The 57,671-nt window shown below is 35.4% G+C and carries 59 protein-coding genes and 2 riboswitches (2 of these 61 cut by a window edge); of the genes, 18 read left to right on the forward strand and 41 right to left on the reverse strand.

All coding sequences use genetic code 11. The features are described from left to right. From K332_RS0108205 to K332_RS0108300, 19 genes are all read right to left on the reverse strand, one after another. Nucleotides 1-296: the 5' end (the start) of an HD-GYP domain-containing protein gene (locus tag K332_RS0108205; protein WP_026907014.1), read on the reverse strand. The gene continues 787 nt to the left of window position 1, outside the view; the window shows 296 of its 1,083 coding nt (coding positions 1-296); the start codon lies at nt 294-296; its stop codon lies beyond the left edge, outside the window. 256 nt (nt 297-552) lie between these two features. Next, nucleotides 553-858 carry a YunC family protein gene (locus tag K332_RS0108210; protein WP_026907015.1) on the reverse strand — a complete coding sequence of 102 codons (306 nt, stop codon included), beginning with the start codon at nt 856-858 and terminating at the stop codon, nt 553-555. Between the two features lie 86 nt (nt 859-944). Next, entirely contained in the window at nt 945-2,339 is a 1,395-nt protein-coding gene (locus tag K332_RS0108215; protein ID WP_026907016.1) for a bifunctional metallophosphatase/5'-nucleotidase, read from the reverse strand. A 12-nt stretch (nt 2,340-2,351) separates the two neighbouring features. After that, nucleotides 2,352-3,167 carry a sulfite exporter TauE/SafE family protein gene (locus tag K332_RS0108220; protein ID WP_026907017.1) on the reverse strand — a complete coding sequence of 272 codons (816 nt, stop codon included), beginning with the start codon at nt 3,165-3,167 and terminating at the stop codon, nt 2,352-2,354. 390 nt (nt 3,168-3,557) lie between these two features. Beyond that, complete coding sequence (locus K332_RS0108225; RefSeq protein ID WP_026907018.1) at nt 3,558-3,755, reverse strand: hypothetical protein; 198 nt, start codon at nt 3,753-3,755, stop codon at nt 3,558-3,560. 137 nt (nt 3,756-3,892) lie between these two features. Then, entirely contained in the window at nt 3,893-4,414 is a 522-nt protein-coding gene (locus K332_RS0108230; protein WP_036688460.1) for a hypothetical protein, read from the reverse strand. Between the two features lie 409 nt (nt 4,415-4,823). Beyond that, nucleotides 4,824-6,221: a Fe-S cluster assembly protein SufB gene (sufB, locus tag K332_RS0108235; protein ID WP_026907020.1), complete on the reverse strand. Its 1,398-nt coding sequence runs from the start codon at nt 6,219-6,221 to the stop codon at nt 4,824-4,826. A gap of 24 nt (nt 6,222-6,245) precedes the next feature. Then, complete coding sequence (sufU, locus tag K332_RS0108240) at nt 6,246-6,677, reverse strand: Fe-S cluster assembly sulfur transfer protein SufU (protein WP_026907021.1); 432 nt, start codon at nt 6,675-6,677, stop codon at nt 6,246-6,248. After that, the gene (locus K332_RS0108245) at nt 6,667-7,887 is read right to left on the reverse strand and encodes a cysteine desulfurase (protein ID WP_026907022.1); all 1,221 of its coding nucleotides are present in this window, start codon (nt 7,885-7,887) and stop codon (nt 6,667-6,669) included. Before K332_RS0108245 ends, sufU begins: the two co-directional genes overlap by 11 nt. Continuing rightward, nucleotides 7,887-9,194: a Fe-S cluster assembly protein SufD gene (gene sufD / locus K332_RS0108250; protein WP_026907023.1), complete on the reverse strand. Its 1,308-nt coding sequence runs from the start codon at nt 9,192-9,194 to the stop codon at nt 7,887-7,889. Before sufD ends, K332_RS0108245 begins: the two co-directional genes overlap by 1 nt. A gap of 17 nt (nt 9,195-9,211) precedes the next feature. Next, a complete protein-coding gene (gene sufC, locus K332_RS0108255) occupies nt 9,212-9,997 on the reverse strand; it encodes a Fe-S cluster assembly ATPase SufC (protein ID WP_026907024.1) in 786 nt (261 codons plus the stop codon). A 223-nt stretch (nt 9,998-10,220) separates the two neighbouring features. Next, nucleotides 10,221-10,391 (reverse strand): YuzK family famiily protein, encoded by a 171-nt coding sequence (locus tag K332_RS24190; protein WP_169727356.1) that lies wholly within the window; start codon nt 10,389-10,391, stop codon nt 10,221-10,223. 368 nt (nt 10,392-10,759) lie between these two features. After that, entirely contained in the window at nt 10,760-11,578 is an 819-nt protein-coding gene (locus tag K332_RS0108265; protein WP_026907025.1) for a MetQ/NlpA family ABC transporter substrate-binding protein, read from the reverse strand. Nucleotides 11,579-11,608: 30 nt separating this feature from the next. Then, nucleotides 11,609-12,277, reverse strand: a complete 669-nt coding sequence (locus K332_RS0108270) for a methionine ABC transporter permease (protein ID WP_026907026.1) — start codon at nt 12,275-12,277, stop codon at nt 11,609-11,611. Continuing rightward, nucleotides 12,270-13,292 (reverse strand): methionine ABC transporter ATP-binding protein, encoded by a 1,023-nt coding sequence (locus tag K332_RS0108275; RefSeq protein WP_026907027.1) that lies wholly within the window; start codon nt 13,290-13,292, stop codon nt 12,270-12,272. Before K332_RS0108275 ends, K332_RS0108270 begins: the two co-directional genes overlap by 8 nt. Nucleotides 13,293-13,569: 277 nt before the next feature. Continuing rightward, nucleotides 13,570-13,682, reverse strand: a riboswitch (SAM riboswitch). An 80-nt stretch (nt 13,683-13,762) separates the two neighbouring features. Then, nucleotides 13,763-14,080 (reverse strand): thioredoxin family protein, encoded by a 318-nt coding sequence (locus K332_RS0108285; RefSeq protein WP_036688464.1) that lies wholly within the window; start codon nt 14,078-14,080, stop codon nt 13,763-13,765. A 19-nt stretch (nt 14,081-14,099) separates the two neighbouring features. Then, nucleotides 14,100-14,456, reverse strand: a complete 357-nt coding sequence (locus K332_RS0108290) for a toprim domain-containing protein (protein WP_026907029.1) — start codon at nt 14,454-14,456, stop codon at nt 14,100-14,102. A gap of 196 nt (nt 14,457-14,652) precedes the next feature. Further along, nucleotides 14,653-15,036, reverse strand: a complete 384-nt coding sequence (gene gcvH / locus K332_RS0108295; RefSeq protein WP_026907030.1) for a glycine cleavage system protein GcvH — start codon at nt 15,034-15,036, stop codon at nt 14,653-14,655. A 78-nt stretch (nt 15,037-15,114) separates the two neighbouring features. Continuing rightward, nucleotides 15,115-15,471: an arsenate reductase family protein gene (locus K332_RS0108300; RefSeq protein WP_026907031.1), complete on the reverse strand. Its 357-nt coding sequence runs from the start codon at nt 15,469-15,471 to the stop codon at nt 15,115-15,117. A 225-nt stretch (nt 15,472-15,696) separates the two neighbouring features. Between K332_RS0108300 and K332_RS23245 the strand changes: the two genes are divergently transcribed. Beyond that, nucleotides 15,697-16,248 (forward strand): VanZ family protein, encoded by a 552-nt coding sequence (locus K332_RS23245; RefSeq protein WP_051359392.1) that lies wholly within the window; start codon nt 15,697-15,699, stop codon nt 16,246-16,248. A 298-nt stretch (nt 16,249-16,546) separates the two neighbouring features. Here K332_RS23245 and K332_RS0108310 read toward each other — a convergent pair whose 3' ends face one another. The 3 genes from K332_RS0108310 to K332_RS0108320 all read right to left on the reverse strand — a co-directional run bounded on the left by K332_RS0108310 (nt 16,547) and on the right by K332_RS0108320 (nt 22,242). After that, nucleotides 16,547-18,331, reverse strand: coding sequence for an acyl-CoA dehydrogenase family protein (locus K332_RS0108310; RefSeq protein ID WP_026907032.1), 1,785 nt, complete (start codon nt 18,329-18,331; stop codon nt 16,547-16,549). Nucleotides 18,332-18,651: 320 nt separating this feature from the next. Continuing rightward, on the reverse strand, nt 18,652-19,827 hold the full coding sequence (locus K332_RS0108315) for an acetyl-CoA C-acetyltransferase (RefSeq protein WP_026907033.1): 1,176 nt from the start codon (nt 19,825-19,827) through the stop codon (nt 18,652-18,654). A gap of 15 nt (nt 19,828-19,842) precedes the next feature. Continuing rightward, nucleotides 19,843-22,242: a 3-hydroxyacyl-CoA dehydrogenase/enoyl-CoA hydratase family protein gene (locus tag K332_RS0108320; RefSeq protein ID WP_026907034.1), complete on the reverse strand. Its 2,400-nt coding sequence runs from the start codon at nt 22,240-22,242 to the stop codon at nt 19,843-19,845. A 320-nt stretch (nt 22,243-22,562) separates the two neighbouring features. Here K332_RS0108320 and K332_RS0108325 point away from each other — a divergent pair, with 320 nt between their 5' ends. From K332_RS0108325 to K332_RS0108350, 6 genes are read left to right on the forward strand one after another with little or no spacing between them, the layout of a single operon-like run. After that, a complete protein-coding gene (locus K332_RS0108325; protein ID WP_026907035.1) occupies nt 22,563-23,543 on the forward strand; it encodes a metal ABC transporter solute-binding protein, Zn/Mn family in 981 nt (326 codons plus the stop codon). Next, complete coding sequence (locus K332_RS0108330) at nt 23,540-24,292, forward strand: metal ABC transporter ATP-binding protein (protein ID WP_026907036.1); 753 nt, start codon at nt 23,540-23,542, stop codon at nt 24,290-24,292. Before K332_RS0108325 ends, K332_RS0108330 begins: the two co-directional genes overlap by 4 nt. A gap of 15 nt (nt 24,293-24,307) precedes the next feature. Then, a complete protein-coding gene (locus K332_RS0108335; protein ID WP_026907037.1) occupies nt 24,308-25,156 on the forward strand; it encodes a metal ABC transporter permease in 849 nt (282 codons plus the stop codon). Further along, nucleotides 25,153-25,566, forward strand: a complete 414-nt coding sequence (locus K332_RS0108340; protein WP_026907038.1) for a Fur family transcriptional regulator — start codon at nt 25,153-25,155, stop codon at nt 25,564-25,566. The genes K332_RS0108335 and K332_RS0108340 overlap by 4 nt, the downstream gene beginning before the upstream one ends. Beyond that, the gene (locus K332_RS0108345) at nt 25,551-25,949 is read left to right on the forward strand and encodes a fluoride efflux transporter FluC (protein ID WP_026907039.1); all 399 of its coding nucleotides are present in this window, start codon (nt 25,551-25,553) and stop codon (nt 25,947-25,949) included. The genes K332_RS0108340 and K332_RS0108345 overlap by 16 nt, the downstream gene beginning before the upstream one ends. After that, a complete protein-coding gene (locus K332_RS0108350; protein ID WP_026907040.1) occupies nt 25,946-26,302 on the forward strand; it encodes a fluoride efflux transporter FluC in 357 nt (118 codons plus the stop codon). The genes K332_RS0108345 and K332_RS0108350 overlap by 4 nt, the downstream gene beginning before the upstream one ends. On the opposite strand, the gene K332_RS0108355 is transcribed toward K332_RS0108350, so the two are convergent. From K332_RS0108355 to K332_RS0108380, 6 genes are all read right to left on the reverse strand, one after another. Further along, nucleotides 26,285-26,599 (reverse strand): DMT family transporter, encoded by a 315-nt coding sequence (locus K332_RS0108355; protein ID WP_026907041.1) that lies wholly within the window; start codon nt 26,597-26,599, stop codon nt 26,285-26,287. The two genes, K332_RS0108350 and K332_RS0108355, sit on opposite strands and share 18 nt — an antisense overlap. Continuing rightward, nucleotides 26,600-26,941 (reverse strand): DMT family transporter, encoded by a 342-nt coding sequence (locus K332_RS0108360; protein WP_026907042.1) that lies wholly within the window; start codon nt 26,939-26,941, stop codon nt 26,600-26,602. It abuts the gene before it with no gap. Nucleotides 26,942-27,817: 876 nt separating this feature from the next. After that, a riboswitch (guanidine-I (ykkC/yxkD leader) is annotated at nt 27,818-27,906 on the reverse strand. Nucleotides 27,907-27,938: 32 nt separating this feature from the next. Beyond that, on the reverse strand, nt 27,939-29,147 hold the full coding sequence (locus K332_RS0108365; RefSeq protein WP_026907043.1) for a hypothetical protein: 1,209 nt from the start codon (nt 29,145-29,147) through the stop codon (nt 27,939-27,941). A 126-nt stretch (nt 29,148-29,273) separates the two neighbouring features. Then, on the reverse strand, nt 29,274-30,494 hold the full coding sequence (locus K332_RS0108370) for a DUF58 domain-containing protein (RefSeq protein ID WP_026907044.1): 1,221 nt from the start codon (nt 30,492-30,494) through the stop codon (nt 29,274-29,276). Then, nucleotides 30,491-31,435: an AAA family ATPase gene (locus K332_RS0108375; protein WP_036688468.1), complete on the reverse strand. Its 945-nt coding sequence runs from the start codon at nt 31,433-31,435 to the stop codon at nt 30,491-30,493. Before K332_RS0108375 ends, K332_RS0108370 begins: the two co-directional genes overlap by 4 nt. Nucleotides 31,436-31,739: 304 nt before the next feature. Continuing rightward, nucleotides 31,740-33,023: a hemolysin family protein gene (locus K332_RS0108380; RefSeq protein ID WP_026907046.1), complete on the reverse strand. Its 1,284-nt coding sequence runs from the start codon at nt 33,021-33,023 to the stop codon at nt 31,740-31,742. Between the two features lie 291 nt (nt 33,024-33,314). Between K332_RS0108380 and K332_RS0108385 the strand changes: the two genes are divergently transcribed. Continuing rightward, the gene (locus K332_RS0108385) at nt 33,315-33,905 is read left to right on the forward strand and encodes a YitT family protein (protein ID WP_026907047.1); all 591 of its coding nucleotides are present in this window, start codon (nt 33,315-33,317) and stop codon (nt 33,903-33,905) included. A 235-nt stretch (nt 33,906-34,140) separates the two neighbouring features. On the opposite strand, the gene K332_RS0108390 is transcribed toward K332_RS0108385, so the two are convergent. The 7 genes from K332_RS0108390 to K332_RS0108420 form a co-directional block, all read right to left on the reverse strand. Beyond that, entirely contained in the window at nt 34,141-35,322 is a 1,182-nt protein-coding gene (locus K332_RS0108390) for a C40 family peptidase (protein ID WP_026907048.1), read from the reverse strand. 296 nt (nt 35,323-35,618) lie between these two features. Beyond that, on the reverse strand, nt 35,619-36,890 hold the full coding sequence (gene aceA, locus K332_RS0108395) for an isocitrate lyase (protein ID WP_026907049.1): 1,272 nt from the start codon (nt 36,888-36,890) through the stop codon (nt 35,619-35,621). Then, nucleotides 36,887-38,470 (reverse strand): malate synthase A, encoded by a 1,584-nt coding sequence (gene aceB / locus K332_RS0108400; RefSeq protein ID WP_051359393.1) that lies wholly within the window; start codon nt 38,468-38,470, stop codon nt 36,887-36,889. The genes aceA and aceB overlap by 4 nt, the downstream gene beginning before the upstream one ends. 507 nt (nt 38,471-38,977) lie before the next feature. Then, on the reverse strand, nt 38,978-39,811 hold the full coding sequence (locus K332_RS0108405) for an undecaprenyl-diphosphate phosphatase (protein ID WP_026907051.1): 834 nt from the start codon (nt 39,809-39,811) through the stop codon (nt 38,978-38,980). Between the two features lie 12 nt (nt 39,812-39,823). After that, complete coding sequence (locus K332_RS0108410; protein ID WP_026907052.1) at nt 39,824-40,432, reverse strand: DedA family protein; 609 nt, start codon at nt 40,430-40,432, stop codon at nt 39,824-39,826. Nucleotides 40,433-40,720: 288 nt separating this feature from the next. Further along, complete coding sequence (locus tag K332_RS0108415; RefSeq protein ID WP_026907053.1) at nt 40,721-41,701, reverse strand: LLM class flavin-dependent oxidoreductase; 981 nt, start codon at nt 41,699-41,701, stop codon at nt 40,721-40,723. A gap of 32 nt (nt 41,702-41,733) precedes the next feature. Beyond that, on the reverse strand, nt 41,734-42,312 hold the full coding sequence (locus K332_RS0108420) for a DUF1836 domain-containing protein (RefSeq protein ID WP_026907054.1): 579 nt from the start codon (nt 42,310-42,312) through the stop codon (nt 41,734-41,736). A 130-nt stretch (nt 42,313-42,442) separates the two neighbouring features. Here K332_RS0108420 and trhA point away from each other — a divergent pair, with 130 nt between their 5' ends. Beyond that, nucleotides 42,443-43,090, forward strand: coding sequence for a PAQR family membrane homeostasis protein TrhA (gene trhA, locus K332_RS0108425; protein WP_026907055.1), 648 nt, complete (start codon nt 42,443-42,445; stop codon nt 43,088-43,090). Between the two features lie 191 nt (nt 43,091-43,281). Here the strand turns inward: trhA and K332_RS0108430 are convergent, their stop codons facing one another. After that, nucleotides 43,282-44,043: a helix-turn-helix transcriptional regulator gene (locus tag K332_RS0108430; RefSeq protein WP_036688472.1), complete on the reverse strand. Its 762-nt coding sequence runs from the start codon at nt 44,041-44,043 to the stop codon at nt 43,282-43,284. A gap of 139 nt (nt 44,044-44,182) precedes the next feature. On the opposite strand from K332_RS0108430, the gene K332_RS0108435 reads away from it, so the two are divergent. The 5 genes from K332_RS0108435 to pgmB all read left to right on the forward strand — a co-directional run bounded on the left by K332_RS0108435 (nt 44,183) and on the right by pgmB (nt 50,634). Continuing rightward, nucleotides 44,183-45,457: an extracellular solute-binding protein gene (locus K332_RS0108435; protein WP_026907057.1), complete on the forward strand. Its 1,275-nt coding sequence runs from the start codon at nt 44,183-44,185 to the stop codon at nt 45,455-45,457. 101 nt (nt 45,458-45,558) lie between these two features. Beyond that, nucleotides 45,559-46,776, forward strand: coding sequence for a carbohydrate ABC transporter permease (locus tag K332_RS0108440; protein WP_026907058.1), 1,218 nt, complete (start codon nt 45,559-45,561; stop codon nt 46,774-46,776). A gap of 12 nt (nt 46,777-46,788) precedes the next feature. Beyond that, nucleotides 46,789-47,622, forward strand: coding sequence for a carbohydrate ABC transporter permease (locus K332_RS0108445; protein WP_026907059.1), 834 nt, complete (start codon nt 46,789-46,791; stop codon nt 47,620-47,622). 48 nt (nt 47,623-47,670) lie between these two features. Then, complete coding sequence (locus tag K332_RS0108450) at nt 47,671-49,959, forward strand: glycoside hydrolase family 65 protein (RefSeq protein ID WP_026907060.1); 2,289 nt, start codon at nt 47,671-47,673, stop codon at nt 49,957-49,959. Between the two features lie 18 nt (nt 49,960-49,977). Next, nucleotides 49,978-50,634, forward strand: a complete 657-nt coding sequence (gene pgmB, locus K332_RS0108455; protein ID WP_026907061.1) for a beta-phosphoglucomutase — start codon at nt 49,978-49,980, stop codon at nt 50,632-50,634. 210 nt (nt 50,635-50,844) lie between these two features. Here the strand turns inward: pgmB and K332_RS0108460 are convergent, their stop codons facing one another. The 4 genes from K332_RS0108460 to K332_RS0108475 form a co-directional block, all read right to left on the reverse strand. Beyond that, nucleotides 50,845-51,900 (reverse strand): M42 family metallopeptidase, encoded by a 1,056-nt coding sequence (locus K332_RS0108460; protein ID WP_026907062.1) that lies wholly within the window; start codon nt 51,898-51,900, stop codon nt 50,845-50,847. A 99-nt stretch (nt 51,901-51,999) separates the two neighbouring features. Continuing rightward, nucleotides 52,000-52,389: a rhodanese-like domain-containing protein gene (locus tag K332_RS0108465; RefSeq protein WP_026907063.1), complete on the reverse strand. Its 390-nt coding sequence runs from the start codon at nt 52,387-52,389 to the stop codon at nt 52,000-52,002. Nucleotides 52,390-52,418: 29 nt separating this feature from the next. After that, on the reverse strand, nt 52,419-52,718 hold the full coding sequence (locus K332_RS0108470; protein WP_026907064.1) for a rhodanese-like domain-containing protein: 300 nt from the start codon (nt 52,716-52,718) through the stop codon (nt 52,419-52,421). A 90-nt stretch (nt 52,719-52,808) separates the two neighbouring features. After that, entirely contained in the window at nt 52,809-53,249 is a 441-nt protein-coding gene (locus K332_RS0108475) for an RrF2 family transcriptional regulator (RefSeq protein WP_026907065.1), read from the reverse strand. A 138-nt stretch (nt 53,250-53,387) separates the two neighbouring features. On the opposite strand from K332_RS0108475, the gene hmpA reads away from it, so the two are divergent. Further along, nucleotides 53,388-54,614 carry an NO-inducible flavohemoprotein gene (gene hmpA / locus K332_RS0108480; protein WP_026907066.1) on the forward strand — a complete coding sequence of 409 codons (1,227 nt, stop codon included), beginning with the start codon at nt 53,388-53,390 and terminating at the stop codon, nt 54,612-54,614. 45 nt (nt 54,615-54,659) lie between these two features. On the opposite strand, the gene K332_RS0108485 is transcribed toward hmpA, so the two are convergent. Further along, on the reverse strand, nt 54,660-55,598 hold the full coding sequence (locus K332_RS0108485; protein ID WP_026907067.1) for a coiled-coil domain-containing protein: 939 nt from the start codon (nt 55,596-55,598) through the stop codon (nt 54,660-54,662). Nucleotides 55,599-56,130: 532 nt separating this feature from the next. On the opposite strand from K332_RS0108485, the gene K332_RS0108490 reads away from it, so the two are divergent. The 3 genes from K332_RS0108490 to K332_RS22205 form a co-directional block, all read left to right on the forward strand. Further along, nucleotides 56,131-56,568, forward strand: coding sequence for a DUF1572 family protein (locus tag K332_RS0108490; RefSeq protein WP_084287844.1), 438 nt, complete (start codon nt 56,131-56,133; stop codon nt 56,566-56,568). A 196-nt stretch (nt 56,569-56,764) separates the two neighbouring features. After that, nucleotides 56,765-57,253: a GNAT family N-acetyltransferase gene (locus K332_RS0108495; RefSeq protein ID WP_026907069.1), complete on the forward strand. Its 489-nt coding sequence runs from the start codon at nt 56,765-56,767 to the stop codon at nt 57,251-57,253. A gap of 210 nt (nt 57,254-57,463) precedes the next feature. Next, nucleotides 57,464-57,671, forward strand: the 5' portion of a protein-coding gene (locus K332_RS22205) for a hypothetical protein (protein ID WP_036688476.1). Its footprint extends 56 nt past the window's final position; only the first 208 of its 264 coding nucleotides appear in the window; its start codon is at nt 57,464-57,466; the stop codon falls past the right edge of the window.

Genomic DNA, 57,671 nt, shown 5'->3' on the forward strand with positions numbered 1-57,671 from the left:
TCATCTAATACAAAGCTGTTTGTTTTTAATTTACTATCACGAATACTGGAAAATAGTCTCATCATAGAAGATGTAGCATCATGCCTAAGCTTTTCTGATATAACTGGTTGAACAACAATATCTTTAGTTGCCTCATCTTCTATATATACATATGAAATCCCTTGCTCCACTAATCGATTAATTAGTCTTTCCGTTAAGGGTATTCCATTATGGAGTAATATCGTTCCATTGTCTCGGTAAATGGTTTGTCCTAAGACTTCTCCTGGATGAATTGTTGCTGTAGCTACTAATCTCATTCCGTTCTCCTAACCAGCCTTATATAAAACGGCAAATTTCGACAAACTTATATAATAATAGTATCAAATTTACTTTTAAAAATCTATTATTAGAATATTGCTATTTTCACTAATTACTTTTTAATAGTCATACCCTTTGAACATCAGAAAAACTCGCATTCGCTCAGTCCCAAGCGAATGTGTCAGTTTTTCTGATGTCGGCGGAAAGTTTTTTCCTATCTACTAATAAAAAAATGCCTCACATTGGAGACATTTTTTAGGATATTCGTTTTAGGGCCTCTTTTCCAATCATACCTACTTCCCACCCATACTTTTCCTTAGAAGCATCGGTGATTTTTTCTAGTGGCGCACTTAATAAATCATCAATAGTTCGAACGCCTACAGCTCTTGCTGCGATAACTTCACGGTCTTTTAACTTCTCACTTAATAAATCCACGTCTAAAGCTCCACACATGATATAACCTATCTCATTCGTAATCATTAATAAATTTGTCTTAGGTAATTCCACTTTAATAGCTGTGAACATTATTCCGTCCACTTCTAATGGATTTATGGTAATCATGAACATGATGCCTCCTTTAAAATGTACACTATATTACTATGCAAAAAGAAGGTCATGTGTCACGATTAAAAGTCCGGGCTTTAATTTCATCTATAGTTTTCTTTTAGTGTTTCTGCTAGAAAATCTCGAATAAAGTTTGGAAGAATATATGTCTTCCTCTCTGATTTGGCTACTTCAGGTAATAATCTACCGAATGTAAATGCATCTGCAGTAACGACTGAATAGATTCTATTGGTATCCACGGGGGCATTTTGGACTAATACTTCATCAACATATTCCCGCCCATTTTGTTGTAATGCCGTTTTTACTTCAAGGCCCGAGAAGACCATTTTTCCTATAACCTTTCCACGGAAGCCAAAGCCCTTTAACTGAAATTCCATAAACTCCTTAGTCAATGAAACCCGAACCACTTCAAGTAATTCCGCTCCTGAAAGTTCTACAATACACGGGTTTATAGGATGTGGACATACTCTGTGGATATCCCCTACTGTTATATCACCAGCTGGAAAGCCCTCTAATAATAATCCCGTATTAAACATCCCACAATCTACATTTGTTTCTTGTTTAATTCTATTTGACAATAGTTGCATGATTTCTGTATGTTCATACCAATTTACAATTATAGGTTTTTCAGTTACTACAACCGTCTGATCCAATATTTTTTCGGATTCATCCAGCAATATTTGAATTTTTTGTTCAGTATCAACATCCACATCATAGTTGGAAATATCAGTCGCATAGGCCTCTTTATTAACTAACTTCTTTTCCTCATGGTCCCAAGTTAATATAACCTCACCTACAAAAAAACACTGTTTGCCTGCAGCAGTAATGATCGTCTGATTAACTTCTTGGCCAGTACGTAACAAATGATGTGTGTGACCACCAATGATGACATCAATTTCAGGAAATCTTCTAGCGATCTCTTCATCTTCACTTATTCCTAAATGGGACAGGAGAACAATCACATCAGTTGACTGTTTTACTTTGTTAATAAGTTTTTCCAACGTTTGGTAAGGGTCAGCAATATGCCAGCCGAGTAATTCATAATAATCATTGAATGGTGCGGTAAGACCTATCACACCAATCTTGACACCCTGAAGAGTTTTATATTCTATTGTTGGGTTTAACCATTCTGGCAATTGATTATCTAGACTCTCGAGGTTAGCACAAACTACAGGAAACGTTGCATTATCATATAAATGAAAGAAATCATTATGAGAAAACGTGATTCCCTCGTTATTTCCAATTGTTACCGCATCATAGCCAATATCATTAAGTAATGAAACATTCCCTTTTCCAAGTAATGCTTCAGATATTGGGTGTACACGATCGATATGATCGCTAATATCAAAAAGCCAATACGAGTCATTTGCTTTCTCTCGTTTGGCCTTCTGTTCTTTCATGAACTGAGTAACTCGTGGCCACTGGCTAAAGTTACTGTGTAAATCATTCGTATAATAAAAATATATTTTTTCTTGCATGTTAAAAACTCCTTATGCTGTTAACCCATTAATAATCATACGTAGCCCTATTATTATTAAAGTAATTCTTAAAATCCATTCCAGTGTCTTACCTCTTAATAGTTGATTTGTTTTAGCACCAAGTCTACCACCAATCCATGCTCCTGGGATAAAGAAAAATACATACAACCAAGTTATATGTCCAAGGGCAATGTGGGTACCTGCTCCAATAAAGCTTACAAAGAAAATCATGAACATCGATGTTGCTGTGGCGATATGGACAGGAAAACCAAATAGTAGAATCATTGCAGGTACCATAATGGAACCTCCACCGATTCCAAACAAACCAGACAATGTTCCTACAACTAATGATAGTAAAAATGCAAACGGAGTTGATACCGAATATTGATAATCCTCACCGTTAACATGAAATGTTCTTATATTCCTTCCAGTTACATTCCTTTTTTTAGAAGTTCGTTTAAGAAAAAATAATAAAGAAATAATGATTATAAGAAAACCAAAATATAAAGAAAATACTTCAGTCTCCATAAATTGATTTAACCATGAACCAATCATACTTCCAGGAATACTCCCAGTTAAAAAAAGTATCGCTGTTTTATAATCAACTCTACCTTCTTTTAAATATGTAAGAGATGATGATAGAGAGGTAAATACCATCGTGATTAATGAGATTCCAACAATTGCTTGTGGTGTTGCCCACTCAAATCCAGGTACAAATTGATTTAACATTAACAAACTTGGTATTAATATAACTCCCCCGCCTAGTCCTACTAAGCTACCAATAAATGCTGTTAACATACCTATTGCAATGCAAAGAATAATTACCATATTAAAGTCCTCTATCTTTAGTCGTATATTAATTATTTTACCACTCTATACATAAGATTCCCACCGGATGGAATTAAAAAGAAAGAGGCTGAGACAAAACAATTTTACCGAATTAAAATCCGAACAATTCAAATTAGTGCACATAACCCGCTCCGGAAATATACTTCGCTTTCCGTGGGCGGCTGGTGATCCTCCTTGCTTGTTCCAAGCTGCGAGGTCTTAACTATGCCTATCCTCCACTGGAGTATCCGTATATTTCCAGAGCTAGTCATGCAGATTGTTCGTTCTTCATTCATGTCTTTACGTTTTGTCCTAGCCTCTTCACTTCTTTAGTTTCTTTTGCAATATAAATTAACTATTAAACCACTTCATAATACGTAGAACAAAAGTCTACGCCCAAAGCATTAAGATAATAAATGTTCCTGCCCAGATTATATAAGCAACTTGAATAATAATATACATCGTGAATTCTATTGTAGATAGCTTTCTTGCTTTTTTAGAAACTCTAAGATGTCTGTAGTAAAAGAATCCAATAATGACAAATAATAAAACTGCAAATTGATGAAGGTTTTCTAGAAGGCTTACCAATCAATCACCTCCAAAGGGAATTATTTTACTCTAATTTATTTGTTATTTATAATTACCATTATAGCAAAGTGTAAAACTAATAAACATGATACAAATAGCAAAAAAGAATCCCATGAGAGATTCTTTTTTGCTATGATTTAAGCCGTTTTAAGGTCTACTACATCTGTACTGCTAACAGGATTTGCACCACAGAAAAGTGCAAATAAGAATACTGCTATAGGACTAGCTGCAAAACCCATTGCTACCATAAACCCCGCAACTGTAGCCCATTCACCCTTTTCAATAGCTTTTGCAATTTGATTTAGTGCACCTTTTGCAATACCAGCAGCGTCTTCTAAACATCTTTGAAGTGTGCCTTGGGTAGTAATACCATCTTTTGCACTATTCAAATATTGTGCAAAAGTAACTAATACCTCTTTCTCTTCGGCATTATATGTTGAATTTTTTAGCGCCTTATCATCAACATAGTATTGATTTGAAGACTCATCTTTTACAATGATTTTTGTAAAGATATGTTCAACTTCAGCTTTTATTTCCTCTAGTTTTTTCGCAGAGACATTATCATTGTTCCAATAATAATCTGTAGCCGATGATGCTGATGCTAATGTAGGTATAGAAAACAGAACAAAAGCTATAATCACAAAAAAGAGCTTTTTCATTGTTATCCCCCCTTCCATTATATCTTTCAAGTTCTTCTAGTTCGTCTTAACTACTAAACTATCATTACGAACTATAAATTAATATAATCTTTTAGTATGAACTGTTCGACATAAAACATGCCTTAAATAAGTTAAAATATACAGGACCTAAGTAACTATATCAACAACCAGATACATGCTCTGATTGCTAAATATCCATCCTAAAGTGTATTTTTACGACTATAATATAGTTATGAAAAACTAAATATTTAATTATTCATTTGTAAAATTTAATTACTACTTAGAGGAATATCGTATATAAAATCAAAATACTATTACGATATGTTCTGCTAGTGTGTAGAAAAAATTTAAGAAGTGTTGATACAAAAATAAAAACCCCGGTTGTATGCCGGGATTTTTATTGAAGGATTTAACCGATAGAGCCTTCCATTTCGAACTTGATTAGTCTATTCATTTCAACAGCATATTCCATTGGAAGTTCTTTTGTAAATGGTTCAATAAAGCCCATTACAATCATTTCAGTAGCTTCTTCTTCCGATAAACCTCTACTCATAAGATAGAATAGTTGTTCCTCTGATACATTAGAAACTTTTGCTTCATGCTCTAATGAGATATTATCATTTAAAATCTCATTATATGGAATTGTATCCGATTTTGATTCGTTATCTAGGATTAACGTATCACATTCAATGTTAGCACGTGCTCCATCAGCCTTCCGTCCAAAATGAACCATTCCACGATACGTAACGTTACCACCCTGTTTAGAGAATGACTTCGAAACAATTGTCGAAGAAGTATTAGGTGCTAAGTGATGCATTTTTGCACCAGCATCCTGAACTTGACCTTTACCTGCAATAGCGATAGAAATCGTGTTACCACGAGCACCCTCACCACGAAGAATGATAGCTGGGTATTTCATCGTTAATTTAGATCCGATGTTACCATCGATCCATTCCATTGTTCCGTTAGCATCAACTACTGCACGTTTTGTTACAAGGTTATATACGTTGTTAGCCCAGTTTTGAATAGTTGTATAACGGCAGTATCCATCTTTCTTAACAATGATTTCAACAACCGCACTGTGAAGTGAATTTGTTGTATAAACTGGAGCTGTACATCCTTCTACATAGTGTACAGATGCACCTTCATCAACAATGATTAACGTTCTTTCAAACTGACCCATATTCTCAGAGTTAATACGGAAGTATGCTTGAAGAGGTGTACTTGTTTGAACACCTTTTGGAACATAGATAAATGATCCACCAGACCAAACCGCTGAGTTTAATGCTGAGAATTTATTATCAGAATACGGAATAACAGTTCCGAAATACTCTTTAAATAATTCTTCATTTTCTTTAAGAGCCGTATCTGTATCTTTGAAGACAATACCCATTTCTTCTAAATCTTCTTTTAAGCTGTGATATACTACTTCAGATTCATACTGAGCTGAAACTCCAGCAAGATACTTTTGTTCTGCCTCAGGAATACCTAATTTATCAAATGTTTGCTTGATTTCTTCAGGAACTTCATCCCATGTTTTACCTTGTTTTTCGGAAGGCTTAACATAGTAAACAATTTCATCAAAATCTAAGCCAGATAAATCTCCACCCCACTGTGGCATTGGACGTGAGTAGAAATGTTCCAATGCTTTTAGGCGGTAATCTAGCATCCACTGTGGTTCTTCTTTCATACTAGAAATTTCTTCAACGATTCTTCGTGTTAAACCACGCTCTGTACGGAAAATAGAAACGTCTTTATCACGAAAACCATATTTATATTCTTCTATTTCAGGCGCTTTCTTTGCCAAAATAAACCCTCCTTTAAATATTTCTTACTTATCATTAACTCCCTTTTCCATTGCTTTCCATGCAAGGGTTGCACATTTAATACGTGCTGGAAATTGAGAAACACCACTTAAGGCTTCGGCGTCTCCCATTTCCATATCCGAATCAATTTCCTCCCCAAGCATCATCTCAGAAAAGAGTTTCGACATTTTTAATGCATCTGTAACAGATTTGCCTTTTATTGCTTGTGTCATCATGGATGCAGATGACATGCTTATGGAACAACCTTCACCTTCGAATTTCGCATCTTTTACGATGCCATCTTCTACTTGCAACTGAAGTTGGATACGGTCACCGCAAGTTGGATTATTCATATCCACAGTCAGTGCATCACCTTCAATAGCGCCGCGATTACGTGGATTTTTATAGTGGTCCATAATGACTTGTCTGTACAGTGTTTCCAAGTTATTAAAAGACATGACCGAAAAACTCCTTCGTTTTCAAGAGTCCGTCAACTAATTTCTCTACATCATCTTCTGTATTATAAATATAGAAGCTTGCTCTTGCTGTTGCTGTAACATTCAACCATTTCATCAATGGTTGTGCACAGTGATGACCAGCACGAACAGCAATACCAAAGGAATCTAATGCAGTTGCAACGTCATGTGGATGAACATCTCCTAAGTTAAATGTGACAAGAGCAGCTCGGTGCTCTGGGCCATATACTTTTATATCTTCAACAGTACGTAAGCGGTCCATCACATAATCAGCTAACTTTTGTTCGTGATCCAGGATTTCATCCATTCCGATATCTTCTAAAAAGTCAATTGCTGCAGCAAGACCAATTGCACCAGCAATAATGGGAGTACCACCTTCGAATTTCCAAGGTAGTTCTTTCCAGGTAGAATCTTGCAGTGTAACAAAGTCGATCATTTCACCACCAAATTCTACTGGCTCCATGTTCTCAAGTAACTCTCTTTTTCCATAAAGAACACCAATTCCAGTTGGAGCTAGCATCTTATGACCGGAAAAAGCATAGAAGTCACAATCTAAATCTTGAACATCTACTTTCATATGTGGAGCTCCCTGGGCGCCGTCTACTACAACAACAGCACCTTTATCATGAGCTATTTTAGCTATCTCTTTAATCGGGTTTATTGTTCCCAATACATTCGAAACATGTGCAATGGCAACAATTTTAGTATTATCTGTTACAAGGTTACGAACATCTTCAAGCGTTATTGTACCATCATCTTGTAATGGAATATAGTTTAATGTTGCACCCGTTGCTTTCACCGCTTGCTGCCAGGGAATAATATTACTATGATGCTCCATCGGTGTAATAAGAACTTCATCCCCTGGCTTCAAGTTAGCTCTTGCATAACTTGAGGCAACTGTATTAATTCCAGTTGTTGTACCGCGATTGAAAATAACTTCTGCTGTACTTCTTGCATTAATGAATCGTCGAACTTTTTCACGTGCGCCCTCATATTGATCGGTTGCACGTGAACCAAGTGTATGAACACCACGATGGACGTTAGCATTATCCTTACGGTAGTAGTTTTCAACAGCTTCAATTACCGAAATAGGCTTTTGTGAAGTTGCAGAAGAATCAAGGTATACTAACTTATGACCATTTACTTCCTGATCCAGAATCGGAAACATTTGCCTAATGGCTTTCACGTCCATTAGTTAACTTTCCTTTCAATAACTTGCTTCAATTGTTTCTTAACAGCATCAATTGGTAATTGCCTTACAACAGGATCTAGGAAACCATGAATAACTAAACGTTCCGCTTCTTCTTGTGTAATCCCACGACTCATAAAATAATAAAGTTGCATTGGATCAACACGACCAACAGAAGCCGCGTGACCTGCAGTTACATCATCTTCTTCAATAAGAAGAATTGGGTTGGCATCCCCACGAGCTTTTTCACTTAACATTAGAACTCGAGATGTTTGTTCACTATTAGCCCCAGATGCACCATGCTCAATTTTACCAATCGCGTTAAATATGGAAGTTGCACTTTCCTTCATAACACCACGTTGTAAAATTTGTCCATCTGTATTTTTACCAAATTGAACAATCTTCGCTGTAAAGTTTTGTGTTTGTTTACCGCGACCAACTGTTACCGCATTAGCATTAGATACACCGCCGTCACCAATTAAATGAGTGACATTTTCAGAAACCGTGTTTCCATCATTCATTTGTCCTAATGCCCAGTCGATAGTTGCATCACGATATCCTACACCACGACGATTTACATACGTAGTTGTACCTGCTGCAAAGTTATCAACTGCACCGAATGAAATCTTAGCATTATCCTGTGCAATAACTTCTGTAACAATATTGGCAACCGTATCTTCATCAGCATTGTTTGAAATATAGTTTTCAACGTAGGTTAAACTACTATTTTCTTCAGCAACTACTAATACGTGATTCACAAGTGCTACTTCTGGATCCTCTTGCCAGAATATAGCTTGAAGTGGTTTTTCAATTTGTACATTCTTAGGAACGTAAACAAATACTCCGCCATTCATAAGCGCTGCATGAAGTGCTGTTAATTTATGTTCATCAACAGAAACCGCATCTTTCATATAATAGCGTTTCACTAATTCTTCATGTTTATTTAATGCTGTAAAGATGTCAGTAAAAATAACACCCTTGTCTGCCAATTCTTGGCTTAATTTTGCAAATGCTACCGTTTGATTACGTTGAATAACAAGATTCTCTGGTAGTGCGTCCGCATCAAAGAAATCTTGAATTTCAGTTGGTAACTCTGATAATGAAGAAATAGTTGCTCCGGTTGCTACATGCTTAAATTTAGTAAAATTCCATTTACCAATCTTTGTTTTATCTGGTTTTGGTAACTCTAAAGTTTCAGCTTTTTCTAATGCATTCACACGTAATTCTGTCATCCATGTTGGTTCATTATGCAAGCTTGAGAACTGTTCGATATAGCTTCTATCATAAGGTAGCTTTGTGTCCACAGTCATATTACCCCTCCTAACTATTAAGCGTTTTGTCCTACTGTTTCGTCTTCGATACCTAACTCTTCTTTAATCCAGTCATATCCTTCTGCTTCAAGGCGTTGAGCTAATTCAGGACCACCAGATTTCACAACACGACCTTGCATCATTACGTGTACAAAGTCTGGAGTAATATAATTTAATAGGCGTTGGTAGTGTGTAATAATTAAGCAACCGAAATCTTCGCCGCGCATTTTATTAATACCTTTTGATACAACTTTTAATGCGTCAATATCTAAACCAGAATCGATTTCATCTAGAATTGCAATATCTGGCTTAATTTGCATTAATTGAAGGATTTCGTTACGTTTCTTTTCTCCACCAGAGAAACCTTCATTAAGATATCTTGTTGCCATGCTTTGATCTATTTCTAAAAAGTCTAAGTCTTTATCTAGATCTTTAATAAACTTCATAAGTTGAATTTCGTCGCCTTCTTCACGACGAGCATTGATTGCAGAACGTAAGAAGTCAGAAGTTGTTACACCACTTACTTCACTTGGATATTGCATAGCAAGGAATAGTCCAGCACGTGCACGCTCATCCACTTCCATCTCTAGCACATCTTCCCCATCTAATGTAATGCTTCCTTCTGTAATTTCATATTTAGGATGACCCATGATAGCAGATGCCAAAGTAGATTTACCAGTACCGTTTGGTCCCATGATTGCGTGGAATTCTCCACCCTTAACCGTTAAATTAACACCTTTTAATATCTCTTTATCTTCAATTGACACATGAAGATTTTTAATTTCTAATACAGATCCTGCCATATTGATACCTCCATATATTGTTAAGTTATTTGGATATGTAGAATATTTATATCCATTCTCAATTTATTCTCATTACAATCTTATAGCATTTCGAATTGATTATCAACTTATTTGGGTTGTAAACGAAAGTCTATATTATATAGGAAAAAACAGGGTTTTTTTATATTTTTCTGCAAAAAAAATGACTGAGGACCCAATACGGTTATCCTCAGTTCTAAATGTATCATCTATGAATATTACTATCAATTTCAGCTACAATATGTTTACATTTATTGTAATCTTCTTGTCTTCTCCTTTCAACCTTCATTCGGTTTTCCAGATTGCGACAGTATTCAGCATACCCCATATGGTGTGATGTTTGCATGGCTTTTTCCATTTCAGGGGTGTAGTTCATTCTTATTTCACTACTAATAGTGAATCATCCTTTCGTTTTATATACAATTACAATGTTAGCACGGAGTTGTAGTGGACACCAAGTTCGATTTAAATGCTTATATTGTTATCTATTCACATATTATCCAGTGTCATTTATATAATCATTCATTACATAAAGATTTATAGATTTACTAAGTAATACTATGGTTTGCTCAAAATAGAAGAAAATCATCTATTATTAATGGTTTTGATTAACTTTAATCCACAAGACCAAATAAAACTGAAACTGAACATCGGCCCTACTCTACAAAAATTGTGACGCTGACACCAAAACTAAAAAACAGCAAATCCTACGTGGATTTGCTGTTTTTTTCAATTATATTCGATTTACTTATTTCCACCAACCGGTACTACTGCTCCACCATAATTTTCAACGATAAAGTTTTGGATTTCTTCCGATTGAAGAACTTCTACAACTTTCTTTAAATCTTCATTATTTTCATCTTCCGCTCTTGCAGCAACAATATTTACATAGTCAGATTCTTCACCCTCAATAAATAATGCATCTTCAAGCGGAGATAAATCACCTTCTATTGCATAGTTTGTATTGATTGCTACTAGTGTATCTTCTTCAGAGTTGTATGCTTCAATTAGGAATTCCGGATTCACTTCGCCAAATAAGAATTGAAGGTTTAATGGATTTTCAATCACATCTTCTTGTGTCACATTTTGCGGATCAATATCCTCTGCAATTTCAATTAATCCTTCCGCTTCAAACATTTGTAAAATACGAAGATGATCTGGTACGTTTCGACTAATAATTACTTCTGTACCTTCTGGGATATCCTCAATACTAGAGATACCATTTGAATAGATACCCATAGGCTCAATATGAATTCCGCCTATATTAACAATATCATATGCTTTATCTGGATCAGTTGTTTCATCTTCAAAGAATGGAATGTGTTGGAAATAGTTAGCATCGATTGTACCTTCACTTAAGTCAAGGTTTGGTAAACTATACTCAGAATACTCTTCAATCTCAATCGTAATCCCTTCCTCTTCAAGAATAGGCTTAGCTTTTTCTAAGACTTCAGCGTGTGGTGTACTTGTAGCACCAATTTTAATAACATCCTCATCACCATTCCCACAAGCTGCTAATAAACTAACAAGTAAAATAGATAATACAAATAATAATTTCTTCATTTTAGTATTCTCTCCCTTAAAGTATATTTTTTATCTTTTATCCAACTTATTAGTAATGAAGTCGCCAATAAATTGGAAAATGAAAACAATAATTACAATTAATACAGTACAAACAAACACAACATCAAAGTCTCTTCGCACAAAACCATGAAAGTAGGCGAAGTCTCCAAGTCCACCTGCACCAATAACGCCAGCAACTGCCGTTGATCCTATTAGAGCGATTGCTGTAACTGTTGCTCCTGATACAAGAGCTGGCATTGATTCAGGTAATAATACTTTGAAGATTATTGTTTTTGTTTTCGCTCCCATTGATTGCGCAGCCTCTATTACACCTTTATCTACTTCACGTAATCCAATTTCTACTAACCTTGCATAAAACGGTGCGGCACCTATAATTAATGCTGGGAGTGCAGCATTCGAACCTCTAAACGTCCCCATTAAGAAAGTTGTAAAAGGAATTAATAAAAGAATTAATATGATAAAGGGAATTGCTCTAAAAATGTTAACTATGGCAGCTACAATTATGTTTAATCCTTTATTTTCCCAAAGGCTACCATTTGAAGTTAAATAAAGTAATAGTCCAAGTAATACTCCAAAAATGACAGTTCCTACCATTGCAAGTAACGTCATGTAAAACGTTTCACCTGTTGCAACTAAAAGGTCTTTCATAACAACATTGGGGAATAATTCTTTAAGCATTAACTAAAACCTCCACTTCTACTGAGGTTTCTTCTTTTATAAATTGAATCGTTTGATTTACCTCATTTTTTTCTCCAATAATTTGAACAACCAGTGTTCCATAAGCACCAAGTTTAGTTTGAGTAATTTTCCCCGAAAGAATATTAACTTCAACCGTAAATTCTCTGGATATTTTACTTATTAATGCCTGGTTTGCAGTTTCTCCTACAAAATGTAACCGGACAAGCTCTCCACTTGTATATTCTTCTAAAAGTTGGTCTAAGTCGCCGTCTTGATTTTCCATTACTTGCTCGACGAATTTCTTTGTAACAGGCTGTTTTGGTTTTAAGAAAACATCTAAAACATCACCCTGCTCAACAACTTTCCCATTCTCCATAACAGCAACTCTATTACAAATTTTGCGGATAACATGCATTTCATGTGTAATGAGTATTATAGTTAGACCTAGTCTTTCGTTGATATCAACAAGTAAGTCTAGTATGGAATTTGTAGTTTCAGGGTCTAAGGCAGATGTTGCTTCATCACAAAGTAACACTTTTGGATTGTTGGCTAAAGCTCTTGCTATTCCAACCCTCTGCTTTTGACCTCCACTTAACTGTGATGGGTAAGCATTTTCTCGACCCGAAAGTCCAACAAGCTCAATTAATTCATTTACTCTTTGTACTCGCTCTTTTGCAGGTACTCCCGCAATTTCAAGTGGAAAAGCTATATTTTCACTAACTGTTCTCGACCAAAGCAAATTAAAATGTTGAAAAATCATACCAATATTTTGTCTTGCCATTCGGAGCTTATTCTTATCTAATGTTGTTATTTCTTTTTCACCAATAGTTATTTTGCCAGAAGTAGGTTCTTCTAATCGATTTAACAGTCTAATTAATGTACTTTTTCCGGCGCCACTATAACCTATTACACCAAATATCTCACCATCTTGAATGGTTAAATTTAAATTATCAACTGCGGTTATCTTTTTTTGATTCAAATGAAATATCTTTGACAATCCCTCAATAGATATCACTTGAGCATCCCTCCTATTTCTATGATGTACAAATCGTAACCTTGCATTCGTTCATCCTTAAGTGAATCAACTACATGTACTGCAATATGAATTACTTCCAAGTCACATTGCGGAGCTTTATGAGAAGAATTACTTCCTCGAATTTTCGAGCACTCTTTGCAATTTTTTATTATGTTTTTTAAAAGTACTTATACTTTCTAGACTGTTAAACAAACAAAAAACGCCTTTCTGTAAGAGAACAGAAAGACGTAATAAATATATATTAGATCTTCACGTTCTCTCATCTTTCAAAGCAAATGCTTTGTAGGACTTAGCACCTTTTTCAAACACGAATGTCTGAAGGTTGCCGCAGTTTCATAGGGCCTTTCCCTCCACTGCTCTTGATAAGAGATTAATCTTTTTTATTCAATTTTTAATAAACCTAACTATAGCACCAGAGTATAAATGTGTCAACATAAAATAAATGGTTTTTATTTTTTTTCTTTAAACAACTCCGGTTTGTATTCTAATAGATAACTATAAATATTAGGGATGGAATGAAAAGTATAGACTTTTTCTTGAATTTGATTGTTCTTTTTAATCAATAAGCAAGGAACGCTTTCAACTTTGTTCTCCTGCATATATTCAGGAAACAACGATGCATTCATTTCATAAAAAATATCAGCTTCATGTACAGTTTCTATCTTATCCAACATGGTTCTTGCTAGTTGGCAAGTACCACAGAACGGGGTATAAATATATAATAAATAGTCATTTTCTTCTTCTATTTCCTTGACGAATTCCTTCAAAAAATCACCTACTTGTAAGCTATACTAGATAATGTGGATTGACTGCAATATGCTTACCGAGTAGAAGCATAGCCAATATACGTTCCGGGGTAGCAGCAACTTCACGGTATTCACTACTTATATAAATATGATCTGCATGTGGTAATTCTAATGAGAGTTGTTTTCTAAGTTTCAGCCCTGATTTATCTTCATCGACAAAAATATAGACATCTCTTTCATCCAATTGATAGGTTTCTAGCATTTCATCAAAATGCTCTATATCAAAGGTTCCATTCGTACAAATAATTGTAACTTGATCATCGATAACTTTCTCAAGCTGCTTTTTATCAGTTAGCCCTTCAACAATAATAACACGTTCAGATTGATGTGAAACCATGTTAGATCCCCCTCATATAAGAAAAGTATAAAGGCGTCCACTCAGTAATGTACAAACTAATTAATCTGATGTTGACTACTCGTACAGAGGTGAAGGAAGTCCACTTGTCGTTGACGCCCAATGCTAGACACGGAAATTAAAACTGACTCTTTTCCTTAGGATAGGGAAAAAAGTCAGTTTTATAAACAAAATATAATTAGTCTTGCTCAATTATTTCTTTATAAGCTTCTGGTGTTAATAAACTATCAAGTTCAGACTCATCACTTAGTTCAACAACAATCATCCATGCATTTTCATATGGAGATTCGTTAACAAGCTCAGGACTGTCCTCAAGCTCCCCATTAACTTCGACAACTTTCCCGCTAACTGGTGCATATAATTCGGATACCGTTTTAACAGATTCTACACTACCAAAAGGTCCATCGATAGTAATATCATCTCCAACCTCAGGAAGCTCAACAAACACAATATCTCCTAATTCATCTTGTGCAAAATCTGTTATACCGATACGAACAGTATTTCCTTCCTTTTTTACCCATTCGTGTTCTTTTGAATATAATAGTTCATTTGGTAAGCTCATTTGTATCCCTCCGAAAAATTGATTATACCCTCACTATACTAGCTTGCTTGCTTTTTCGCTAGTTTTAGAACTTTTTATTTAAGCCCATTCCTTTTGAAACTCTTCTTCTTTAAAACCTACTGTTACATGTTCACCATCCGTAACAATTGGTCGTTTAATCAACATGCCGTCTGAGGCTAATATTTCTGCCATTTGTTCCACTTGAGCATCTTGAATTTTTTCTTTTATATTTAATTCACGATACTTTTTCCCACTAGTATTAAAGAATTTCTTTGCAGGAAGTCCACTCTTTTCAATAAGATTAAGTATTTCTTCTTTAGAAGGTGTTTCTTCCACAATATGTATGCTGTTATACTCGACGTTATGCTCATCGAACCATTTCTTCGCATTTTTGCATGTTCCACAGTTAGGATACCAGTAAAATGTTAGCGCCAATGTAACCCCTCCTTTTCCATATTATTTTACCATGTATATAGGAGAATTATAAGTGGGATAGGAGATAATGTCGATTATTAGTCGTTTTGTACGTAATCTCTAGTGAGCGTTAGTAAAGCTTACCTTTAGAAATTCTAATCTCCAAAGGGCATTATTCGTAAAAGTTTGCTCAAAATTATAATAGCCCTTTATACTATTCTTATAGAGAATGATAGAGGAGAAACTATGCGATATATTAATGAAATACCAATCCTTTTAATCTTCACGACATTAATTTGTTATATACCAGTCAGGCTTATTTATAGGAAACATAAAAAATTAACTTCTAAGTTCTATAAGGAAATTATACTCGTATTCTTAATTGCATACATTGAGAGTTTACTATACCTAACCCTTTTCCCTTCTTCATCTGGACCACAAAATGAAGTGAGAATTAACCTTATTCCTTTTGAAACAATTAACTTATACTTAAACTATCATAATAATATTTCACTGCAATTTATTAATTTAGTAGGTAATGTTGTTGTTTTTATTCCCATTGGTATCTTTGCATCACTTTTGTTAAAAAAGATATCTTTCTTTAGTGTGCTGTTTATAGGATTTGCTAGCACATTATTTATTGAGACGATGCAACTAATCTTATCCATTAATGGAATCATCTCAAGGAGCTTTGATGTAGATGATTTAATCTTAAACACGATTGGTGTATTAATTGGGTACATAATCTGGACTATTACTTTCAAACTATATCAATATTTTAATAATAGCAGGAACTGATGAGTAACCTAAAAAGATGATCAACCCGGACAATCATATTGAGTTAGATTCACTGAACCATCTTGTATTTACCTGGGGATTATCTAAGGAAGTCCCAGCATTTAAATCACCCTTTCAATTTATATTGTCAAACTGTTAGTAGTCGGAAACTTAGGATAATTTATAAGCTTGACATATGCGGGTTTTATTTTCAGCACAATCTAAAAAGCATAGGATATGATAATAAAGCACTGGATTAATCACTCAACTATAAATAGAAAAGAAGCCTGGATTAGCTTCCAGGCTTCTTTTCTATTACTTAAACTGTATATTTCTCTGTTTCAATAACTCCTGCTGCGATTTCACGTTTCTTAACGATCACATTCGTTGGAGTATGACGAGTTAACTTACGTAATGATGACAACATCATACGTAGTGTATCGCCTTCTTCAACACCAATAAGTGTTTCTTTTGCATCGGCTTCGATACGATTGAATGCTTCTTGTACATAAACTTGTGTATAAAGAAGTTTTTGTTTATTCTTCTCAGCACCAGTTGCATTGATTGCTTTTTCGGTACGTAAAATAGCACTTTCCATGTTGTAAACTTCTGCAACCATATCAGCAAGGTTGACCAAGATTTCTTGTTCTCTATCAATCTTTTGCATGTATTTTTGGGCAGCTAATCCAGCACCAAGTAATACAATCTTTTTCGCATTTCTTAGTAAATACTTTTCTTGCTCAAGTGGTTCTGTACCAGGCTCTTCTGGCATCATCATCATTAGTTCTTCTTGTAGGCTCATTGCTTTTTGGAATAAAGGTAGGTCACCTTTCATTGCTTTCTTCAACAAAGTACCTGGAACTAATAGACGGTTGATTTCGTTAGTACCTTCAAAGATACGGTTAATACGGGAGTCACGGTAAATACGTTCCACTTCATATTCTTGCATGAATCCATATCCACCATGCATTTGAACCGCTTCATCTGCAGCATGGTCAAGTAGCTCTGTTGCCATATATTTGTTCATGGAGCACTCGATTTGATATTCAGCAATCGCACGTGCAATTTCGCGTCCATCTTTTAACTCTTCATCGGATAAAGCACCCATGCGTTGTTCAAATAGTCCAACAGTACGATAAACAGCACTTTCATTTGCATAGATTTCTGATGCAATTGTAGCTAATTTTTCCTGTGTTAAAGAAAACTTGGAAATTGGCGTATTAAATTGTTTACGTTGGTTCACATATTGAGTAGCAACTTCTAAGGCACGTTTAGCTCCACCAACACCACCGATTGCAAGTTTATAACGACCTACGTTTAAGATATTAAATGCAATAATATGGCCACGGCCTTTTTCTCCAAGTAGGTTTTCTACCGGTACTTCCGCATCTTCTAAAATTAATGTCCGTGTTGAAGAGGATTTGATACCCATTTTCTTTTCTTCTGGGCCAGTTGAAACTCCAGGGAATTCACGCTCTACAATGAATGCTGAGAAGTGCTCCCCATCGATTTTTGCGTAAACAACGAATACATCTGCAAAAGCTGAATTTGTAATCCATTGTTTTTCACCATTTAGAATATAGTGTGTTCCTGCTTCATTTAATTTTGCTGTTGTTTTTGCACCTAATGCATCTGAACCAGAACCTGGCTCTGTAAGGGCATACGCTGCAATAAGCTCACCTGTTGCTAGCTTTGGTAAATACTTTTCTTTTTGTTCTTCATTACCGAAGAATACGATTGGTAGTGATCCAATACCTACATGTGCTCCATGAGTGATGGAGAATCCTCCAGCACGGGCGAACTTTTCCGTGATTAAGGATGAGCTAATTTTATCTAGTGCTAGGCCACCGTATTCTTCTGGAATGTCAGCACTTAGTAGTCCTAAGTCTCCAGCTTTTTTCAATAAACTTACGGAATGATCGAATTCATGATTTTCTAGTTTTTCAACTACTGGTAGTACTTCTCCTACTACGAAGTCTTCTGTTGTTTTGGCGATCATTTTATGTTCGTCTGTGAAGTCTTCTGGTGTGATGATGTCTTCTCCTGTTAGGTCTTCTACTAGGAAGGATCCGCCTTTGAATAATTTTTCTTTTGTTTTACTCATTTTTTATACATCCTCTCTTTGAATGTTTGTATTTTAAATATAACTTTCTGGCCATATCCGCGTCCCGAATACACTCCGCTTCTACTTTCAGCACAGGGGCGACATCTGCTCGAAAATACCTCGCAGTGTCTGCCTTGCCTGCGGGTGGCGGTGAGACTCCTCAGAGCTAAAGCTCTTGCGGGGTCTCACCCTTGCCACTATTCCCGCGGGAGTCTCCGTGTATTCGGGCCGCTCAGTGTATAGTTGAAATAAATTATCTTACTCAATTAAGAAATAAAATCCTTCAAAAAAGCTTATCTATAATCTTATTGATTACTAACCTACAACAGTTCAAATACTCCTGCTGCTCCCATTCCTCCGCCGATGCACATGGTTACTACGCCGAATTGGGTGTTTCGGCGTTTCATTTCGTGTGCTAGGCTTAGGGTTAGTTTTGTTCCTGTCATGCCTAGTGGGTGGCCTAGTGCGATTGCTCCGCCGTTTACATTAACGATAGATGTGTCTAAATCTAGTGCTTGGATTACTCGTACGGATTGGGAAGCAAATGCTTCATTTAGTTCGAATAGACCAATATCTGATAGATTTAATCCGGCAATTTCTAATGCTTTTGGAATTGCTTTTACTGGTCCTACCCCCATAATTTCTGGTTCGACACCAGCAACAGCGAATGAACGGAATTTCACTAATGGCTTAAGTCCTTCTGCTACAGCCTTTTCACGATCCATGATCAGAACAGATGCTGCACCATCACTCATTTGTGATGAGTTACCAGCTGTTACAGAACCTTTCATATGGAATGCTGGACGTAATTTTGCCAGTACCTCCATTGTAGTTCCTGCTCTTACGCCTTCATCTGTATCAAAAAGAAACGATTTTTCTTCCACTTTGTTGTTCTTTCCAATAAAGCGTTCTGTTATTTCTACTGGAATAATTTCATCTTTGAATCTACCTTCCGCTATCGCTTTTGCTGCTCGCTCATGACTTTGTACGGCAAATGCATCTTGGTCTTCGCGGGAGATACCGAATCGATTTGCGACTTCTTCTGCAGTATGCCCCATACCCATGTAATATCCAGGAGCATCTGCGACTAGTGTTGGGTTTGGTTTAATAACGTGACCTGGCATCGGTACTAGACTCATAGATTCTGCCCCACCAGCGATAATCGTATTGCTTGCGCCAAGCATAATACGTTCTGATGCATAGGCAATACTTTGTAGTCCGGAAGAACAATAACGATTAATTGTAATACCTGGTACATCATGTTTTAGACCAGCAAGACCAGCAATATTACGAGCCATATTCATACCTTGCTCCGCTTCTGGAATTGCACAACCAATAATAACGTCATCAATATTTCCATCGTATCCACCAGCACGCTTTAGCGTTTCTTTAATCGTTAATGCTGCTAAATCGTCTGGACGACTATTACGTAAAGAGCCTTTATTTGCTTTTCCTACAGGGGTTCTAGCACCTGCTACAATAACTGCTTCTCTCATTTCTCTTCCCCCTCCCTAGTTTCTCAGTGGTTTTCCTTTTAATAGCATGTGTTGCATACGCTGCTGTGTTTTAGGCTCGGCAATTAAGCTTAAGAATGCCTCACGCTCTAAATCGAGCATAACTTGTTCTTCAATAAGTGTGCCTTCCTTAATACGCCCACCTGATAATACATATGCTAACTTTTCAGCAATTTTCACATCATGTTCAGATGCATAGCCGCCAAACTGTAATGTTTTGGCACCAAGTAACATAGCTGCGTAACCTGCGTCTCCTACAACAGGAATCTTTTCTCGTTTTGGTGCATGATATCCAGCTTTCGATAATTCGAGTACACGTTGTTTGGCATCATGGATTAAATGGTCAGGATTCACACTAATTCGGTCATTTGCATCTAAAAAGCCATTAATTCTAGCCTCTTCTGCAGATGTCGAAACTTTTGCCATCGCAACTTTTTCAAACACATCATTTGCAACCTTTGTTAAGTCAAAGTTAATACCCTTTGGTAGATTTCGAAGCTTTTTCAGGTAGAGTTCTTTTGTTCCACCACCACCAGGGATTAGACCAACTCCAAACTCAACAAGACCCATGTACAATTCTGAGGATACCTGAAGAGCTGCAGCTGGAAGTGAAACTTCTGTCCCGCCACCAAGCGCCATATTAAATGGTGCTGCTACTACTGGCTTGTTAGAATACTTAATATTTGTTCCCATGTCTTGGAACATCTTCACAACCATATCCAGTTCAAAGAAATTATCATCTTGTGCTTCCATTAGCATTAATGCAAGGTTAGCACCTACACTAAAGTTCTTACCTTGGTTTCCAACAACAAGACCTTCATAATTCTTTTCTACTTCTTCAACAGCAAAATTAACCATTTGTATCGTATCGAAACCTAGTGCATTACTCTTTGAATGAAATTCTAGTAAGGCAACACCATCACCAATATCAACAAGACTAGCTCCAGTGTTCTTTTTAATTACACCATTTACATCCTTCAGACGCTTAATATTGATTTCTTTCGGATTAAATGCTTGCTTCTTATATTCATTATTTTCTAAGTAGAACACTTCACCGTTATCTTCTTTATAGAAGGATTCATGGCCAGCTTCAAGTAGGTCTAATACCCAACTTGGTACATGTTCTCCTTCATCCTTCATCCGTTCAACTGATGTCCTTAGGCCTATAGCATCCCATGTTTCAAATGGTCCAATTTCCCAGCCGAATCCCCACTTCATCGCTTGGTCTATTGCTACGATATCGTCAGCAATTTCACCAACTAACTCAGCTGAGTACAATATAGCAGGTTTTAAAATGTTCCAAATTAAGTCACCAGCACGGTCGCCCTTCATATTTACAAGCGCTTTCAATTTATTGCGAGTCCCTTTAGCTTGCTTAGCTAACTCAACAGCTGGGGTTTTTAATTTCCCGCGATCTTCATATTCTAGAGTTTCGGGATTTAATTGATAAATGTTACTAGCGCCTTTTTCTTTTTTCTTTAAGAAAAATCCTTGGCCACTTTTAGCACCTAACCAGCCATTTTCTTGCATCTTTAACATAAATTCAGGAATATCGAATACTTCCTTCTCTGCACCTTCCACTTGCTCATATACATTTCGTGCAACATGGACGAATGTATCCAGACCAACAACATCTAATGTACGGAAAGTCGCACTCTTTGGTCTTCCGATTAGCGGACCTGTTACTGAGTCTACCTCACCAACAGAATATCCACCCTTAATCATTTCTCTAACTGTTACAAGTAATCCATATGTTCCAATACGGTTAGCAATAAAGTTTGGCGTGTCCTTCGCTTCAACTACACCTTTTCCTAAAACATCTTCACCAAATGTTTTCATAAATCCTAACACTTCTGAATCGGTATGCTTCGTTGGAATTACTTCTAATAACTTCAAGTATCTAGGTGGATTAAAAAAATGTGTTCCTAGGAAATGCTTTTGAAAATCTTCAGACCGACCTTCCACCATTGCTTCTACGGATATTCCTGACGTATTTGAGCTAACAATGGAACCCTGCTTACGATATTGATCTACTTTTTCAAAAACGATTCTTTTAACATCTAGTCGTTCCACAACAACCTCAATTATCCAGTCCACATCCGCTAACTTTTCCATATCGTCATCCATATTCCCAACTTCAATTAAGTCAAGACTTTCTATGGATACGATTGGTGACGGTTTTTGTTTTAATAATGCTTGCTTGCTCTGTGCTGCAATACGGTTTCTTACCACCTTATCCTCAAGAGTAAGACCATTTTGCTCCTCTTTTTCCGTCAATGCTCTTGGTACTATATCAAGCATCAATGTAGGAACACCGATATTAGCCAGATGTGCAGCAATACCAGAACCCATAACACCCGAGCCTAAAACCGCAGCACGCTTGATTGTTCGTTTCATGTTTTGTCCCCCAATCACATTTTGAATGAATACTCATTCATTTTTTAAGTAAAAAATTAAGGACAGTCTCCTATCCATCTATATTCACTATAAATTAAATTCAGACATTTCGCAATAAAAATTATAATAATCATTGTAAATTTTTTAAACTCTAAGGTGGATTACCTACCAAATTAGGCCAATTCGCATAGGTTGTCATTTTGGTGGAAAAGTATCAAAAGCCAATTTTTTTACAATCGAAACCATTCCTATTTACAAACCGTAACGATTACGATATGATACATAAGTCAATATGAATATTATGAAATCGAGTGGATATTATGAAGCCTTTTACTATACTTGTATCAATTATTATAATGAGTATCCTTCTCTTTGGATGTCAAAGTGAACCAATACATCAGCAATCAGATGAAAAATTAACTATATATACATCCGTATATCCAATTCAATTTATCATCGAAAGAATTGGTGGAACTACGGTTAATACCTTAACAATATTCCCTCCAGGTGTTGATGCCCATTCTTATGAACCAACTACTAAAACTTTAACTACTCTCTCCAAAAGTGATGCTTTTATTTATCTTGGAGCAGGCATGGAGGGTTTTTCAGAAAGTATAGCAAGTGCATTAGAGTCTGAAGATGTGAATCTATTAGAACTTGGAAATCATAAGGAGCTTTTTGAGGATGCACATGACCATCATCATGATCATGAAGGAGAAACAAGCAACCATCATCATGATGATGGTCATAACCATGGTGATCATGATCCCCATATCTGGATAGATCCCCTTCGTATGATTGAAATGGCTCATATTATAACAGATTATTTAAGTGAAATTAACCCTAATGACAAAGACCTTTATCATAATAATTTTCAATTACTTAAAGATGAATTAACGATGCTCGACAAGGAATTTCAGGAAACCTTACAAAATAGTGCTGATAAAAAAATACTTGTTTCTCATGCAGCATATGGTTATTGGGAGGAACGGTACGGAATAGAACAAATCCCAATCAACGGAATCTCCTCAACAAGCGAACCATCTCAAAGGGATTTAGTTCAAATTATCGAACAAGCAAAAGCAAGTAATCTAATGTATGTCATTTTTGAACAAAACACGTCAAGCAAAGTCTCTAGCATCATTCAGGATTACATCGGTGCTAAAAGCCTAACGATTCACAATCTAGCTGTTTTAACAGAAAATGACTTTGAACAAGATAATGATTATCTGTCAATAATGAGGCAAAACTTAAACGTATTGGAAAAAGCAACTCAAATGAAAGGAAGCTTGGATAGATGAATTCAATTATTTCTTTAGAAAATATTAGCTATTCTTATGAGAAGAAGCCCATTCTTCAACAAATCAACTTTGAAATACATAAGGGTGCATTTGTTGGACTGTTAGGACCAAATGGTGGGGGAAAAACAACTCTAATCAAAATAATTCTTGGTATTCTAAATCCGGATAGTGGCAGTTTAACCCTTTTTGATCAGCCTCTTGAAGAATTTAAGAGCTGGAATAAAATTGGCTTCGTATCACAAAAGTCAAATTCATTTAACAAAGGGTTTCCTGCTTCTGTTTACGAAGTAGTTTCTTCTGGACTGACTAGTAAAGTTGGTTATTTTAAATTTTTTAATCAAGAACATAAAGAAAAGATTTTATATGCGATTAATGCCGTTGGAATGAGTGATTACACCTATGAAAATATCGGCAATCTATCTGGAGGTCAACAACAACGAGTTTTTATTGCAAGGGCGTTGGTAAGTGAACCAGAATTACTCATCTTAGATGAACCAACCGTTGGGATAGACTATGAAAATGTGCAACGATTCTATGAGTTATTACATGATTTAAATAAACAGAATGGTATCAGTTTACTATTAGTGACCCATGATACTGGTACAATGACAAAGTATGCGACTAAAATCGCTTGTCTAAATAAAACACTTCATTTTCATGGAAATCCTAAAGAATTTGAAAATCTATCAGAAAAAGAAATGTCAAAACTTTATGGTCATGATGTGAATATTGTTTCACACAACCATTAATTCGGAGGAGAACCAATGCTTGCAGATTTATTAGAATATGACTTTTTAAGGCAAACATTTTTAACAGGGCTTTTGATTGGTATCATTGCCCCACTATTAGGAACGTTTATTGTCGTTAGACGACTTTCCTTAATTGCTGATGCATTATCACATGTTACGTTAGCAGGAATCGCTTTTGGATTATTCCTTGAGAAGAAGTTCGCCTTTATGTTACTACCTCCCATTTATGGTGGCTTATTATTTTCCGTTATGGGATCTATCTTTATTGAAAAACTACGGAGTGTTTATAAGGCTTATCAAGAATTAGCAATTCCTATCATTCTTTCTGGCGGAGTTGGCCTAAGCGTAATATTTATTGCGTTAGCAGATGGTTTTAATACAGAACTTATGAATTTCCTTTTTGGTTCTGCATCTGCCGTTAGTAAAACAGACTTTATTACTATATTAATTATAACTATTTTTGTTTTAGTAATCATAACATTATTTTACAAAGAGTTATTCACGCTGTCCTTTGATGAAGAGCATGCTAAGGTTTCCGGTATTCATTCTAAACAAATACACTTATTATTTATTATCTTAACAGCTTTAGTTATTGCCGCTTCCATCCAAATTGTTGGAGTATTATTAGTTTCTTCTTTAATGACGTTACCTGTTGCAGCAAGTATGCGTATTGCAAAAGGTTTTAAACAAATGATGCTTCTTGCTATTGTTTTCGGGGAGCTAGCTGTTATGATAGGATTAATATCAGGATATTATTTAAATATTCCTCCTGGTGGAACTATTGTTGTTGTAGCAATTATTATTTTATTAATGACAATAAGCTATAAACGATTACAAGTAACTTTTAAGGGGGCAAAAGCATGAATACCTCTGAGGCAATAGAGCTATTAAAGAAAAAAGGTTATAAAACTACTGGAAAAAGAAAAGATATTTTAACCTATTTCGAGGAAGCGGATGGCTACCGTACTGCAAAAGACCTTATCCAACATTTAGAAGAAACCCATAAAGGAATTAGCTTTGATACAATCTATCGAAATCTACACCTTTACAATGAGGTTGGAATTTTGGAAACTACAGAATTGAACGGTGAAAAACACTTTAGAATGAATTGTACACACCACCATCATCATCATTTTATTTGTAAGGATTGTGGAAAGACAAAGGAAATTGAAATTTGTCCAATGGATGAAGTAAAACAAACACTAGCTAACTATGAAATTGAAGGTCATAAATTTGAAATTTATGGATTATGCCCAGGATGTCAGCACGCTTAATAAACTGGAAAGTTTATCTTGCCGTGGGAATCGGTGGTATGATTGGTGCTGTTGGACGATATAGCATATCTTTACTTTTCGATAATCGGTTCCTCTTTCCGGTAGAAACATTGATAGCAAATTTTATTGGTTGTTTTTTGCTTAGCTTTATATTAAATAGTGTATGGATTAAAAAAAGGATTCCACAAGAAATTTCTACTGGATTAACAGCGGGAGTTATTGGAGCGTTCACCACTTTTTCTACCTTTGCTGTTGAAACGGTAACGCTTAGTTATCATCATTTATTTTTAAGTTTTTGCTATGTTTTTATCAGTATTATTGGTGGGCTTATACTCTGCTATTTAGGCTATAGACTAGCAAACAAAAGGCAGGAAAACATATGAATTTTATCTTAGTTGCAATAGGAGGATTTGTCGGCAGCATCCTCCGTTTTTATATTTCTATTAAATTAAATAAGCGACTAATTGGTACTTGGATTGCCAATATATCCGGTTCGGTTCTAATGGCATTTTCAATCTTTTTCTATTCAATACATGTTTTGAATGAATCCCACTGGTTATTTCTAGGTGTCGGATTATGTGGTTCTTACACAACCTTTTCTACCTTTGGAAATGAAGCATTACAGCTAATTCTTAATAACAACATGAAAGCCGCAATTCGATATATCATTTCTACCCTATTCATTTCTATCCTAGTTATTATTAGCATATTAGTTCTACTAGGATATAAGTTTTAATCCGAACGCTGCTGTTAAAACCATGCTCATAAATAAAATTCGCAAGAAGTTTTTTGGTTCATTATAAAAAATCATACCGATTAACACACTGCCAACTGTACCTATACCAGTCCATACAGCATATGCTGTTCCCATTGAGAGATTCTGCATTGCTAAAGCAAGAAATAAAAAGCTCATCGTAAATCCACCGATTAATAAAGTAAAGCTCCACAAGTTTTTCTTTCGATTAACCTGATTGATTCCTGTAACGCCTAGTACTTCTCCTACCCCAGCAATAATTAAAAATACCCATGCCATTTACGATCGTTCTCCTTCCTGTCCAGTTTCCTTTGTAACGAATTTAAGTCCAATAACACCGATTAATAATAGGGAAATTAATCCTACTTTAGCAAGTTGGAACGGTTCACCAAAGACCGCCATTTCCATAATAACTGTCCCTGCAGCACCCGTACCGGTAAAAACAGCATACGTTGTTCCAGCAGGTAACTTACTCGAAGCAACAACAAGGGCATGCATACTAATATAAATTGCAATTATCGTTAACAGCCATGTCCACCAGTTATAAGAATGCTTCAAACCAACAACCCAACCTATTTCAAATAACACACCTATCCATAATAGATTCCAGTATTTGTTCATGTAATCACCTCATATTAATGTGTAGTCTGCCATCATCATGTTTTATTTGTCTTTCTTCCTTTAAATTAAACTCATTTCATATTGTCGTTGCATTTGTATAGACTGTGCAGTAACTAATAATTTTTGGTAGCGCATCGTACCCGCTCCGGAAATACACTTCGCGCATCCTAAGGCGGCTGGTGAGCCTCCCATAGGACAAGGAAAGCTTCTTAGTGAAACATCGCACGCAGAAAAAGTGGTTTTCTTTTTCAAGGAGTCTCCGTGTATTTCCGGAGCTAGTATAGAGTAAATTGGGGTCGCTCATAATTTATATAAAAAAAGCAACACACAACCCAAGAATAGAAAAACCACACTAGCGTAGGCAGAATACGGAGACTCCTCGAAAATAAAAACCGATTTTCTTCGTGCGATGTTATGCTGCCGAAGTCTTCCTTGGGACTGCGATTACTCGCCCCACCGAAAACATTTGTCCTGCGGGAACAGCACGTGTCCGAAGACCCCGCAGCGGTGGTCTTTCCGCAACGGAGGCTGAGGCCGTGCCCGCGGCAAGGTAAGGTAGACACTGTGAGGTCGTTTCGAACAGATGTCGCCCCTGTGCTGGAAGTAAAAGCAGAGTATTCTGCCGGAGCGGTCGTACATCTACACCTATTGTTCGATTATGAAGATGTTTGACAAAATAGTTACCGCGCAGTTTCTATCTATTATTCGTTAGAATCAATCCCTTCCCTCAAGACCAATGAACACTTCCTTTTATATTAGAAAAACTCGCATTCGCTCGTCTTTTAGCGAATGTGTTAGTTTTACTTATGTCGGCGGAAAGTTTTTATACTTTCCTAACTACTAAAAAAAGCCCAGGAAGATATCATTATCCTGATATCCTCCCGGGCTTTTCTCCCTCCGTGTACACTTCCGTGCGTTTTCTCTCGGACCAGACCATCCTATGCGGAACCCTAGAAAACTTTAATAAATTTTATTATGACATAGATTTCATAAAAAGTTAAGCCTTATCTTTATTTTTAGGCAATTTATGTTCAAATGTCTTTAACATTCTTTTTAACAATTCTTCTTCCTGTGCCGATGTGCTTTGATTACCATATCGTACTTTCTGGTAAATCTGGATATCCCCTTCTAAACCAATCCGTTCAAACCAATTCTCAATCGATTCATGCCGCATTCTTCCTAACTTTGACTTCGCAGTGGTTCTCTCAAATTCATAGACAAGTTTTCGAATCGGATGATTGGGTTTTAATCTATTTCTTTTAAAGGCTTTTCCAAAAAATCTATGACTTGTTTCAACTTCTTCTTGCATGAGGTTATATCCCATAGGGTCCTTGTCACCATCATCATCTGCTCTAAATTTCAAACCTTTATAAATAACAAAAACTAGGAACAAAATTATAGCTCCAATAGAAATTGCTAATAAGAGGTTAAAGTATTCACCTTTAGACGGTTCAAAGCTTTGCATTTCAACTATTTCACCTTCTGCAAATCCTGGATTTTCATCCATGGGATCCATTTGTTCGAAGCCTTTTTTGAAAAAGTTACTGAGACCAAGTAATTCGAAAAGGCGTGCTATACCACCAGCAAATAAGGTAATTCCACCACCAATTCCTGACCAAAACTTGCTAGCAATCAAGTGTAATGTGTCGGAAAACAAATATATTAATGTGACGATACCTAAGAAGAATCCACCCAATTTAAACCACTCAGTCTTATGAAATTCCCATCGATTTTCTTTTTCAATAACCAATAAATTACTGAATGTAAAACCTAATAAAACAACAATAATCTGTGCGATAAACAGTATAACTACATCAAAACTTCGCATGATAATTATTCCAAGTGTTGTTAGAAGGAATGTTGCCGCAAAATAAGTTGATTCATTATCAAGATAGCCTTTAGAACCTAAAGCAATATAGCGCCAAGCGAACAATCCCGAGAAAATAAAACTTAAAAAGTGTGGATATCCAATCATATAATATAGTAAAAATACTATAGGTATTATTACTATATAGGGTACGTATCTAGTTGTTATTCTTGTGATGAAAGAATATACCACACCAACGCCAAATAACACTCCTAAGTAAGCCCAAACTGATACATTCCCATAATGATAAAAATTAAATGGAAGCAATGCCAGGTATATAATAATTCCTTCAGCTAAGAAATGATACATTTGGGTTATATTCAGTTGTTTTGTGTGCATTTCTTTCACCTCAATTCATTATTTTGCTAAGAATGTCTCTTCAATTACGTTTTAGTTGGTTATACACCGTTTGTCTTACACTTCGTTTACATCCCGACTCAGGAAAGGTAGAGAGTAACTGATAGTTTATGTCACATTTCCTATTACCTTCCTTGCAACTGGTCGAATAGTTGCTCCTCCACCTTCCCCTTCTGAAACTTGATAGACACTATGATGCACTTGTTTCCAGGAATTCATCATCTCCATAGAACCAACTGACATATCACCAATGAATATAATCGTTTTGGGCTTAATAAACTGTTTCCCTATTTGGAAAAGCATTTTATTAAAAGGTAAAATTGGCGACTGCTTATTTACTCTAGCAAGCATTTCTAACGCATGCATATAATGTATCTTTCCTTCTCCTTCATTCAAATGAACGAAGGGCTCCTTACCCGGCTTTCTAGCATTAATATATATTTCAAATGGTACACGCATCTTTGTAGCATATTCACTAAGATATGCTGCATAAGATAGTAAATTTTCTAAATTTCTATTAAAGCTCACCAAGTTTTTAGAATTCTCAGTTCCTAAATTAATAATAAAAACAAAGGATCTATCCACCACTTTTTCATAGACATTTGTTTGTATTTTTTGCGATTTAACCGTTGCTTTCCAGTTGATTTTATGGAAAGGGTCACTGTAACTGTAATCTCTTGTTCCGAGTGGACTTTGCATATCTTCAAACGGAGAATAATTTAGTCTGCTCTCTCCAGGTATCATGTGAAATACCGCATTTGCACCCTGTACTGGAAGTAGTTTCGGATACACGATAAATTCTGTTTGATAAAAGTCATAGTAACGTAATCTAAGTCTATTAAAATTAAGTAAATGCGGGAAATCATAGGATATGTTTTTAGCCCTTGCGACACCACGCTGTTCTGCTCGCACCGGAAATTCAAGAACCGCTTTCTTCCTTTGTATCAAGGAGAGTGGAAGTTTTAATTCCTTCCAATACTCTTTCTCATCTCCTGCAAGTGTAAAAGCTTTAATGGCTGAACCAATTTGAAATGTAAATTCTCCATTAATATGAGGGAAAATTGACCTATTTTCAATTTCAACCTTAAAATTTATTTCTTCTTCAGGAAATAACTTAATTGTTCTTGATTTATTTTTTAATGAGAGGCTTTTCATTACACTTTTATCATAAATTTTATAAGCGATAAGATACGCTAAGAATATCCCAACAGCAATAAAGATAACCGCAGATCTAAAAATAACCCCGATAACAAAGAATACAAATAATGCTAGTAATATATAGTCATAGCTTCTTGAATCCTCTGTTCCTGCTTCCTTTCTCCAGCTCATTGAGTAACTGCTCCTTCTTCAACAGGTACAGGAACTGCTTCAAGAATCTCCTGAACAATTTGTTCTGATGTCTTTTTAATGGAGCCTTCCATTGTTAAAATTAAGCGATGTTCAAATACATACGGTACGAGTGTTTTAATATCATCTGGAGTTACGTACTCTCTCCCACGCAAGTAGGCTCGTGCCTGTGTTGCTCGCATAAGGGCTAACATCCCCCTTGGACTAATACCTAATTCTACTTCTTGATGATTTCTAGAAGCATGAATTAAATCAAGAAGGTAATCGTAAACCACATCAGAAATTGTGACTTGTTTTATATCCCTTTGAATAGAGCGAATTTCTTCTAATGATAATACCGCATTAATAGCTTCATATGGATCACTTGTACGATATGTAGATAAAATTTGTTTTTCTTCCTCTTTTGTTGGATAACCAATATCAACTTTAAATAAGAAACGGTCCAGCTGTGCTTCTGGTAATGGGAATGTCCCGTAATTACTCTCTACCGGATTTTGTGTAGCAATAACAAGAAATGGTGCTTCTACTATTATTGTTTCGCCATCAATAGTAGATTGATATTCTTCCATTACTTCTAATAAACTGGATTGTGTTTTAGGTGTTGCACGGTTAATTTCGTCAGCAAGTAATATATTTGAAACGACTGGACCAACACGTAATTCGAATTCTTGTGTTTTTGGATTAAAGAAACGAATACCGGTTACATCACTCGGAAGTACGTCCGGTGTAAATTGAACACGGCCGAATTTCCCATCCATGACTTTCGCAAAGCTCTTTGCTAGTTTTGTTTTTCCAGTACCTGGCACACTTTCTAGTAGAACATGCCCCTGTGCAAAAAGAGCCGTAAATAATAATTCTACAACATCTTCTTTCCCATATATAACGCGATTTAGTGCCTCTTTGGCAAGTCTTATATTTTCCATCTTCAACCCCCTAATAAAAGTGCTAAAAGTTTGATAATTGGTATTATTATAACATGCCTCACCATTTTTTTACGATGCTAAAGTGAAAAGGTTTCACTAATATTTACTTTTTAACCTGCAAAACCCCTTTTCTAGTTCTTATATTTTCCCTATCACTTATAAATTTCCATTGTGAACCTTTTAGCAGGACATAAAACCGGATGTACCCTATTCTAAGAACCAATTTTCAACAGATTCAAATGGCTAATCCTTTTTAAAAATCTCTTCTATATAAAGTAAAAAGACAAACCGGGTGGTTTGTCTTTTATACTTTCACTATTCTAATTTTTTTAATTTGATATCCATCGTTCTCTTCTACTATAAATTGGTAACCATTATGTTCAACAGTTGTACCTTTTTTAGCTTCAACATTGTGATTAATGACCCAACCAGCAATAGTATCGACTTCTTCTTCATCAAGGTCTGTACCTAAAAATTCGTTTACTTCATATAGTAAAAGTTTACCATCTACTAACACAGATCCATTTTCTTGTTCTTCAATCATTGGTGTTTCATGAACATCGAATTCATCTCGGATATCACCGACAATTTCTTCTAGTATATCCTCAACCGTAATTAAACCTGCTGTCCCACCGTATTCATCTACTACAATCGCCATATGAATACGTTCTTTTTGCATTCTTAGTAGCACTTGCTTAATTGGTGTTGATTCGGATACATGGAGAATTGGACGAATATGTGGCTCAATCGATTCTTTTCTACTTGTAATATGACCAGTAAATAATTCTTTAATATTTACTAACCCAATAATGTGGTCCTTATCACCATCTGCAACTGGATATCTTGTATATTGTCCCTCTAGAATAATATTAATGTTCGTCTCGTAACTATCTTCTTTAAAAAAGCAAATCATCTCCGTACGAGGAACCATAATCTCTCTTGCTATTCTTTCATCAAATTCAAATATATTATTTACATAGGTCATTTCAGCTTTATTAATTTCACCATTCTTGTAACTCTCCGATAAAATTAAACGAAGCTCTTCCTCTGAATGAGCTAATTCATGTTCTTTTACCGGCTTAAAACCAAACACACGAATTAACAACTGAGCAGAACCATTTAACAACCAAATAAATGGATACATTATTTTATGGAAGAATATAAGAAATCTACCAAAATACAAGGTTACTTCTTCAGCTTTTTGAATAGCTATTGTCTTAGGTGCTAGTTCCCCAACAACAACGTGTAGATACGTAACACTTAAAAAGGCAATTAGAAACGATAATACAGAACTTAAGGTTCCAGTTACACCATAGTGTTCAAATAATGGATGTAGTAATCTTTCTACTGTTGGTTCTCCTAACCACCCTAGTCCTAATGCTGTCACTGTAATACCTAGCTGACAGGCAGAAAGATATGCATCAAGATTATCTACTAGCTTTTTGGCATGAACCGCATGTTTATTACCTTCTTCAATTAACTGGTCTATCCTTGTAGAACGAACCTTTACAATTGCGAACTCGGTTGCTACAAAGAATGCCGTAAGCATGATCAATATAGCAACCAATATTAAGTTAACTATGTCCAATTAATATCCTTGTATCAATAGATACAAGGACTTCACCTCCTGATATTTAAAGACTAAAATTCATTTCAATTCCGATCATTTGTAGATGATTCATTCCATAGGAAAACAGAATCATACTCTACAGTAAAATTGTTATTAGAAAAGATTACCTTCCCACCAGAATCACCTACCTCTCTACAATAATTATATTCTATCTAATTCAATCAGTCTACAAAATTTTTTAATGATCTCATGTTTAGCTCATGCCTTTCATACAATAAGTTGAGAAGCATGGACAAGGTGGTTATGAGAATGATTCAGAAAGCATTAGCAATTATTTTTGGAAGTTTACTCATTGCGATAGGAATTAATTTTTTTGTTATTCCACATCATTTGGTTGAAGGTGGAATAATTGGTGTAGGATTAATCGGAAAATATGCTTTTAATTTTCAACCCGGCTTAACAATTATTATACTAAGTTCTCCACTTTATTTCATTGCATTCTTATTTGAACGTAAATATTTTTTCAATGGTATTCACGGACTCTTAGTATCTTCATTCTTTATTGATCTTTTTCAATCTATCTCCCTTCACACGACTGTTCCAATCTTTATTAGTAGTTTAACTGGTGGATTAATTATTGGGATAGGTATAAGTATTCTTCTAGTAAACAATATTAGCAGCGGCGCCATGGATCTCTTAGCACTGATTCTATCGAAAAAGACATCCATCAATGTAGGCTTTTTCATTTTATTTTTTGATAGCTTTGTCATTCTAATAGGTTCCATAGTTATTTCGGAAACAACTATTATTTATTCTGCATTACTTGTTGCTACAGTTGGTTTTACTACTTTATTTTTCACAGGCTTTATGAAACACAAAATGATAGATCCACCTTCCTAGTTTCTACTTAAATCCACTATTTCTATCTGTATGTGGAAATTGATTTGTCATAGGAGTTCTCCCTATTAATACTCCAGTAAATAAAGGGGTCACCCCTACGTGAAATTGTATTTCTCCTTACCATCTATAATAAATGTGTTTAAATAGGAAAAATATGTGGTATATAAAATAACAAAAGGTCAGACATCCCAAATATTTGAGAAATCTGACCCTAATTATAGAAGTCTTTAATTTATTATTTTGCTACTCTTCTTACATGTCCAGAGAAATGATCTTTCCAATATCCAGAAGTCATATCTGCAACAGCTAGTCCAGTAGAGTTCTGAGAACCAATGAACTGACCATTACCTACGTAAATTCCAACATGACCATTTGTTTTGTAAGTATTGAAGAATACTAAATCCCCAGGTTTAATTTCACTGTAGGAAACTTTTGTACCTGAACTTTGCATTGCTCCAGTACTTGATGGTAATGAAATACCAGCTTGTCCATAAGCCCATGATACAAATCCAGAACAGTCAAAACCACCAGGTCCTTTACCAGCCCAAACATACGGAGTACCTAGATGAGGATATCCAGCATTGATAGCAGTCTGAACAGCATCACCAGATACAACTGGTGCATTTTGTGTTTTCGATGATTTACTTAAGGTTGTTAATGATCCATTTGAATCAGAACCACTAGTTGATGCAAATGTATTAGATGCAACACGTGCAGCCGCAAGCTGACGATTAACTTCTGCTTGAAGGGAAGCTAATCTGCTGTCCTCCATTTGTAATTCATCTATTTTTGCTTGCAAACCTTGTTCTTTGTCCGTTAACTCTTCTTTCCTTGCTTCGTTGTCTTTCTTTTGAGTTAATATAGTTTCTTGCATTCCTTTTAACTCCGTTTGAAGATCAGATAACTCAGCAAGCTTTTCAGCAATTGTCACTTTATCTGCTTCAAGTTGATCAACTAAGTCTTGGTCAGATGTAGTAATTTTATTTACAGCAGTGACACGACTAATAAAATCAGTAAAGCTAGAAGAACCAAAAATCACATCAAGAAAACCAATGTTTCCACCGTTCTTTTGATAGTTAACCATACGATTACTTAGAATGTCATAGCGCTTTTCAATTTCTTCTTGCAACATTGCAATTTCTTCTTCGGTTGACTTAACTTGAGCATTTGTATCATCAATCATTTTCTGATTCGATTTCAGTGCATCTTCAACCTCTTTAATTTTCTTATTTAACTCTTCAATTTCTGTTAAAACCTTTGTAATCTCTGTTTCAGCTTTTGATAGTTTATTTTGAACTTCAGAACGGTCACTCTGAATTTCTTGCAAGTTAGTTTCTGCATGAACAGAATCAATAACTAGATTACTGGATAAACCAATTACCACAACAGTAGCAATTGTAACGAAAGACTTCTTCACTTTCTTCCCCACTTTCTAGACATTCTATTAATCTACTATATGTTGTCTATGTAAACTGTCTATTTAATCTATTACTTTAGTCTTAAAAAGTATAACATCAATAAGTTTCACTAGTATTATTGTTTTATTACAGTTAGATTTCAAAAAATAGTAGTAGGTACTAAGACTATGGTTACACATTACTATATGAAACTAGCAAAAAGGGGGACAGAACCATACATCCCAATTAGCTGATTGCTATAATTAGAATGCTATGACTCTGTCCCTAGATACTATCTTTAAATTAATGTTTACTATTAGAACTGCGCCTCTTCTGTCGATCCTTTCAACGCCACGGTTGAAGACGTTCCTCCAGAAATAACCTGTGCTACTTCATCAAAATATCCTGTACCAACCTCTCGTTGATGTCTTGTAGCAGAGTAGCCGTATTCTTCACTAGCAAATTCATTTTGTTGCAGTTCAGAATAAGCAGCCATCCCAGTTTCTTTATACTTTCTAGCTAGTTCAAACATGCTATAGTTTAGTGCGTGGAATCCTGCTAATGTTACAAATTGGAACTTATATCCCATGCTAGAAAGCTCATCCTGGAAATTTGCAATCTGTTTATCTGATAACTTTTGCTTCCAGTTAAAAGATGGTGAACAATTATAAGCTAGGAGCTTACCAGGGAATTTTTCATGAATTGCATCTGCAAATTGCTTCGCTTCTTCCAAATTAGGCTCTGACGTTTCGCACCAAATTAAATCTGCATATGACGCATAAGCTAACCCTCTAGCAATCGCTTGTTCAATTCCCGCTTTCGTTCTAAAAAATCCTTCTGCTGTTCTTTCACCTTTAATAAATTCTTCATCTACAGGATCAATATCACTAGTTATTAAGTCAGCAGCATTTGCATCTGTTCTTGCAATAATCAATGTTGGTGTTCCCATCACATCCGCTGCAAATCTAGCGGCAATTAAATTTCTTACCGCTGTTTGTGTTGGTAGTAAAACCTTACCACCTAAATGACCACATTTTTTCTCTGATGATAATTGGTCTTCAAAATGTACAGCCGCAGCACCTGCTTCAATCATTGATTTCATTAACTCAAATACATTCAATTGCCCACCAAATCCCGCTTCAGCATCAGCCACAATCGGTACAAACCAATCGATCTCTTCTTTTCCCTCGGAATAATGAATTTGATCTGCTCGTTGAAGTGCTTGATTAATTCGTTTTACAACTGCTGGTACACTGTTTACTGGATACAAACTTTGATCTGGGTACATTTGACCAGCAGCATTAGCATCTGCTGCGACTTGCCAACCACTTAAGTAAATTGCTCTAAGACCAGCTTTTACCTGTTGTACTGCTTGGTTTCCGGTAAGTGCTCCAAGTGCCTTAACATAGGATCCATTGTTTATCATATCCCATAACTTATTTGCTCCTCTGCTAGCTAAAGTATGATCGATATCAATGGTGCCACGTAATCGTATGACATCTTCAGCTGTATATGGTCTTTCAATTCCTCTCCAGCGAAGATTCTCTTCCCAATCCATTTCTAAATGTTCAACACGTGTTTTGTTCATTGCACCATTCCCCTTTCTTTGATTAGCGCCTCATATGCAGGCAATGTTAAGAATTCAACAAATTCGTCATTATTCACTAATTTCCTAAAGATGTCTGTTGCAAGTTGTAAATAATACCTTTCACTAAAGTTGCTTTGTAGTAACCCCAATTCTTCTTCGATAACTTCATCTACTAAAGCAATTGTTATCTTTCTCCCATCTTCTAATTTTCCTTTTGGATGTCTAATCCATTGCCAAACTTGCGCACGAGAAATTTCTGCTGTTGCTGCATCCTCCATTAGATTATTAATTGGAACAGCACCTCTACCACCAAGCCATGCAGCAATATACTCAATTCCGACACTAACATTTGTCCGAAGTCCATCTTCTGTAATGTTTCCTTCAGGTACTTGCAATAGATCCTTACTACTAAATTTGTTATCTATTTTTCTATCAATTTGATTAGGTGTTGGCATTCCTTCATCAAAAATTTCTTTAACCAAAGCAACCATTCCAGGGTGAGCAACCCATGTACCATCATGCCCATCACGAACTTCCCTTTCTTTATCTGCTCGGACTTTATCAAATGCAACTCGATTGGCTACATCGTCATTTTTCACAGGTATTTGCGCAGCCATACCACCAATAGCTGGCGCATTCCGCTTATGACATGTTTCAATAGCTAACAATGAGTAAGTCCTCATAAATGGAGACTCCATCGTAACAGAAGCACGATCTGGAAAAACCACATCCATGTTATGCTGAAACTTTTTGATAAAACTAAAGATATAATCCCATCTACCACAATTCACCCCAGCAGAATGCTCCCGTAACTCATACAAAATCTCATCCATTTCAAAAGCAGCAGTAATTGTTTCAATTAACACCGTAGCCTTTATCGTTCCTTTTGGAATTCCAACCCATTCTTGTGCAAATAAAAATACATCATTCCATAATCGTGCTTCTTCATAATGTTCAAGTTTTGGTAAATAAAGGTATGGTCCGGTTCCATTCTGAAGAAGTTGTTTAGCATTATGGTAAAAATACAATCCAAAATCCATTAAACAGGCAGCCAGCTTCTCCCCTTCCACTTGTAAATGCTTTTCAACCAAGTGTAAGCCTCTAGGTCTTACCACTAGTACTGCTGTAGTTTCATTCAATCGATACGACTTACTATTATCCGCAACAAAATCAATTTCTCTTCGGATGGCATCCCGTAAATTCAATTGACCTTGTATCATATTTTTCCATGTAGGAGATGAAGCATCTTCAAAATCAGCCATAAATATATTTGCTCCGGAATTCATTGCATTAATTATCATTTTACGATCAACCGGGCCAGTTATTTCAACCCGTCTATCCAGTAAATCTTCAGGCAAAGGAGCAATCGTCCAATCAGCTTTTCGTATCGTAGTTGTTTCTTTTGGAAAGTTAAGCATATACCCTTTATTTAGTTTCCTTTGAAGTTCCCGTCTTTTCTCTAGTAACGAAATTATTTGGTGATTAAATCGCTTGTGTAGCACTGATAAAAATTGAAGTGCACCTTCTGTTAATATTTTTTCTTGATTATCAACATAGATAGAACTAGTAATTATAGTCATTTAAAAACCTCCCTTTAGTTATATAACACAAATTAATTTATTTATTGTTACATAACAACATAATCAAAAAAATTACTCTGCTTTTTTAGACAAGCAATAGTCACATTCTAATGGGAAGCCCAAATTTTCTACTGAGCATCCACACTCAGGACATCTTTCTGTATTTTTCCGCATCACACACACCTCCTTTTATATAACAGTTTTATTTTTTCTTAATTGTTATAATACAGACTATGTTATCATCTTATATTTGATACTATATTTTTGCAACCCCTTAATTATCTATTTTTAAATCTGCTCACTTAATCCCGTGTTTATAACAATACAATTACTTATGAAACTACCCATCATTTGGAATAGAGACTGTTTTAATACATCCAATTCGTTTGAGTGAAAAAAACCACAGTAAAAACCACTGTGGTCGACCAACTTTTTTCTTTGGATGAGGGAATCTTTATATCCACAAAAAAGGATCATGAATATCCCATCCATGATCCTACTTTATTTTTATAAGAAAAACACTAAAATTATTACAACCAACACGATACGGTAGATAGCAAATGGTGTTAACTTAATTCGATCAATAAGTTTCAAGAAAAACTTTATAGATAATAATGCAAAGATAAATGCACTAATAAAACCAGCAATAAAGAATGGTAATGCATCAGCCGTAAAGTACTGCCAGTTCTTTAGCAGTGAAAGAAAACTTGCACCGGCCATAATCGGAACAGCCATAATAAATGTAAAGTCCGCTGCCGTTTTGTGACTCATCCCCATTAGAACACCACCAGAAATGGTTGCTCCGGATCTTGAGAATCCAGGCCATAAGGAAAAACATTGGATAAGCCCGACACTAAGTGCTTGTTTATATGTTATTTGATCAACCGTTTTCGCTGCCGGATCTTTTGATGCATAGCGGTCAGCTATTATCATCAAAATAGCACCGAGTACTAGACCAATCAAGACTGTTTCCGTTCTAAATAAGTATTCATCAATATAATCTTCAAACAACACACCAAACACACCTGCAGGAATTAAACCAACAATTACTTGACTTAATTTTAATCGTTGTTGAGCTGGTTGTGCTTGCTTATTCATTAAACGATTAAGTCCTAATAAATCGACAAAGCGTTTCCAGAATACAACTACAACCGCAAGAATCGATCCAAGTTGAATTACAATTTTAAATGTATTCGCAGGATATTCGCCCAGAAATTCCTTCGACTTTAACCACATGTCATCAACAATAATCATATGTCCAGTAGATGATACGGGAGCAAATTCTGTTAAACCCTCTACCAAACCTAGGATTATCGCCTTTAAAATTTCAATAAGTTCCATAAATATTCCCCTTTATTTTCTAATCCTCTTTCTAGCAAACATAATCACAAAAATAATAAATGCAAGAGCAATCACAGCATACGTAATATTGGAATACATATCCATAAACCCTAAAATACTATCCCAATTTTCACCAAGAGTGACGCCAATCATAATAAGGATAATGTTCCATATTAATGTACCGATTAAGGTAAATAGTAAAAAGAGAGTAAAATTCATATTGGACATCCCGGCAGGAATGGAAATTAAGCTTCTAATCAAAGGAATCATTCTACAAAATAACACAGTCCAATAACCATATTTGTCAAACCAACTATCAGCCTTGTGAATATCCTCTTTTTTAATTCGAATAATGTGGCCCCATCTATCTACAATTTTCTCTAAACGTTCCACATCAATAAGTCGTCCAATTCCATAAAGCACAATCGCACCGAAAACCGAACCACATGTTGCTGTAATAATGACTCCAATAACGGTAAGTTCGGAATTCGTTGTCATAAAGCCACTGAACGGAAGAACAATTTCGGATGGTATTGGTGGGAATACATTTTCAAGTGCCATCATAAAAAAGATCCCCATATAACCAAATTGTTCCATAATATTTGTTACCCATTCATACATTGTCTATCCCTACTTTCAAAATCAATCGTTTTTCTTATGTGAGCGAGGAAAGATATGATACTTTTCTATTTGAGCCCAACTACAAAACTTGTCCATTTAAATATAATCAATGTCCTGTTTAAATATGCACACTTTACTATAACGAAAAATGTATGTTCACGTCTACAGTAATGTGTGGAAAACTTTATTGGTATAAGTTGGTCAAAAGTCCCCTGATTTGCAGTTTACCGCTACTTGTCTTACTTTCAACAAAAATAAAAGCCACTTTGAAGTGACTTTTTCTTCAGCCTATGTAATGATTTCTGCAAGTAACTCATAAGATTTTTTTCGTACATCATATGTAGGCGTATTCGTTAGGATCATAAATTCATCAACTTGATGTAGTTGTTCTAGTTCTTTTAATTTTTCTTTCACTTGAGTTGGTTCTCCAATAATCATTTTCTGTTTTGCATTTTCGAATTCAACTAAATCTTGTTCAGAAAGAGAATCATCGACAATATCATCAAAACCATTGCTATTGTCCCCTCTAATCCTACTCCATTTAAAACTTTCCAATGCTAACTTTTCAGCTTTAGCTGATGTCTCTGCACAAATCACATGTACTGCAATTATAATCTCTGTTGTTTTATTCGGGAACTTTTCTTTTAATAGTTTTTTATAAGTGGAAATAATCGGAACGGAATCCGCTTCACTCATAAAATGTCCAAACGCATAATTCAAACCCTTTTCCGCTGCTAAAACAGCACTCTTTTCACTTGTTCCTAGTAGCCAAGGTACAGGCATATCATCTGGAATTGGAGCAGGTTTTATTTTGGAGAACATATGCCCAGTCTCAAAACCTCCGTGTAAAAACTGGTGAAGTTCATCTAATAGTTCTGGCATCTTCCGTACATTATCTAAGAAATTCCCAGACAAAGCAACTGATGCTTCAGCTGAGCCACCTGGTGATCTTCCAAGCCCTAGATCCACCCTTCCCGGATACAATGTCGCAAGTAAATTAAATGTCTCCGCTACTTTAAATGGTTTATAATGCGGAAGTAAAATTGCTCCTGCACCGATCCTGATTCTTTCTGTATTTCCACCTATTAAACCTAGCATTACTTCAGGAGCTGGGCATGAAAGACCAGCTAAATCATGATGTTCAGCTATCCAATAACGGTGGTAACCTAAGTGTTCACCAAGTTTTGCTACATTAATTGTTTCAAAGAGTGCGTCTCGCGCTGTTTTTCCTGGAGCGATTGGTGCCTGGTCCAATATACTTAGTTTCAATTTAGTTCACCTACAATAATTTTTATTAAAAATCATTCATTTTCTTCCTCACTAAAACTATCAACAAGTTTTTCTGCCAGTCGACGATAAAAGTTACTCATATTTACTAGTGATGCAATTAATAAAAACTGTTCCAGATATTCAAAATCATCATCTTCAAGCAAGGATATTTCATTCGAAACTTCTTCCGAACATTCCTCCACGTCAACCAAAAATCTTTCCATATTCATATTACTAAGTTTTAAATAACTTTGATAGATTTTTTCGACCTCAAATCCATCTTCAACTATCTTCTTATTTAACTTCTCTAGTGTAATCTTAATATCATTAATGGAAAGTGCACCTTTTAATTGATAAATCATGCTAATTAAGATGATATGCTTTTTGGAATACTTTTTGTTTTCAATAGGAAAAAATAGTTTCCCCTTTGCATAGTTGTTAACCATTGTTTTCGTTAGCACTTTATCTTCTTCACTTCGTTTAGACTGTTCGAGTTTATTTTCAAAAATTTGGATGACCTGATCCATATATAAATCTAAATTGGGTAATTCTTCTACTAACAAATGATTGTCTAAATGTAAGCCTTCTATAAACTCATTTATATTTTTCATCTATAACCCTCTGTATAATTTTTACTCTATTATACGTTAATATTTATCCAAAAGTAAACCTTGACTACATAATGAAATAGGTGTATTGTTATACGTAGTTATCGAAACTACATAAGGGAGTGTTGTTAATTTGAATACCTATATTAGAGAACCCATCAATGGATTCACTCATCTTTTTGGAGCGTTACTGTCTTTTGTTGGACTATTAGCTTTAGTTATTAAAGCATCCATGGATTCTGGCTCACCATTGGTTATTACAGCGGTTATTATTTTCGGTATTAGCTTAATATTACTTTATTCAGCATCTGCTACATACCATATGGTAGTGGCAAAAGATCATATTATAGCGTTTTTACGAAAAATTGATCATTCGATGATTTTTGTATTAATAGCTGGAACCTATACTCCTATTTGCCTAATTAGCCTTGGTGGAGCAACTGGTTGGACACTCTTTTTTGTTATTAATGGACTAGCTATCCTTGGAGTACTTTATAAATTGATTTGGTTTAAAGCTCCTCGTTGGTTATCGACTGCACTATATGTTATTTTGGGATGGATTATTATATTATTTAGTCCATCTTTAATAGAAGTAATTTCATCCACTGGTATGGTTCTATTGTTACTTGGTGGTGTGTCATATACAGTTGGAGCGGTAATTTACTGGTTGAAACCAAAGTTTTTAGAGTTCAAGCATATGGGCTTCCACGAAATATTTCATATTTTTATTTTGGTAGGTAGTTTGTGCCATTTTCTTTGTATTTACTACTTTGTTTTATAAAGTGAAACTTTAATCAGGGACGGCATTTGTATCTCCCCCTATTATACTTACTTAGATTTCACTTTTTTTCCGTTTAGGGTCTTACAGCCAGTTTACCTGTAATGAGAATATAAGGGCATGAGATAAATGATTTTATCTCATGCCCTTTCGTTATATATTAAGTAGAATATTGGAATCCAGCATCATGTTTTTTATTTATTCAAGCTTAACTGGTTCCCTACCTGCCGATACTTTTTAGGGGTTATTCCATTATATTTTCTAAATAATGCTGTATAGTAGCTCTGATCACTAAAAGCGAAAAGTAATGCAATATCTAATAAAGAGGAATTAGTATGTTCTAAAAAGTACTTAGATTCTTCTATTTTCTTTCTATTAATATATTCCTTCAAGGAAATTCCTACTATTTTTCGAAAAAGGCTAGATAAATAGTTAGGACTTACATTTGACTTCACTGCCACTTCAGTCAAAGAGATTGGTTGCAATATATGATCATGAATATGGTGAATTGCTTTATCGATAATGTCATTTTGGTAAGGATCTTTTTGATAGTCCCGTACAGCTTTTATGAAGGTAATGACCATCTCATATTCCAACGCTTGCAATTCATTTGAAGAATTCATCTTTTCAATTTCTCTTATGTATATATCACTTATATCAAATGCATACTCAGGAGTTACTCCTGCCTTAATTGTAGCTCTTGTAAATAGTGTACAGGAACAAATAAGTGAGTTTTTTAATGAACGAAGCGGGTTACTCGATAGTCTTGCTTTTTCCAGATTATTAATTTTAACTAGGACATCTTTGGCTTTCCTTTCGTTCGCTTGTGTTATCCAATGCAATAGTTCCTGCTCCAATTGGTATGATGGATGAGCAAAGAATGATTCCTCATTTTCTTGTCTTGTTAAGAAAAATTGCTTAATTACATCCTGTTGAATTGTCGTTAACTTTCTCATTTCCAACCCTCCAACCTTAAAATTTTCATAAAAATCTTAATAATTCAATATCATTATAGTGTGTAAGCCTTTACAATGCAATTAAGTCTAAAACAGCATTCGTTCTTTTTGAATGCACAAAATTTAGGGGGGACACGAAATGAAATTATTAAAATCATTTTTCTTTATGTTCGTCTTTTCAACATTATTAATTTTAGCTGCATGTTCAGGTGGGGACGAATCTAATAATGCCGACTCAAATTCCAATAACAATACTGATGAAGCAGCTACATCTGATGAAAAAGTCACCATCAAGTTAGGGGCACAAAACGATAATACACCTGCAACCCAAGCTCTAATTGATGCATTTAATGAAAGCCAAGACAAGTATGTTGTCGAGTGGGATCCACTAACAAACGATTCTGCGCAAATGCATGACCAACTATTGAATTCATTAAATAGTGGTTCCAGTGAATACGATGTTATTTCTCTTGACGTAGTTTGGGCTGGAGAATTTGCTGGGGCTGGATTCTTAGAACCTATCGATGTTTTTATGAATGAAGCAGGTTATAGTAAAGACCAATTTAATGCCGGTTCTATGGCATCTGGTAATTACACTGGAAAACAATATACATTGCCTTTCTTCCCGGACTTAGGTCTACTTTATTTCCGTAGTGACATCGTTAGTGAAGAAGATGCTGCTAAATTAGAAAGTGGCGATTACACATACGAAGATTTATATGCAATGGCTGAAAAATATACTGGGGAGGAAGGTACAAAATATGGCTTCCTATACCAATCGAAACAATACGAAGGGTTAACCGTTAACGTAACTGAGTTTACTAACTCTTTTTCAGATGTGCAAACCGGTTTAGAAACGATGTATAAATTTACTACTGCAGATTTCTCACCAAGTGACTTATTAAATTATACAGAAGCAGAATCTCATACGAATTTCGAGCAAGGTAACGCTGTATTTGAACGTAACTGGCCATATCAATTTGGACGTATTAAAGGCCAAGAAGATGGCGTTACGGTTTCATTAGATCAAGTCGGCATAGCACCACTTCCTAATGGTGGTTCTGTCGGCGGCTGGTTACTAGGTATTAATAAAAACTCTGAAAATATCGATGGGGCATGGGAATTTATCTCATTCGCTTCTGGTGAAGAAGGTCAAAAAATCATGGCAACTCAAGGTGGTTACTTACCTGGATTTAATGCATTACTGGAAGATGAAGAAGTTGTAGCTGGAAACGAAATGCTTTCTTATGAAGGTTTTAAAAATGCTCTAGCTAATACACTTGCTCGTCCAGTATCACCTGATTACAATGCAGTTTCCGATACCATTCAAGTAGAGGCACATAAATATTTAAGCTCTGGCGAAGGAGCTGATACAGCCGCAGCTGCAATTGAAGATGCTGCCGCGGCAGAATAAATAGCGTTAGCTTAATGAAACTCCTTATGACCATTCTTCATAAGGAGTTTTGACTTTATTGAAATCATAATGTTTATTTGACCTTTAGAGAGGTGAATACAATGAAACAAAAACTGGGATTTAGTGGTTGGCTCTATTTACTGCCTACGTTAATCCTTATTGGGATATTTTCTCTATGGCCTGTTGTCCAGTCTGTAACCTATACATTATTTGATTACAAGCTTAATGACCAACAAAAAGCAGGTCTATACTTGAATGAAAGATTTAATACCGATTTATTTAATGAAACGGCATTATATATTGACCTTTTTTTAACAGAAGACTTATCCAATGTTACAGGTAATGAAGATAAAGTAAAAGTGGAGGAAGTTTTACTAAAAGTCGATACAGCCGCTACATCTTATACAGAATCACAGGGCGTTATTGACATATCAAAAGAAGAGCGTACGGAAATAACCAACCTGTATGAAAATACGAAAGTCCTAATTGAAGATTTAAATAAGAAGTATACGTTAACACATGCAGATAGTCTTCCATTATTAGTGGAAGATTTTGATAGAAGTATCATTCCATCCAATTTCATCGGACTGCAAGCATATAAAGATGCATTAGGAGATAAACGTGTTCATACCGCGTTATGGAACACAGTACTATTTACTGTAGTTTCTGTTGCCATTGAGTTAGTTCTTGGACTGGGTCTAGCTTTAATATTAAATAAAGCCATGTTCGGGCAAGGATTAGTTCGCACCACTTCCCTTATCCCTTGGGCAATTCCAACTGCAGTTGCCGCGTTAATGTGGAGTTATTTATATGATGGAACAAGTGGAATAGTAGCACATTTTTTTGAAAACCTTGGCTTAATTAGCCAATCGCAGGATTTACTACTAAGTCAAGGGGGAGCAATGGTATCTACCATTTTAGCAGATGTATGGAAAACAACACCTTATATGGCACTCCTTTTACTAGCAGGACTTCAAAATATTCCAGGTTCATTATATGAAGCAGCATCGATTGACGGAGCATCGAAGTTTAAAAGTTTCTTTTCAGTCACACTACCATTATTAAAATCATCCATTTTGGTTGCATTGCTTTTCCGAACCCTTGATGCATTTCGAGTCTTTGACTTAATATTCGTGTTAACTGGTGGTGGACCCGGAGGAGCGACAGAAACTATGTCCATTTATGCCTATAAAGCCATGTTTGGACAGACAAACTTTGGATATGGCTCTGTTGTTGTGATGATCATGTTCGTATGTGTAGCAATCATTGCGATTATCTTTGTTCGATTACTTGGTACGAATTTACTCGACCGTGATTAAGGAGGGAAGCAGATGAGATTTTCTAAGAAAAAGTTACTTTTTATGTTTGCCATTGTTGTGTCCGGTTATTTATTTATTATGGTTTTTCCTTTTTTATGGATTTTCATTACTTCCTTTAAAACAAGTGGTGAGATTTTTGGTACCGGTGCCTTTCATGTCATACCAGAAGACCCAACATTGAAAAACTACGCCATTATTCTATTTGAAAAAGGAATTTTGCGAGCAATAGTTAATAGTTTTGTTGTCGCAATTTCAACAACTATCTATGTCATCGTTGTAGCATCACTTTGTGCCTATGCCATATCTCGGTTTCATTTTAAGGGAAAGAGTATTTTACTAGGATTAGTTCTAGCAGTATCCATGTTTCCACAAATGATTATTACTGGTCCAGTGTACAATTTGTTTTATGATTTAGGTTGGTTAAACAGTTATTTCGTGATCCTTCCATACTCAACTATTACTTTACCGATGGCTGTATGGATACTTGTAACACATTTCAATCAGATTCCATTAGCACTAGAAGAATCTGCAAAAATTGATGGTGCTACTAGGATACAAACACTAACAAAAATAGTTTTTCCATTAGCGGCACCGGGAGTATTTACGACCGCAATTATAACTTTTATCGCTGCTTGGAATGAATTCTTATTAACAATTACGTTAAATACGGAATCTAGTTTTCATACCGTTCCTGTTGCCATTTCTTTCTTACGTGATCAATTTTCTATCCTTTGGGGTGAAGTTGCAGCCGCAACTACCATTGTTACTATTCCAACATTGATTATCGTATTAATATTCCAAAGGCAGATTGTTTCCGGACTAACCTCTGGCGGGGTGAAAGAATGATTTCTAGTAGATGCATACAATTTCTAGCAGATTAAGGAGTGATACATCTTGTCGTGGAAGGTAGAATCAAAAAGTACAGATATCGCTACATTATTACAAGAAGAAAGCTTATTTTTCAATGGGAACGGCTACATGGGTATCCGAGGAAATTTAGAAGAAGGCTTACCAAGTGATACAAATACCATAAGAGGGTCTTATATTAATGGATTCCATGATATTGTGGAAATTTCGTATGGAGAGAAGCTTTATGCATTTCCAGAAAACCAGCAAAAGTTATTAAATATTATTGATGCTCAAGGGATTGAGATATGGGTGGGAGAAGATAAACATCGGGAAAAAGTGTCACTTCATTCCGGTAAAATTATAGACTATACTCGAATTCTCCATTTGGATAAAGGATTGACTGAGCGCAGATTACATTGGCGATCGAATTCGGGCCATGAGCTTAATGTAAACTTTAAGCGTTTCGTATCCTTCCATACAAAAGAATTATTTCAACAATATATTACACTTACACCTATTAGTGAGGATATACCAGTCCGGATTGTTTCTTCAGTTAACGGCGATGTGAAGAACTTTGCTGATAAGGATGATCCCCGCGTAGCCAGTGATGATGAGCAACTACTAGCTATTACCAATCTATTATGGATAGATGAAAGTAGTTTTGTAGAAGTTGAAACTACAATTTCTAAACTACGTGCTGCGGCTCTTTCAACGGTATCCGTATCAGATAAATCCGCATCTTATCGTTATGAATTTAATCATTCTTCTATACAAACAACGATTGATTTTACTTTATCAAGGGAGACAATTTTAGAAAAAAGAACATTCATAGCGGATTCAAGACGTTATCAAGACTTACAGTACACACTGCAATTGATAAAGGATAAAACTGCGTCATTATCGTTTAAAGAATTAGCAAATCTTCAATTGGAATATATGACATCCTTTTGGAAAAATACGGATGTAACAATTACTGGTGGCGATAAAATTCAAGAAGCAATTCGCTTTAATTTATTTCATTTACTTCAATCTGCAGGGCAAGATGGAAAAACTAGCATTGCAGCAAAAGGATTATCTGGTGAAGGATATGAAGGACATTATTTCTGGGACACAGAGATTTATTTACTGCCGATGTTCACAATGACTAATCCAGAGCTTGCAAAGAAACTATTACATTATCGTTATTCCATTCTCGACTCTGCTAGAGAAAGGGCGAGAGAAATGGGGCATAAAAATGGTGCCCTTTACCCTTGGCGAACTATTACAGGAACGGAATGCTCTTCCTACTATCCAGCAGGGACCGCACAATACCATATTAGTGCAGATATCGCATATAGCTATGTTCAATATTTTTTAGCAACGAATGACCTTGATTTTGTTAAAGTTATGGGCGCAGAAGTTCTAATAGAGACTGCTAGACTTTGGTTAGAGGTTGGTCATTTTCATCAAAATGGGGAATTTCGCATCGATACAGTAACAGGGCCAGATGAATATACAGCAATCGTTAATAACAATTATTACACTAATGTCATGGCAAAATATAATCTTCAATGGGCAATAAAGTTTGTACAATTCATTCAAAGTGAAGATCCTTTACACTGGCAATCTTTAAAAAGCAAATTATCATTGAAGGATTCCGAGTTAGAAGCATTCCAATCTGCCGCTGATGCTATGTATCTACCCATCGATAAAACATTAAATATTAATTCACAGGATGATACATTCCTACAAAAGGAAATCTGGGATTTTGAAGGAACACCGAAGGAACATTATCCATTACTCCTTCACTACCATCCGTTAACCATTTATCGATACCAAGTTTGTAAACAGGCTGATACCGTTCTTGCCCATTTTCTAGTAGAGGATGAGCAGCCAGAAGATATCATAAAGGAATCCTATAATTATTATGAAAAGATTACTACCCATGATTCTTCCCTATCTTCTTGCGTGTTTAGCATGATGGGCGCAAGAATTGGTTATTTGGAGAAAGCATACGACTATTTTCTAGAATCGGCACGATTGGATTTGGATAATCGTCAAGGAAATACGAAAGATGGACTTCACATGGCTAATATGGGCGGGACTTGGATGGCGATTGTGACTGGTTTCGCAGGACTTCGTTTAAAAGAAAATGGGTTGCATTTCCGTCCGCAACTTCCAGAACAATGGGAAGGATACGCTTTTCATATACGGTATCATGGTAGATTACTGAAAATTAGTAGTAAAATGGATAGTTTTACAGTGGAACTACTGTCAGGGGTCCAAGTCGACCTCCATATTTGGGATAAAAAACATACCATTACTGCAGATAGCACCCTGGTTATTACTAATTGATGATTGGAGTTATTAAATTTGTTAAAGGCATTTATATTTGATTTAGATGGTGTAATCACAGATACCGCAGATCTCCATTTCAAGGCATGGAAAAAATGTGCCGAAAAGCTTGGGATAGACATTGACTTATCTTTTAATGAACAGTTAAAAGGGGTAGATCGAATGGGGTCTTTAGAGCGAATACTAGAATATGGAGGGAAAGCAAATCACTTTTCCATAGAAGAAAAAGTAAGATTGGCTGAAGAAAAAAATGATGACTACAAAGAATTAATTAGTAAAATAACTTCAGTAGACATTCTTCCTGGAATTTATCCATTACTAGTACGGATAATAGGTGGAGGGTTTAAAATTGGGTTAGCATCCGCTAGTAAAAATGCCCCTTCAATATTGAAGTCACTAGGAATAGATGAATTTTTTAATGCCACTGCCGATCCAAATACTATAGATAAAGGAAAGCCTGCACCAGATATATTTTTACAAGCCGCCTCTATCCTTCATGTACAGCCATCTGATTGTATCGGAATTGAAGATGCCAATGTTGGAATTGAAGCAATAAAAAAAGCAGGAATGTTTGCAGTCGGTATAGGAGATCACTTAAAAGAAGCAGATTATCTTGTAAAATCTACAAAAGAATTAACTTTGGACAAATTATTGAAAGCATGGAATAAAAGATGAAAATGGCGCACCCATTGGAAGGTGCGCCATTTTAGTTTGGTACTGGATTTTTCGACCACCTTAAATAGCCAGATTTTCCAGATAATCTCGGAGGGGGTTGTCCCTATTAGTCATTTCAACACTAATTCTCATTCAGTATGAACCACAACTTGTCCTCGCGAATCATTTCAACATCGATTTTCAATCCTTTATGACGCTACTGGTAAAATGTTAGTAAGATATCATTTCAGAAAGTACATAATGATATACTAATTTTTCCGTATTAATCAATGACTTCTCATGTGTACGTTCAAAGGCATGGGATGAATCAATACCAGGACCAATTAATCCATGAACAATATCATGTCCCGATTTAATTGCTGCTGAAGCATCAGAACCGTAATATGGGTAGATATCTAACTTATATTCAATATTATTCTTTTCAGCAAGTTCTACTAATCGCTTACGTAATCCGTAGTGGTAAGGTCCACTAGCATCCTTTACACATATGGACACCGTATATTCATCAGTTGATTGACCATCACCCATTGCCCCCATGTCGACAGCAAGATATTCAACCGTTTCCGGTGGTATATTAGAATTACCGCCATAACCAATTTCTTCGTTATTAGAAATTAGAAAATGTGTGGTATATGGTAGTGTTATATTCTCTTCTTTTAGTCGCTTAATCAATTGTAGTAGTATACCAACACTTGCCTTGTCATCTAGATGTCGAGATTTTATAAATCCATTCTCAGTAAGTTGTACTCGCGGATCAAAGGAAACAAAATCCCCTACCTCAATACCAAGAGCACGAATATCTTCTGCATGATGTACTTCAGCATCAATTCGAACTTCCATATTTTCTTGATTTCTTTCTGCTTTTCCAGCATCTTTGTATACATGAACAGAAGTTTGACGCATTAGAATGGTACCTGTATACACTTTTCCAGTGGAAGTATGAATTTCGCAGTACTCCCCTTCAATGGAGTTATAACGGAATCCACCAATTAGATCTAATCGAAGGCGACCATTACTTTTTACTTCTTTTACCATCGCACCAAGTGTATCCACATGCGCCGTTAACATGCGATGTTCATCATTGTTCTCACCAGGTAATGTTGCTATTAAGCCACCTTTACGATTTCGCTTTGTTTCCACATGAAGTTTTTGTAAAAAATCCTCAGCAAATTGAATAGCACTGGCCGTAAAACCAGTTGGACTAGGGATAGATACTAACTGTTTAATTATTTCTTTTGTTTCTTGAATATTTGGATATGTAGACATGAGACTACTCCTTTCATTAATTACTTAATCTCATCTTAACGCTAATTTATAAGATTTAACAGAAAAATTATTCTTTGAAAAAAAGCAGCGAAATATTAGTCATTTCGCTGCTGAACTTTCGTTATTCTGTTTTTTCCAGGATCCCATTCCACCTTTTACATTGTAAATCTGCGTGAAACCCTTTCTTTTCAAAACTCTCGCTGCTTTAGAGCTCCTGATTCCACTTTGGCAAATTACGACAACATCTTTATTTTTATCTAGCTCTTTTAAACGTTGTGTCAATTCATAAAGCGGGATATTACGAAAAGGGGGCTGATGATTACGATTATACTCCCCTGGTGTTCGTACATCTATAAACTGTACTTTCTTTTCTTTGAATTTTGATTTAGCTTCATATGTTGTTATATTAGTGATGCCCTTTACCGGAATGAAGCGAGTAACGATTAATACAACTATACAAGCAAGTAGTAACCATACATTGAAATCCATTTTTTCACAGGCCCCTTCACATGGTTCATTTAAAATTCTAATTCATCTTCCCAAGCAAGCATGCCACCAACCATATTTGTCACATCATATCCATGGTCCATTAAGAATTCACAAGCCATCGTACTTCTTCCACCGGAACGACATATCATATAGTAGTGTTCATTTTTATTAAGCTTGTCCAAGTTATCCTCAAGGTCTCCTAAACGAATATGACGTGCCCCAGGAATTTTCCCCATTGCTACCTCGTCATCTTCCCGAACATCAATAATATTTACTTGTTCACCACTATTAACCTTTTTTGCTAAATCAATTGCTGAGATTTGTTTCAAGATACTTTTCCTCCCAATAAAAAATGTTGTTTCTATTATATAGGAAAAGCATATGGAAAAAAACTATCAAGCAAGTTTCTATTTAATTCATTACTGATATATGTTCATTAGACTACGTAACTCTTGTTCGTTTTCTATTAAATCCTTTAAAGAATACCCATCCAAAACGTGATAAAATGCTTGTAAAGCCTTATTAAACGCATGCTTTAACGTACATCCAGGTGAGATGACACAATGATTCGTCCCCTTATCAAAACACTCCAATAACGTAAAATCACTTTCTAATATTCTAATTAATTTTCCTATATTAATTTCCTCGGGATTCTTTGCTAAACGAATACCCCCATGTCGTCCTCTCACACTTTCTATTAATTCTAGCTTTGCTAACCCATGGACAACTTTTCCTAGATGGTTGTGAGAAATATCATAGACATCCGAAATTTCTTTAATACTAGCTAAATCATTTTCCTTCTTCAGACCTATAAATATCAATACTCTTAAGCTATAATCGGTGTATTTTTTTAATTGCATTTTTTATCTCCTTGTGTACTTCTTCACAATATTGTAACATAAATCGCGTTTTAACCGGTTGTTTGGCTACCAATTTAGAGTATACAATAAACATGTATTCAAAATACATCTTTTAAAAAGTAAAGGGAGTGCATTCTTTTGGCAACTTCAACAGTAGGATTAGATCAAAACACAATTGATATTATTAAATCAACCGTACCCGTTTTGGAAAAGCATGGTACAGACATTACAAAACGTTTCTATCAAATGATGTTTGAAAATTATCCAGAACTAAAGAATATTTTCAACCAGACAAACCAAAGAAAAGGTGACCAACCTAAAGCACTAGCAAATACAGTCTATGCTGCTGCAAAATACATTGATAAATTAGAAACCATTTTACCTGTGGTAAAACAAATTGCTCAGAAACATAGAAGCTTGAATATTAAACCGGAGCATTATCCAATTGTAGGTGAGAATTTACTTCTTGCTATCAAAGATGTTCTAGGTGACGCTGCAACAGAAGAAATTATAACCGCATGGGAAAAAGCGTATGGTGTCATTGCTGACGTATTTATTTCTATCGAAAAAGATATGTATCAAGAAGTTAAAAAAGCACCCGGTGGTTGGGTAGATTTCCGTAACTTTAAGGTAATGAAAAAGGTAGTCGAAAGTGATGTCATCACATCATTCTATTTAGAGCCTGCAGACGGGAACCCATTCCCATTATTTAAAGCAGGTCAATATATTACTGTAAAAGCTGAAATCGAAGGTCAACCATACGATCAACTCCGTCAATACAGCTTATCTTGTGCACCAGGAGAAGGATATTACCGTATAAGTGTAAAGCGCGAAGAAGCGATAAGCGACTATCCAGAAGGAGTTGTATCAAACTTTTTACACAAACATGTTGAGGAAGGTAGTATAATTCCTATTAGTGCACCAGGTGGGGACTTTGTATTAGATCAAGAAGATACTAGACCACTAGTATTACTAAGTGGTGGCGTTGGATTAACTCCTATGATGAGCATGCTAGAAACAACTATTAAGGAAAATCCTAACCGTGAAGTAATCTTCATTCACGCAGCACAATCTAGTCATGTCCATGCAATGAAAGACCATGTAAAAGAACTTGTTGAAGCGTATCCACAAGTGAAAAGCTATACTATTTATGACCGCCCAGTAGAAGGCGATGAATATGACAAAGAGGGATACATTGAATTGGATTGGCTACGTTCTGTTGTTCCTGAGAGTGATGCAGCATTCTATTTCTGTGGACCAAAAGGTTTTATGCGTGCTACCTATCAATTGCTTAAACAATTAGAAGTAAGTGATTCAGATATTCATTATGAAATCTTTGGACCTTCTGAAGACATTACAAATTAAGAATGACAGGCATCTTACAAGTTGTAAGATGCCTGTTTTAGGTGATTATAAGTTTTCAATAAGTAATTTCTTCTCGTGTTGGAGCTCAGCTAATTTTTGCTCACGATCTAAAAGTTCTTTTTCTAATGTATTTACTATTTTTTCAACTTTACCTACTTGATCATACACTTGGTCGAGAGAATCATTAATTCTCCCCTGAACCATCCAATCAACAATAAATCCATCAAAGAAAAAGTCCGCAAATTTTAATAATCCGGATATATCCATATCCACATGAATCATCTCGTTAATATCCAATAATTCCTTCTGAAAATTTCTCATTCTTGTTTGGGCGATAGCAATATGATCAGAAGCATCATCCATTCTACTATGTTTTATAGCACTAGAAATCATACCTCCACCAAGCATATCCCACGTTCCCCATCCCGCTGCAGAGTCTAGTGATTCTTCTGCATTGTGAAGTGCATCAGCGGCATAATTTCCAGCGTTAATTGCTTCTTTTAATTCTTTAATATATGCCTCGATATCCCCTTCCCTATCACTGATAGCATACAAATCCTCAGCAAACTGTGAACCACTTTCGATTATTAATTGCTCTTTTCTATTTAAAAGTTCTTCATATTCTAGATCACTTTGATTTACGTCAGCAAGCTTTGTTTTAACCTCCATTATCGACTCTCTAATTTCATTTCCTGCTTTTACTGCTGAATCTAATTGTAACTTCACAGCTAGTACTTCTCGATTTTCCTTATCCAATTTTTCATACTTTGTTCCTGTTATCGTTGAAAGTAGGTTTGCAATACTAATTCCTTCTAACTTTTTAACATCCTTTTCTTCGTCTTTTAATAGGCTATTTAATCGATTAATTGTCTGTTCCACATCAGATAATTCATTTTGAAAATCTTCTAGTTTCATTTCGAGCTTTCGTTTCTTATGTAAAACACCTTTTGCCTGAATAATTTGTTCATTTAGTTCTTGAAACATATTGAATCCCCCCGTGTTTCCGTCTAATTATACATACGGAAAAATACTAGAAAAGGTTTCAATTGAAAAAACGAATCCGCTAGTCCCTAAAAGAGTTTTATACTTTCTCTTCTATTTATAAAAAGAAAGTACGGTTAATTATGTAGGCCCGCTTTTATGGAGGAAAAACGGAGAATAACAGTATAAATGTACTGCGAATCCATATGCTTTTTGGTATGTAAATTCCTCAAATTATTTCATGAAAATACTGATTCGATTAAATAAGGGGACAAAAAAGACAGACCATTTCGTTCGATAGTTCAACATGGTGATTCAAGTGGAATGTTTTTTCTTATCGTTAAATTTTTGGAGCTTCATGTTAGTAATTAGATAGAAATTATTTTGCTAAAAGGGCAGTTTAATTTAAGAAGGAAATTTACTTTATAACGTAGAATAGTAATAAGTATAATCTTTTTTCACACTAATAATAGAAAGTAGGTATTTCGTTGGAAACTTCTGTCTTACTTGTCGATAGTATGTTGGAAAAGTTTAAATCAGAAAAAAATGGGTTTATCAAGCAATTGATCAATTATCAGAAAAGGATATTGTATGGCATCCAACTCCAGAGAGTAACAGCATAGCAAATCTGATATTTCATATAAGGGGAACAGTGCGTCAACGACTTGAAACAATTTTTTTTAATGAGCCTGAAAAAAGAGATAGAGATAAAGAGTTTGAAAGAGGACTTCAATTATCAAAAAAACAGGCTCTTACACTTGCTAATGAGTCATTTGATGCAATTATTCAGATTTTAGAAGAAATCAAATTGAAACCCCAATTGTTATTGTGGCAACCTTATCAAACTATGCCCCCCCTTACTTATAGTTCTAATGACAACGATTCAACATTACTCGATATGATGGTTCAAATGGTGCGAGAAGTTCATAACCATACAGGGCAAATAATGTACATAGCAAAAATGAGAAAGTGACAGTTGAAATGGGTCTATTAGAGATATACAGTTTGATTAAGTTTGTGAAATATTGTACTTAAAGAACGGGTGCGACCCTTAATGAAGGAATTACACCTTGTTTCATTAAAAGGGCAAGATTGTCAAAGAAGAGGATAATAAAAATCAATAAAAAAAACAAACATACATTCGATAACGATGAAGAGGAGTAGATTCAATGTCCACCCAAAGTATTGCTGTATCTCTTGATTTTTACAAAGATGAATACAGAGCCAAACTAAGTAATTATCATTTATCTGAGGAGCAAAGTAGATATGCTTCTGTACCCTTAAAGTCAATATTAAAATGCGAAGAGGACAATACGAGGTATCCTGTTGTAATCCTATATAATGGAACTCCAGTAGGTTTTTTTGTTCTGCACGGCTGGGAAGGTGTAAAGGATTATAGTGATAACAAAGATGCAATTTTGATAAGAGGATATTCGGTTAATTCTGAGTTTCAAGGTAAAGGAATTGCTAAGGAATCATTGTTAGTATTAGACTCTTTCGTGAAAAAAGAATTCCCAAATAAAAAGGAAATTATATTGGCGGTTAATCATAAAAATAAAATTGCCCAACACGTATATAAAAAGGGAGGTTTTGAAGATAAGGGTATTAGAGTTATGGGAAGAAAAGGGGAATTATTTATTTTACATAAAGACCTTTAAAACCACCTTCAACAAAAGGGCAGGATAGTTGTAAAATGAAACCTTTGTCCTTCTAATTCGTATGTAAAATATAAGATATAAAAAATAGTTAGAGACTTATTTCATTCTGGAAGGATTTAGTTTAATTATTACTAATTGATTATGGATATTGAGTCGTAAGTACAGTATCTTAGAAAGATAATGAATTCATCAAGGAGGATTTAACAGAAAATGGATATACTTTTTGCAAGCTTCGTTCTTCTTAGTCTGGCATTTTTATTCATTATAATCGGTCAACACAAGAAAATTCAATTCCTGGAGAAGCAGAACAGGAAACTAAAAATAAATGGAAACAATGATGATTGGATTGCCACTGCAAAGGAAAAATTAGAGACAGTAGGCAATATTAAAACGGTGAAATATGTAAGAGAAGAAACAG

It is taken from the genome of Paucisalibacillus globulus DSM 18846 (assembly GCF_000482485.1).
Classification (GTDB): Bacteria; Bacillota; Bacilli; order Bacillales; family Amphibacillaceae; genus Ornithinibacillus; species Ornithinibacillus globulus.

Excerpts from the sequence above, each read along its gene's own strand:
- K332_RS0108210 (WP_026907015.1), bottom strand. The coding sequence starts at position 858 with ATGATTACCATAAATCCATTAGAAGTGGACGGAATAATGTTCACAGCT.
- K332_RS0108215 (WP_026907016.1), bottom strand. The coding sequence starts at position 2,339 with ATGCAAGAAAAAATATATTTTTATTATACGAATGATTTACACAGTAAC.
- K332_RS0108220 (WP_026907017.1), bottom strand. The coding sequence starts at position 3,167 with ATGGTAATTATTCTTTGCATTGCAATAGGTATGTTAACAGCATTTATT.
- K332_RS0108230 (WP_036688460.1), bottom strand. The coding sequence starts at position 4,414 with ATGAAAAAGCTCTTTTTTGTGATTATAGCTTTTGTTCTGTTTTCTATA.
- sufU (WP_026907021.1), bottom strand. The coding sequence starts at position 6,677 with ATGTCTTTTAATAACTTGGAAACACTGTACAGACAAGTCATTATGGAC.
- K332_RS0108245 (WP_026907022.1), bottom strand. The coding sequence starts at position 7,887 with ATGGACGTGAAAGCCATTAGGCAAATGTTTCCGATTCTGGATCAGGAA.
- sufD (WP_026907023.1), bottom strand. The coding sequence starts at position 9,194 with ATGACTGTGGACACAAAGCTACCTTATGATAGAAGCTATATCGAACAG.
- sufC (WP_026907024.1), bottom strand. The coding sequence starts at position 9,997 with ATGGCAGGATCTGTATTAGAAATTAAAAATCTTCATGTGTCAATTGAA.
- K332_RS24190 (WP_169727356.1), bottom strand. The coding sequence starts at position 10,391 with ATGAACTACACCCCTGAAATGGAAAAAGCCATGCAAACATCACACCAT.
- K332_RS0108265 (WP_026907025.1), bottom strand. The coding sequence starts at position 11,578 with ATGAAGAAATTATTATTTGTATTATCTATTTTACTTGTTAGTTTATTA.
- K332_RS0108270 (WP_026907026.1), bottom strand. The coding sequence starts at position 12,277 with ATGCTTAAAGAATTATTCCCCAATGTTGTTATGAAAGACCTTTTAGTT.
- K332_RS0108290 (WP_026907029.1), bottom strand. The coding sequence starts at position 14,456 with ATGGTTTCACATCAATCTGAACGTGTTATTATTGTTGAAGGGCTAACT.
- gcvH (WP_026907030.1), bottom strand. The coding sequence starts at position 15,036 with ATGAGCTTACCAAATGAACTATTATATTCAAAAGAACACGAATGGGTA.
- K332_RS23245 (WP_051359392.1), top strand. The coding sequence starts at position 15,697 with ATGCGATATATTAATGAAATACCAATCCTTTTAATCTTCACGACATTA.
- K332_RS0108310 (WP_026907032.1), bottom strand. The coding sequence starts at position 18,331 with ATGAGTAAAACAAAAGAAAAATTATTCAAAGGCGGATCCTTCCTAGTA.
- K332_RS0108315 (WP_026907033.1), bottom strand. The coding sequence starts at position 19,827 with ATGAGAGAAGCAGTTATTGTAGCAGGTGCTAGAACCCCTGTAGGAAAA.
- K332_RS0108320 (WP_026907034.1), bottom strand. The coding sequence starts at position 22,242 with ATGAAACGAACAATCAAGCGTGCTGCGGTTTTAGGCTCGGGTGTTATG.
- K332_RS0108325 (WP_026907035.1), top strand. The coding sequence starts at position 22,563 with ATGAAGCCTTTTACTATACTTGTATCAATTATTATAATGAGTATCCTT.
- K332_RS0108330 (WP_026907036.1), top strand. The coding sequence starts at position 23,540 with ATGAATTCAATTATTTCTTTAGAAAATATTAGCTATTCTTATGAGAAG.
- K332_RS0108335 (WP_026907037.1), top strand. The coding sequence starts at position 24,308 with ATGCTTGCAGATTTATTAGAATATGACTTTTTAAGGCAAACATTTTTA.
- K332_RS0108340 (WP_026907038.1), top strand. The coding sequence starts at position 25,153 with ATGAATACCTCTGAGGCAATAGAGCTATTAAAGAAAAAAGGTTATAAA.
- K332_RS0108345 (WP_026907039.1), top strand. The coding sequence starts at position 25,551 with ATGTCAGCACGCTTAATAAACTGGAAAGTTTATCTTGCCGTGGGAATC.
- K332_RS0108350 (WP_026907040.1), top strand. The coding sequence starts at position 25,946 with ATGAATTTTATCTTAGTTGCAATAGGAGGATTTGTCGGCAGCATCCTC.
- K332_RS0108355 (WP_026907041.1), bottom strand. The coding sequence starts at position 26,599 with ATGGCATGGGTATTTTTAATTATTGCTGGGGTAGGAGAAGTACTAGGC.
- K332_RS0108360 (WP_026907042.1), bottom strand. The coding sequence starts at position 26,941 with ATGAACAAATACTGGAATCTATTATGGATAGGTGTGTTATTTGAAATA.
- K332_RS0108365 (WP_026907043.1), bottom strand. The coding sequence starts at position 29,147 with ATGCACACAAAACAACTGAATATAACCCAAATGTATCATTTCTTAGCT.
- K332_RS0108370 (WP_026907044.1), bottom strand. The coding sequence starts at position 30,494 with ATGAGCTGGAGAAAGGAAGCAGGAACAGAGGATTCAAGAAGCTATGAC.
- K332_RS0108375 (WP_036688468.1), bottom strand. The coding sequence starts at position 31,435 with ATGGAAAATATAAGACTTGCCAAAGAGGCACTAAATCGCGTTATATAT.
- K332_RS0108385 (WP_026907047.1), top strand. The coding sequence starts at position 33,315 with ATGATTCAGAAAGCATTAGCAATTATTTTTGGAAGTTTACTCATTGCG.
- aceA (WP_026907049.1), bottom strand. The coding sequence starts at position 36,890 with ATGAACAAAACACGTGTTGAACATTTAGAAATGGATTGGGAAGAGAAT.
- aceB (WP_051359393.1), bottom strand. The coding sequence starts at position 38,470 with ATGACTATAATTACTAGTTCTATCTATGTTGATAATCAAGAAAAAATA.
- K332_RS0108405 (WP_026907051.1), bottom strand. The coding sequence starts at position 39,811 with ATGGAACTTATTGAAATTTTAAAGGCGATAATCCTAGGTTTGGTAGAG.
- K332_RS0108410 (WP_026907052.1), bottom strand. The coding sequence starts at position 40,432 with ATGTATGAATGGGTAACAAATATTATGGAACAATTTGGTTATATGGGG.
- K332_RS0108420 (WP_026907054.1), bottom strand. The coding sequence starts at position 42,312 with ATGAAAAATATAAATGAGTTTATAGAAGGCTTACATTTAGACAATCAT.
- K332_RS0108430 (WP_036688472.1), bottom strand. The coding sequence starts at position 44,043 with ATGAGAAAGTTAACGACAATTCAACAGGATGTAATTAAGCAATTTTTC.
- K332_RS0108435 (WP_026907057.1), top strand. The coding sequence starts at position 44,183 with ATGAAATTATTAAAATCATTTTTCTTTATGTTCGTCTTTTCAACATTA.
- K332_RS0108440 (WP_026907058.1), top strand. The coding sequence starts at position 45,559 with ATGAAACAAAAACTGGGATTTAGTGGTTGGCTCTATTTACTGCCTACG.
- K332_RS0108445 (WP_026907059.1), top strand. The coding sequence starts at position 46,789 with ATGAGATTTTCTAAGAAAAAGTTACTTTTTATGTTTGCCATTGTTGTG.
- K332_RS0108460 (WP_026907062.1), bottom strand. The coding sequence starts at position 51,900 with ATGTCTACATATCCAAATATTCAAGAAACAAAAGAAATAATTAAACAG.
- K332_RS0108465 (WP_026907063.1), bottom strand. The coding sequence starts at position 52,389 with ATGGATTTCAATGTATGGTTACTACTTGCTTGTATAGTTGTATTAATC.
- K332_RS0108475 (WP_026907065.1), bottom strand. The coding sequence starts at position 53,249 with ATGCAATTAAAAAAATACACCGATTATAGCTTAAGAGTATTGATATTT.
- K332_RS0108485 (WP_026907067.1), bottom strand. The coding sequence starts at position 55,598 with ATGTTTCAAGAACTAAATGAACAAATTATTCAGGCAAAAGGTGTTTTA.
- K332_RS0108495 (WP_026907069.1), top strand. The coding sequence starts at position 56,765 with ATGTCCACCCAAAGTATTGCTGTATCTCTTGATTTTTACAAAGATGAA.